The following is a 57671-nucleotide window of genomic DNA, read 5'->3' on the forward strand; positions in this document are numbered from 1 at the left end:
ATCTCTCCTATAGAAGCGGGAGCGGTAATGTATCCACCAATCAGTGTGCTTGAAAATGGAGGATATATAAGGCGGCCAAACAAGTCAATCAGATACCCGAAACAGCCGAGCATAAGGAAGACACCTAGAAGTTTTGGGAGAAATTCAGAGTGATAAACCAGATAACCAAAGGGAAGTAACCAAAGCCCTCAAAAAATATGAGAAACCAAAAGATTATTGCTGTAAGAGTGGAGCAAGAGGCCAACCTGAAAGTGTAACTGCTCGGTGGTGAGGTTTTGTAAATACCCTGCCTGTGCAATGAGCGAGAGAATATCTACTTTATTGAGAATGCCAACGAAAGTGACCGGGACGCTAGATATCGCCAATATGACCATTAAAACTGCGGATTGCTTATTCACATGATGCAGCAATCTATACAAAGCCAAGGGCAGTAGTAGATATGCTGAAAAGCTAATCAGGCCCACGGCAATACCGAACCTATAAAGAAGCATCGAAGATTCGATATTGGCAATGGTGCCAGCTATATCACCAGGAACGTTTATTTGAGAAGGTACATATACAAGATTAAATATGCCTGTAATGACAACAATGAGGTATACAGCGCCTGCTACCCGCGCAAGCTTGTTATCGCCTAACATCCTATTCATTCATCAATCCTCTGGTCGCTAAGTATCTTAGCCATCTTTTGCCTACCTCTTCGTAATGATAGGCGTCTACTTTATTCGGGGGAGGTTTCGAGCGCCCAAAAGGCGCATTTTGGTGGCGATTGTTATGTGCCCATCGCTGCGTCAGGGTCATACCAGATACCATACTTATCACCTTGCCACTTCAACATGTAAAACAAGTAGGCTGTTGCAAGCATAATAATACCACCTACCAGAGCCGCTTCACTCACAAGCCCAAGGCAACAAAATAAAAAGCCGAAAATGTGCGATATTTTTTCAACCCTATCTGCTGTGCTGCGTGCTGGTCTGATTTGCAAAAAATTTAGCACAAACCACATTTTCAAAAAAAGCGGCAGTTTTTGCCAATTAGCTGTGTTTTTATCAATCATAAATGTCTCCTGGTTCAGTGTTGTCACATCGACATCAAGAGCCGCAGCAAGACATTTTAATGATTCAAAACTAGCATTGTGACCACTCTCAATACGCTGAATGGTTCTAACATTAAGCCCGGACATTTGCGCTAATTGCTCTTGAGAAATATGCCGACTAAGTCGCAGTTCTTTTAAAATCATCAGATGGCTCCTGTACTCCTGAACCAACAGTGTTACTTATATTTTCACCTGTCAGGTACGTAAATTACCCGACAGTAAGCCGACAGCTGCAGAGTTGCCGCACATAACGCACATTTAAGGGGCTGAAAATAGTTTTCTAAAATATATAGCGAAGCGAAACTGAGCAAACTGTTCGCAGTCCCGCTTTAAATTTTTGTTAGGCATACATTAACCGTGGTGTCGGCGGATATGCTTAATTAAACCTGATTCGTTAAACTCTAATGAGACAATATTAGTTTTACTATATTCAATGGTTTCATCTAAGTGTGCAGGTTTAACTTTACCTTTTTCAGTCATTTTTATAAAAACAACATTAGCCCCTACCATAATTTCGTTTATCTCAATATTGCTATTAATGACTTCATCTTTTAGTTTACCAACCATATCTGAACGGAGCTTCGACTTATCAGTATAGGTAAACTCAAATTTTACATGCTCATCAATGAAATCATCAGATAATAGCGATATGTAATGGTCTATGTCTTTAGTGGTTGTATTTGGTTGTTGGCGAGCATTTTTAGCCGATACAAATGCCTTTGCCTTTTCGATTAACTGATCTGTCGTAAACTTTTCATTTGCAGAACTAGAAAAAGATAAGATAAGGGATATAAATACTAAATTTAATTTTTTCACTGAACCCTCCTTATATGCCTAACGCTTATTCGGCGGAAAGATCCTTATTTAAATACGGACTTTTCAGCCTTTGTAAATTTAATATTCAAAACATTACATTGGTTTTTTATACCTTACAACAAGTTATAGATACAACCGGTGTTTGCATTTGCTAAATCCCCGTATCATCTTCACTGCTTACGCCGTTGTAGTAATAGCGGGGCAAATCGGGTGCTATGTCGTCTTTAAACTCTTCAATCGAAATAAGGCTGCCGTCTTCGTTAAAGCGGTAGCTTTTGCCTTGCTTAAGGCCATTGTCATCATACTTAGTCGAGGCCAGTAAATGCCCGGCGTCAGATACCGCCTGCCACAGGCCAATCATTTTGCCCTGCCGGTAGTTGCCCTGCCACAGCAGTGGCGCACCGTATGAATACAGGTCACGCTCTTGCCAGTTTCCGTGTTTTTCGCCATTGATATAGCGCCCTTTGGCTTGTAGCTGCCCGCTTGCATCACGTTTTATATAATCGCCTTCAAGCTTGCCATTGCGGTAGAACGCCTGTAGCAACACAACGCCTTGCGGGTCTACTTCTGTTTGCTCGCCGTCCGGCTCGCCCCTATCGTTATATTTCTCGGTCAGCGTACTAAACTCGGTTTGCTGTACCCACTTTCCCACTTTTTTACCGTTTTTATATTTACCCCGGTTAAACTCGCTGCCATCCGGCGTTTGTTCGCTATAGTCACCGTGAAATTCACCGTCACGGTAATTAGCCCGGGTTTGATTGCCTTGCCAGTCAGAGCCCAAATACAGCCCGGTATAGTTACCGTTTAGCCGCTCTTCCCGACCAATAAGCTCTGCATTGTCATCAAAACGTTGCAATAAGCGCCAATTGCGACCGTTATCGATTTCATTTTTATATATCAACTGGCCTTGCTCGTTGTAATGCTGCTCTGTCGAGATATTGCCTTTTTCACCATAGCGAATATCCGTTTGGCGGGTTTTGTTACCCGCGCTGTTAAAAGAAACAGACTGAACTTCGCGGCCCTTTTCATCGAAGTGTTGCTCAGTCACAACTTTGCCAGCTTCATCGTAAGTAAGTTGTTTGCCAACCTGAATACCATGCTGATACTGCTTAACCGAATATAAAACACCGCCGTAACGGTAGCTGCGCTCTTCACCGTGTAACTTACCAGCCAGATAGTGCTGCTGATAAACCGGTGAGCCGTCTTCACTCCAATACAAACGCTCGCCTTCGCGCTCGCCGTTTTTTATCATCGCCCGCTGCTCTGGCTGGCCATTTTTGTGAAAACTTTCATACAGGCCGTTCTGGCCATACTCATTGAAATGGCTACGCGATGACAGTGTGCCGTCGCTGTAATAGCGCTCAGTCATACCAAAAGGTTTGCCATTTTTGTACTGTGCCCGGCTTTCCGGATTTCCATTTTCGTAAAACGTAAGCTGCTCGCCGTCACGTTCACCTTCAACATACCGGTATTGATTACGCACAGTGCCGTCTGACCAATAGTTGAAATACTCGCCATGATACTGGCCTTCGCGATTACTGTGTCCTTTGGTCATCATCTGGCCGTTTTCGTGGTAGTACACGAAGTCTTCGACGATAGGGCTTTGCAATAAATCAGAGCCGTTTAACGTACCACTGAAGTACAGCTGCTGATTTTTTGCATAAAACACCTTCACTGGCCAAAGGGTATTGTCACCTGCTGGTGTTGTTTCAGCATAATAAATAGCTTCATCAGCATTTTCAGTTAGCTGCCATTCCTCGGTTAGCAATACTTTTTCAGCTGCCACTGACCAGGTAAACAATAACAATAACAAACATAAGTACTTCATTATTATTCCTTAAGGTAAGGCAGGAAAACGGTATGACCAGTTTCGATTAACCGGTTCACCTTGCTGTGTTAGCAGCTGAATTTGCATGACACGGCCCTGAATTCTCAGATAGTGCTCATTATGCAGCTGCGTTGACAGCTGTTGTTCTGACAAATCATAAGACCATCCGGATTGCACCGGAGAAAGCGCCAGCCCTTCATGGTTTAAAAACCGGTAACGCTGCAACAGTGTCGCCATTGTCCAGTCTGGCGCCCACACTGGTAATTTATTTAAATCTACCAGCCATGAAACCTCTGGTGTGTAATCCAGCCGCTGCCAGTGGGGCGTGCCTTTGCAAGACAGTGAGGTTGTTACGTCAATATCGTAAAAGTAACGGCGGATACCATCAGCGGTACTAAGTTGATACGTGACCTGTTTCGGCAAAGCCTGGCGGGGTGACTCCGGCACTAACTGCCACTGCAGTGCCTGGCCGGATACCTGTGGTGCTTCGTTAACCGTTAACGTACAAAGCTGGGCTAAGTCAGCGCTTAAGTGCACTGCCAAACCAAAGTTGTTTACCGGCTCTGGCTTAACAGCAGCCGGGTTTTGCGGTACCGGCGGCGGTGATAGTACGTCGTCCTGGGCATACTGCCCGAAGCGGTCTTCATCAAAAAGTAAATACTGGTTGGTTGGTGGCAGCGTATCTGCCTGAGGATATTTATCATGTGGCAGAAATTGTATGCTTTGCCGGTATAGCGGCTTGTCGGCAAAAACATTGGCATACAACCTAAGTTCGGCCGGCAGCTGCTTAAACTCAAAAATCGTTACGTGCTGCGCATCGTTGTAATAAGGCGCCATTACCAGGTCTAATACATTGCGCTCTTTGTCAGTCAACCAGTCCGGCCCGGAAAACTCCGCGCCGGGGTAGGAAATCATCGCGCCTTCTGCACCATCGTAACGCTGCAACAATTGATAACGCTCATTACCCGACACCGTCAGCTTATAGGTTTGTGGTTTATCTGGTACAGGCGACAAAGTAACGGTTAACTCTGCGTCGCTTACCGTAACGGTATTTGCCGGATCTGGTTTTATACGCAGTGTTATTAACTCTGCGGGGTAAAACCCGGCATCAGCGCGAAGCTGTGCCACATCATTCATCAGCTCATCCGGCGCATTCCAGCCTACCAGTAACTGTTGCTGGCTCGATTTAACAAACAAATCATCATTGGTGTAGGTATGGGTTCGAAATGGCTTAAGTTGAAGGGGCAGCGTTTCGCCTGCGCTATTTATTACACTAACCGGCCCCAAGGTTAAACGCCCGTGCTGCTCTGCTGAAAAGTCGTGCTGATAGCTTAAGCTCAGCAGATCATCGTCCTGCACAAAATAGCCCTGCGGCCACGGAAAAACCTGCTCTTTCGCTGGCGGCGCAGCCCCGGCGTTTACTGTGCTCGATTCAGGCGGCGCACTATATTCATACTCTGGGCGCTGGTAATCGTATTCTAATTGCTGAAACAGGTTACCGTACTCTTCGCTGTCGGGCATCATGACCACCTGTGATCTAACGCGCCCTTGATAACCATAACGCTCAAATGGCATATCCGCGACGATAAGCATTTTTTCCAGCCAGCCATTTTGGCGCGACAGCATTAACTGGCCATAGAGTTTGCCGTCATTGGGCTGAGCTAAAAGCTGTGCTACTAAATGCTGCTCTGTTACGGCTAATACCGTTAAGCTGGCATCGGTCAGCCCCTGATAAGCAGGTAAGGTAACGCTGGCGCCGACTTTAGCGGGGATCCTATTGATAAAAGTGCCAGCACTGAACATTTTCATCAGTTCGGCCTCAAGCTCTGCGCCCCTGTCTTTTAGCAATGCTTGCCAAACATCGTCATTTAAGGCGGCAAAATGCGTTACCTTACCGGCCTCTAAATCTGCTGTTAAGGTAAAGCCTTCAGAAAACAAGGCATGTAATTCCGGGTTAGCACTGGCACGGCGGCTGCTTCGAAACCCGCTCTGGCCATCCTGCATTTTCAGATAGTCGATATAGAGTTCGAGCTGGGTTTCTTTACCGGTCTGAACGACTTTGTAGCGGGCTAACTGCTGTGACGTAGAGCTCATTTGCTCTTTGCCCCGGCCGGTATCAATGGAGACAAATGTACGACTTGCTACCTGGTAGCTACGCTCTTCGCCTTTTACCGGCGAAAATTCGACGTCTTTATTTGGGTTAGTGCATGCAGCTAGCATGACACACAGCGACAAGCCAAATAACGATCTCATGAACGTTTTGTTCCCTTTTTCAAAAAACGCATATTCTATCGTTATAACGGCGTAAACAAAATGCTTAATACAGCACTACAAGCTGTAAAGGCACAACAACTGTGCCTTTACTTTTACGTTTTAATTCAGGTTATTGGCTTTTTTATTGTGTAACCAATGATAAATCGCCGGTAGCACAACCAAGGTCAGCAAGGTTGCCGAAATAATGCCGCCGATAACCACAGTTGCCAACGGACGTTGAACTTCAGCACCGGTGCCGGTGTTCAGTGCCATCGGCACAAATCCCAGGCTGGCAACCAGCGCGGTCATTAACACCGGCCGCAAGCGGATTAATGCGCCTTCTACCACGGCATAGTGCAAATCCGCTTTTTCCTGCCATAACTGGCGGATAAACGACACCATGACTAAACCGTTAAGCACCGCCACCCCCGATAACGCAATAAAGCCCACACCTGCCGAAATAGACAGCGGCATATCACGCAGCCACAGTGCCAATACGCCCCCGGTTAAGGCCAAAGGCACGCCGGTAAAAATAATCAGCGCATCTTTTAACGAGTTAAACGCCATTACCAGTAAACCGATAATCAGCAGCAATGTAATTGGCACTACCAGGCTAAGCCGGTTACTGGCTGATTCCAGTTGCTCAAAGGTTCCGCCGTAACTGAGCCAGTAACCGGCCGGCACCTTAACATCAGCATGAATCCGCTGTTTGAGTTCAGCGACGAAGCTGCCTAAATCACGCTCACGCACATTAGCCGACACCACAATACGGCGCTTGCCGTTTTCACGGCTGATTTGCGCCGGCGTACTCTGGATATCCAGTGTGGCGATTTCAATCAGCGGCACATAGCCACCATCAGGCAACGGAATTGGCAGCCAGGCCAGATTATCGATATCTGTGCGCACCCGTTCCGGTAAGCGCACGACCAACTGAAAACGACGATCCCCCTCGTAGATTAAACCAGCATGTTCGCCACCAATTGACATGGCAATAACATCCTGAAACTGGCTGACCGTCAGCCCATAGCGCGATAACGCGGTAAGTTTTGGCGTAACGGCTAACACCGGCAAACCCGATACCTGCTCGGTGCGCACATCGGCCGCACCACTGATGCTACCGGCAACTTGTTCAATGCTTTGCGCAACCTTTAGCAACACATCCAGATCATCACCAAATACCTTAATGCCCACATCCGAGCGTACGCCGGAAATCAGCTCGTTAAAACGCATCTGAATAGGCTGGGTAAATTCATAACTGTTACCGGGCAGTTGTTCCAGTGCGGTTTCCATTTCAGCGACCAGTTCCGTTTTGGTTTTAGACGGGTTGGGCCATTCGCTGCGCGGCTTTAAAATAACAAAGTTATCCGCTACGTTAGGTGGCATGGGGTCTGTCGCCACCTCTGGCGTACCAATTTTAGCAAAAACCTTATCAACCTCGGGGAATTGTCTGATACGCTGTTCCAGCACTTGCTGCATCTGCACAGATTGCTCAAGAGAGGTGCCTGTTACCCGCATCGCATGCAAGGCAATATCGCCTTCATCCAACTGCGGAATAAACTCGGAGCCAAGCGTTGTAGCCAGCCAGATACACGCCACAACCAACGCGCTGGCTAGCCCCACCACCAGCAGCCGGAATTTAAGCACGGCGTGCAGTATCGGGCGGTAGACAGATTTAGCAGCCACTATTACCGGGCTTTCCTGCTCTTTGATTTTACCGCTCATAAATACGGCAATAGCCGCTGGCACTATTGTCAGAGATAGCACCATAGCCGCCAGCAGTGCCATCACCACCGTCGCCGCCATAGGGTGAAACATTTTGCCTTCAACCCCGGTTAACGCGAACACCGGAATATACACCACGGTAATAATGGCCACCCCGAATAAGCTGGGTTTAATCACCTCTGTCGTGGCCTCAAACACCACTTTTAGGCGCTCACGCAGCACCAGTAAGCCACCGGTTTGCTGCTGCGCCAGGCCTAAACGGCGAATGCAGTTTTCGACAATAATTACCGCGCCATCGACAATCAGGCCAAAATCGAGCGCCCCTAAGCTCATCAGGTTTGCCGATACGCCCTGCTGTACCATACCGGTGATGGTCGCCAGCATCGCCAGCGGAATAACGGCCGCAGTGATCAGGGCCGCGCGGATATTTCCCAGCAATAAAAACAGTACAACAATCACCAGCAAAGCGCCTTCGAGCAGATTTTTCTGCACCGTAACAATGGTTTTATCGACCAAAGTCGTGCGGTCATACACGGCTTCTACTATCACACCTGCTGGCAAGGAGGTTTTTATAGCCTCCAGTTTGGCTGCTGCATCACGTGCTACTGCCCGGGAGTTCTCTCCCAGCAGCATCATCACTGTGCCCATCACTGTTTCGTGGCCATCACGGGTCGCGGCACCCGTGCGTAACTCTATACCTAAGCCAACCTCTGCCACATCTTTGATCCGGATAGGTACAGAGCCATTAAGTGCGACCACCACATTTTCGATGCTGCTGATGCTACTCAGCTGGCTGGGCGAGCGCACCAGCAACTGCTGGCCATTGCGCTCAATATAACCGGCACCACGGTTAGCATTGTTATCCCGCAAGGCAGCGCTCAACTGCGGCAAGGTAATACCCATGGCCAACATTTTTGCCGGATCTGGCATGACATGGTACTGCTTGTCATAACCGCCGATAGTATTAACTTCAACCACACCGCGTACCTGTGCCAGTTGCGGTTTTATTATCCAATCCTGCACTTCCCGTAAATACATAGCGTCTAAAGGGTTGCCATGTGTATCTGTCGCACCTGGCTTAACAGCAAGGGTATAGACGAAAATCTCCCCCAGTCCGGTGGCAATCGGGCCCATTTTCGGTTCCAGCCCGGCTGGCAGCGCATTTTTAATGTTGCCAAGGCGCTCATTTATCAGGTTACGGGCAAAATAAATATCAGTGCCCTCATCAAATACCACGGTAACCTGTGACAGGCCGTAACGCGATAATGAACGGGTATACTTAAGTTTGGGTAAACCATACAACGCAGTTTCCACCATAAAGGTAATGCGCTGCTCTGCTTCCAGTGGCGAATACCCCGGCGCTTCCGTATTAATTTGCACCTGAACATTAGTAATATCTGGTACCGCATCTATCGGTAAGCGTTGGTAACTCCAAAGCCCGGTAGCTATTAACAGCAAAATCAGGTTCAGCACCAAATACCGTCGCTCAATCGAGAAACGGACGATAGCTTCAATCATGTTTATCTCCCGATATCAGTGTTCGTGTGCTGCGCCGGCTTTTTCAAGCTCAGCTTTAATCAGATAACTGTTCAACACCACATACTGTTCTGCAGCGTGCAAGCCTGACAGTACCTCGCTAAAGCGGCCGTCGTTACGCCCCAGCTGCACAGGGCGTGCTGCATATCGGTCGCCTTTGCGTACAAATACCACTTGTGTACCATCGAGTTGCTGCAAAGCACGGTTATCAATAACCAAAGAGACATTTACAATTTCAGCATCAACCAGCGCACTCACCCTCTCGCCTGCTGTAAAACGATTGTTACGGTTGTCCAGCTCAACCCTGGCCAGAACATAAGGCTGTCCGGCGACCGGCAGAATATGACTGATATGGCTGTCAATGCTGTCGCCACGGGCTTCTATATGCACCGGCAGGCCGGTTTTAATATCATCCAGTGCGGCAGGAAACATTTTAAGCTCTACCCATAGCACGCTGCTGTCGGCCAACGAGAACAGCGGTTCGCCTGCGGTGTATTCACCCTGGCTGGCATATTGCTGAATGACAACACCACTGATAGGCGCCGTTAACGGGTAGGTGCGTAAGCTGTCGTTTGATTCAACCAGCGCCAGCACACCGCCTTTACTCACCTTGTCGCCCACAGTTGCTTTTATTTGCGCAATAACACCGGGGAAACGCGCCCTAACCTGTGCTTGGCGGTTTGGCGGAATAACCAACTCGCCATAAAGCGGCAAATGACGTTCAATAGTGCCAGGACCTGCTGAGCTAACCTCAATGCCAAAGCGCTGCGCCATGTCGGCGGCAATAATGGCCGCGTTGCCATGATCGTTGTCATGCTCATCATCATGCTCCGCTCTGAGCTCTGCGCCATCAGTGGCCGTTTGCGTGTGCGCCTTGTCGTCCTGATCATGATTATGTGCCGGGCTTGCATCAGAAGTTGCTGAGAAACCGGGTAAAGTGATAACAAAAACAAGTAATAATGCGGAAAATTTCATTTCGAAACCCCTGTACCGTTAGCAATATGCGAAGAAGACTGAGTTGGCGCCAGTTTTGTCATTATTGAGCCAGAGCTAAGTGCCACACCGGCAAGCTGCTCTATCAATGCCTGGTTACTCAGGGCTGTGCTGGCGGCATTAACCAGTTCAAGCTGAGCATCCTGCAATGCCTGGCGGGCGGACATCCATTCAGCGTAACCGTAGCGGCCACGCGAATAAGCCTGTTCGGTTTGCTGCAACGCTTGTTCAAGCGCCGGCAAAATATCGCGCTGCATATCTTTAACCGCCATGACACTGTAGCGATGGGTTTGCCAGGCCTGATATAAACGCGCCCGCAAATTCAGCAGTGCTGTTTCTTTTTCATACTGTTCTGCTTGCGCCTCTGCCCGGGTGGCGGCAACTGCGCCCTGATTACGCTGCTTATCGAATAGCGACACAGAAAAACCTGCACTGAGGCCAAAGTCATGGTTCTCCTGTGAACGCACAGCGCCGATCTGCCAGCGTACATCACTGGCAGACTGGCTTTGTGTCAAGGCAAGCAGTGCATCACTTGCACGCTGCTGTGCGGCATAAACCTCAACTGCCGGTGTGCTTAAGACCTGCTGATAAAGGGTTTGAAATGACGGGCTGTCAGCGAGCAAAAATAAATCGCCGCTAACCTGATTAAAATCTACCTGGCTGGCGCCCCACAAACTGGCCAGCAACTGTTTACTGCTTTGCAGCTCTACCTGCAGCAGACCGTGCTGCAACTGTGCTTGCCTGAGCGCCACCTGAGCCCTTAATTGCTCTGCTTGCGGCGCGCCGCCGTGCTGCACCCGCTGCCTGACGAGGGTAAATGCTTGCTCTGCCATATTTACGGTTTGCACAGCCAGTGCAACTTTCTGCTGCAATGTCAGCACAGCGATATAGCGCTGAGTCAGCTCCCCCAGTAAATCCAGACTATGGGCTTGCTGCTGCGCCAGTATTAACGCCTGATTAGCGTTGGCAACAGCCATTCTGGCCTGGCGTTTATCGCCAAGCTCGATAACAGAAGAAAGTGACACCGTAACTTCGGCGCTTTTAACACCTGACATTTCTCCGCTGCCAAGAACATTGTCAACCTCAATACCCAATTCAAAGCCGGGCTTGAGCTCAGAGCGTTGCTGCTGGCCCTCTGCCGCTTTTATACGCCAATCAAATACCTGTAATTGCGGGTGTAATGATAAAACCCGCTTTGCCGCTTGCTGCAGCGACAAGTCCGCGTCTGCGGCCTGGGCTGTTGCTGGCGTATGCAGTAATGCAATACAGGCAGCAAACAAGCCAAACGCCGCATAGCGCTTGCAACTTATTTTCAAGAACATAATAAAATCCTGTTAGTGGTGAATTAAAACCAGAAAAAACAGGATCAGGCGATTGGTGGGCGGTATATATTGCGTTTGGGAGAGCTTGGAATACGGTTTATATAAAACGTTGGTTTCTCGTTTTGTGAAGCAGGTAAGGCTGTTGCTGGTTTAAACAGACCAATATGTGCGGCGTGGCAATGGCTGCAATGATCGCAGCTGGTATGCTTACCATTCTCGGCTGTCTCAACTAAGGTCATGACAAGCTGATGTTGATTTGGCTCAGCCTGATAAGTATGGTGAACATCATCAGCCGCCTCAACCGAAAAAGCCCCCGACATGACACACAGCAATTGCACAACCAGCATCAATGCCATCAGCATTTTGCTTAGTGGTGTATTGGCTAATGCATAATTACTTATCAAGGCTATTATCGCTTTATCAGTTCAATTAACGTTTTAGCTATTTGACAGAACAGGGCAGCTGTCCAACCAGCAGGTTATACTAAGTTGATTATTAAAGCTGCACAAGAGCCGGACCGGAAAAAGCCGTTGCCGGACTGAACAAACCTTCACAAATAACACCCAGCTGTGATTATTGGTAACCAACTGTAAAAGCGTTATTTTCTCCGTTTTAGCTGCTGATACACTGACGAAACTGATTAAGTTGCCGGTAGCTACGTATGTCATCGCAGGTTTTATTATCCCTTGTGGTCCCGTTTTATAATGCAGCAGACTATTTAGACCAATTATTGATGTCGGTTGAAACACAGCTGACCGCTCAGGTACAACTGGTGTTAGTCTGTGACGGCGCAACGGATAACAGTTTGGCAGTAGCGCAACATCATATTGCCAGATCTGTTTGGCCAGAATGTTATTTGCTGTTGAGTCAGCTAAACAGCGGCGTAAGTGTGGCCAGAAATCTAGGTATCGCACGCAGCACAGGCCGGTATGTTGGCTTTGTGGATGCTGACGATCTGCTACTACCCGGTTATATCACGCATGTGCTCCGGGTTATTAGCGGGCATCAGCCTGATCTTATCGAAATAGGCTTTAAACGCTTTAACGATATATCCCAGCTACCCACAGTTAAACCCCGCTATTTACAGCACAAAGCAGGCTATCACCAGGTAAAACACGTAGCGCCTGCGGTGTTTCAATCCAACCGCTGGTTTCCGTGGCTGAGAATATACCGCAAAGCCATTGCGCCGGATTTTCGCTTTGAGCCAGGCATCGGTTTCTGTGAAGACGTCATGGCGATCCCCACATTGTATCAGCGGGCAAACACCCTGCACCATTTGCGCCTGCCGCTGTACGGCTACCGCGAGCATGCTGCCAGTGCTTCATTTAATGTATCGCTGACGCAGCAACAACAGCTGCAGCAGTTTTACGCGGGGTTATGCCGCGCTCAGTTATACCCGGACCTACCGCAACAATGGCGCAAAATTTTACTGTTAAACCTCGCCTATCTTTTTTACAGCCTGCAACGTGGCCAACAGCAGGATACAGGTCTGACATCACAGTTGCGACAGGACATTAAAACACTACTGCTGCAACAGTTCTTCACACCGAGGTTCTCCCTGCGCAAGAAGCTGCAGCTGGCAGGCTATCTTTTACGGCGTAATTCGCAATCTGCGCCGCTATCGTATTAATGCGTTAATGTGCTGACACTGGCACAATGCAACCCTACCAACATCTGTTTATTTTTTGCGCAGCCGGCTCTGTATCTTTATGCGTATTCAGGTATAATCCGCCGACTTTTTTCAGGCTCAGCCCAATACAAGAGACGCTATGACAGTACAAACCTTTGACCCGACACAAACCACCACGCTGGATACGCCAGCCAAAAGCCTGGCTGAGCAGGTAAAAACAGGCAACGGCAAAGGTAATACTATCGGGTTTGTCAGTTTAGGCTGTCCGAAGAACCTGGTCGACTCAGAGCGTATTCTTACTCAGCTTAAGAGCGAAGGTTACAACATTGTCCCCACCTATGATGATGCTGAACTGGTGATTGTAAACACCTGCGGTTTTATCGACAGCGCGGTACAAGAATCGCTGGAAACCATCGGTGAAGCGTTAGCCGAGAACGGTAAGGTCATTGTTACTGGCTGTTTAGGTGCACGCGAAGATGAGATCCGGGAAGTACACCCGAACGTGCTGGGGATCACCGGCCCGCATTCTTATGAAAACGTGTTAAAGCAGGTACATGAGTTTGTACCTAAGCCAAAGTACGACCCGTTCACTATGCTGGTACCGGATCATGGCGTTAAGTTAACACCAAAACATTACGCTTACCTGAAAATATCGGAAGGCTGCAATCACCGTTGTACGTTCTGCATTATTCCGTCGATGCGTGGCGATTTAGTCAGCCGCCCGGTAGGCGAAGTGCTGGACGAAGCACAACGGCTTAAAAACGCCGGCGTAAAAGAGCTGCTGATTATCTCTCAGGATACCAGTGCTTATGGCGTTGATGTTAAACACCGCACCGGTTTCTGGAATGGCTCGCCAGTTAAAACCTCAATGCAATCGCTGTGTGAAGCACTCGGTGATATGGGCATTTGGGTGCGCCTGCACTATGTGTACCCCTACCCGCATGTTGATGACATTATTCCGCTGATGGCACAAGGCAAGGTGTTACCTTACCTGGATATCCCGTTCCAGCATGCCAGCCCGCGTATTTTAAAGCTGATGAAACGGCCAGGCCAGGCTGACCGCGTATTAGAGCGCATTAAAAAATGGCGCGAAATCTGCCCGGAACTGACCATCCGCTCAACCTTTATCGTTGGTTTCCCGGGTGAGACCGAAGAAGACTTCCAGATGCTACTGGACTGGTTACAGGAAGCCCAGCTTGACCGCGTCGGTTGCTTTAAATACAGCCCGGTAGAAGGCGCCAAAGCAAATGACCTGCCAGATCCGGTACCAGACGAGGTAATGGAAGATCGTTATCACCGCTTTATGCAAACCCAGCAGGCAATAAGCACTGCAAGGCTGCAGGCAAAGATAGGCAAAACGATTAAAGTGCTGATAGACGAAGTAGACGAAGAAGGCGCTATCGGCCGAAGCTTTGCCGACGCCCCGGAAATTGACGGTGCAGTGTATTTAAATGGTTTATCCGGTGTTAAACCTGGCGATATCATTGATGCGGTGATTGAAGAAGCCGACGAGTATGATTTATGGGCGTCAATCGCTGAGTAAAAAACTCATCGCTGTTTAAAAAAGCCGCAGTCACTACTGCGGCTTTTTTATTAGGTTAACGTCATCAGTTTCTCTGCCAATAACGCAGAGCACGCAAAGATTTCAAAAATGCATCTGCTGATACCTTATCAAGGTCAATCCACCCTTTATCTTTAACGCTTTTTAGCCTTGCAGCGTCTATTAACGGCGCAGCACCGGCGGTGTACCCAATAAACTTCATATGTGCATGTGCGTCAGTGACAAAGTCTTTTGCTTCTGGCAATTTCGCTAATGATTCAGCACTCTGTGTATTTAGCAGCAACAGCACAGCATCATAGAGCACTGAAGGCCCGCCATGGATCAGCTGGTCGGCAATAAGATGCTTGCCATCATCGCCACTTACCCCCCCTACTTTGGAGGCGATAATCTCATAACTGGCACCTTCTTTCTCTAACGCCTTTGTTACATCGCGCAATAAATCTGCGTTAAAGTTTTCCGACAATAGAATGCCCAGTTTTCGCCCGCTGAAGGTATTGGGACTATTCTTTAAAATACTTAGTGCATCAGATACCGGCAAATCACGTCGTGGCTCAACAGCGGCTTCTGCAGCATCAGGCATGTCGGCAAAACCAAGCCCATCAGCTACCTGCTCTGCCAGGGTTTTATCGATATTCAGTAAATGCGATACAACACGCTGCCGGATCGGCAGATTTTCTACTTTGGACAACTCAAAAATCAGTGCACTTTGTATATGCTCCTGCTCAACGGCAGTCTGACTGATGTAAAACTGCCTAGCCTGGCTGTAATGATCGGCAAAAGTTGGCGAGCGATAGCGCAGCTTACTGTCCCCCATCGCTTGGCTTGAGCTGACAAACCCATGTGCCGGACACGCCCTTGGATTATGCTCACCGCCGTCCCAGGAGTTCGGTTCGTAATTTACCCGGCCTTTAGGGTTACGCATCGCCATATGACCGTCCTGCTGAAAATGCCGCACCGGGCATTTGGGCGCATTAACCGGGATATGGGTAAAATTAGGCCCCCCGAGGCGTTTTAACTGGGTATCGAGATAGGAAAAATTGCGCCCTTGTAATAAAGGATCTGGCGTAAAATCCAGGCCGGGAACGATATTCTGAGTACAGAACGCCACCTGTTCGGTTTCTGCAAAAAAGTTATCGACCACCCGGTCAAGCACCATCCGGCCAATGATTTTAACGGGTATCTGCTCTTCCGGGATAAGCTTGGTCGGATCAAATACATCGAAATTAAAACGCTCGGCAAAACTCTGATCGAAGATCTGTACCCCCAGCTCCCACTCCGGGTAAGCTCCCCGCTCTATCGCCTGCCACAAATCACGCCGGTGAAAATCCGGATCAGCACCATTTAATTTCAGCGCTTCATTCCAGACTACCGATTGCATACCCGCTTTGGGTTTCCAGTGAAACTTAACAAAGTGTTGCTGACCATCAGCGTTAACAAACTTAAAAGTGTGCACTCCAAAGCCCTGCATAAAACGTAAGGACCGCGGAATGGCCCGGTCAGACATAATCCACATCACCATGTGCATCGACTCTGGCGTTAAGCTGATAAAATCCCAGAAATTGTCATGCGCAGTTTGCGCCTGAGGAAAACCGCGGTCTGGCTCTGCTTTGGCGGCATGGATTAGATCCGGGAACTTCATCGCATCCTGAATAAAGAATACCGGAATATTGTTTCCCACTAAGTCCCAATTACCCTCTTTGGTATAGAACTTGACCGCAAAACCTCTGACATCTCTGGCCAGATCTGCGGATCCTTTATTACCAGCGACAGTGGAGAAACGGGCGAACACCGGTGTTTTCTCGCCTTTTCGCTGAAACAGGTCGGCACAGGTTAGCTCCGTTAACGACTCATAGGTTTCAAAATAACCATGGGCACCATACCCTCTGGCATGCACGACCCGCTCTGGAATACGTTCATGGTCAAAATGAAACAGCTTCTCCCTAAGAACATGATCTTCCATCAGCGTCGGACCTCTTTCACCGGCTTTTAACGAATTTTGATTATCGCTTACCGGGCAGCCCTGGGCAGTGGTCATGGTAGGATGCTTATCTGAAGCGGGCTGATGTAACTCGCCACCTTTACCTTTGTTGTCTGAGTAGCTGAATGAGTCGGCCATGAATAACCTCCTTTGCAATGGGAAAATACAGTATCCGTTCTCACGGATGCTGCTGGGGTTTAACGTCCACTTCAGGTGCAAAAAGAAGGCCAGTCAGGCAGAGTAAGCCTGGCCGCTGTTTCGGGGTTGTAAAGAGGTGCTAACGTCCAGATGACTGGTAAACAATTACCCGTCAAATGTAATTTTTTTACGCTAGATGTCAGCCTGCGCCTTTTGCGCAACACATAGTCCGGCTAAAGCAAACACCCCGGGGTTGGTTGATGTTGGCCCTTCTCGTTGCCATAGTCGCCGTAATTGCTGGCTGAACAGATTTAAATCGCCGCTGCTGCAGAATTGCTCTGTAGCGGCTGCCTTTTCACCAGACGACAATTGACATTCTGCCAGCCTGCGCCTTAGTTGCTGCGCTACCGCATTTTCGGTGCGGATAACCGTGATATCCGGCCCGGCAATATCAGCAACAAGATCAGCGATAAAATTATAATGCGTGCAGCCCAGTACCAGGGTATCGGCTCCCTGCGTCAGCAACGGCTGAATGGCGCTATGTATCGCTTGGCGCATTTGTGGCGTGTCAAATTGCAGGGACTCAATCAGAGGTACGAACGCAGGGCAAGGTTGCAGTAATATCGTCGCCGCATCTGCATAGCGCTGCGCTAAACTGGCAAAAGCCGGTGTAGCTAGCGTACGCGGCGTTGCCAGCACCCCGATTACCCGGGTCTTGCTGGCCGTTACTGCCGGTTTAACGCCGGGCTCCACCCCTATTATCGGTAACGGATACGTTAAACGCAGCCTGCTGATCGCTGCCGTGGTTGCTGTATTGCATGCCACGACGACAGCCTTTACCCCAGCCTGCACCAGATGATGCGTGATAAGATTCATCCGCTGGTAGATAACCTCGTCAGTTTTATCACCATAGGGTGCATAAGCTGTGTCCGCGACATAAATCAGATGTTCCGCCGGCATCAGTTGACGTATTGCCTGTGCAACAGATAAGCCACCAATGCCTGAGTCAAAAATGCCTATGGCGCCTGTTTTCATTTCACTCATGTCAGCTATACATTCCTAACCAGATCACAGCAGCATACAGGCTAATGAGCAGACAGTTGCTGAACAAGGCTATTTGTATTACTAAAATCCGTGAGCCGTTGCTGCACTTTACCGTCTTTTATGACGAGTAACGTTGGTATCTTACGAATATTAAAATGATTAAACAGCACACCTGCCTCGTCGATGCTAAACGGCACAGTCATGTTATAGAGCGAGTTGAATTCCGCTAATGCCTGTTGATCTGTCCACAAGTGGTTTACCACGCCATGCCATTGTCTGTCAGGGAATTGTTGCTGCAAACTGTTAAGCTGAGCCTGCGCTTGCTTACAGGCATTTGCCATTTCAGGGCGGGTATCGAGCAAGTACCAATCACACCAGGTTGCGGTGAAAAACACCAGTTGCTCACCCTGCTGCCAGTTTTGCAATATAGTGTGTTTTTGTTCAGTAGTTAGTGCATTGGTTGCCGCGCTCTTTAGCGTCTGGCCTTTTGCCAGCATACTGATAAAACGATCCAGCTTGCTGTCGGATTCGTGCGTGGTATACACCACATCATTTTTGCTGTTAATGAGTACACTATAGGGTGTTCCGGTTAAGCCAAGTGCGACACCGAGCTGGCCTTCATTGTCGAGCCAAACCGGCATGGTCAGATTAAACCGCTTTATTACCTGAGCAATTTTATCGCTGTTTTCATTGATATTGATATTAACGGCAACGAAGTTCACTTTATCACCGTACTGTTGCTGCAGCGCTTCAAAATGCGGCATTTGTTCCATACAAGGTTTACACCAGGTAGCCCACATCTTCACATACACAGGCTTATCTGCGGTCAGGCTGCCAAGTGTTACGCTGTTACCGCTGCCAAATTGCTGCAAAGTGATCTGTCTGAAATCATCTGCCCGCACAGCCGATGAAACAGAAAGCATTGTTATTACCCCTGCCAACCACAAGCTCAATCGCATAGAAAAACCCACTTAATTACCGGTTAAGTCGTTATTTTACCGCGCAATCTATGTGAGGAAAGACACAAAAACCATAAAAAGAGGTAGGACATAAAACTTAGCGCTGAAGCTAAGTGCCCGGCGCCAAACGCTGCCAGCCTGCAGTGGTAAGGCGTTAGCACACCTGCCTGGCGGCCAAAACACGGTGGATTGTGCAAACAATTCGCTACAGAGATAAAAAATTCATCTGCCGCTGCTATTTTTTTTCGGGCAAATTGATTTTAAATCCTGTATATTATCGCACTATTTTCAAACCCCCAGCTTATAGAGATGACTATGGCAGCAGATTTATCGTTATACAGAAACATTGGTATCTTCGCTCACGTTGATGCCGGTAAAACAACTACAACCGAACGTATTCTTAAACTGACCGGTAAAATCCATAAGTTAGGTGAAGTTCACGAAGGTGAATCAACAACTGACTTCATGGAACAGGAAGCAGAGCGTGGTATTACTATCCAGTCAGCAGCAGTAAGCTGTTTCTGGAAAGGCTACCGTTTCAACGTAATCGATACACCGGGCCACGTTGACTTCACTGTTGAAGTATACCGTTCACTGAAAGTTCTGGACGGCGGTATCGGCGTATTCTGTGGCTCTGGTGGTGTTGAACCTCAATCAGAAACCAACTGGCGTTATGCTAACGACGCTGAAGTATCACGTCTGATTTTCGTAAACAAACTGGACCGTATCGGTGCTGACTTCATCCGCGTTACTGAGCAGGTGAAAAAAGTTCTGGGTGCAAACCCATTGATCATGACGCTGCCTATCGGCCGTGAAGACACTTTCAAAGGCGTTGTTGACCTGTTAAGCAAACAAGCTTACGTGTGGGATGATTCTGGCCAGCCAGAAAACTACACTGTAACTGATATCCCTGCAGACATGGCAGACGATGTTGAGATGTACCGTCAACAACTGATCGAAACTGCTGTTGAGCAGGACGATGACCTGTTAATGGCGTACATGGAAGGTGAAGAGCCTTCAATCGAAGATATCAAGCGTTGTATCCGTAAAGGCTGCCGCGACCTGGCTTTCTTCCCTACTTACTGTGGTTCTGCCTTTAAAAACAAAGGTATGCAATTACTGTTAGATGCTGTTGTTGATTACTTACCATCACCAACTGAAGTTATTCCTCAGCCACTGACTGACGAAGAAGGTAACGAAACCGGCGAATCAGCTATCGTTTCTCCGGACGAGCCATTCCGCGCCTTAGCGTTCAAAATCATGGATGACCGTTTCGGTGCTCTGACATTCGTACGTATCTACTCAGGTGTTCTGAACAAGGGTGACACCATCCTGAACTCTTTCACCGGTAAAACTGAACGTGTTGGCCGTATGGTTGAAATGCATGCGAACGACCGTACCGACCTGACGACAGCTCAGGCTGGTGACATCATCGCTATCGTGGGCATGAAGAACAACACCCAGACCGGTCACACGCTGTGTGATCCTAAGCACCCATGTACTCTGGAACCAATGGTATTCCCAGAGCCGGTAATCTCTATCTCTGTAACACCAAAAGATAAAGGTTCTGTTGAGAAAATGGGTATCGCTATCGGTAAGATGGTTGCTGAAGATCCAACATTCCGTGTTGAAACTGATATTGATTCAGGTGAAACCATTCTGAAAGGTATGGGTGAATTACACCTGGACATCAAAGTAGACATCCTGAAACGTACTTACGGCGTTGAACTGGTTGTAGGCCAACCACAGGTTGCTTACCGTGAAACCATTACCCGTGAAATCGAAGACAGCTACACGCACAAGAAGCAGTCTGGTGGTTCAGGTCAATACGGTAAAATCGATTACCGCATCCGTCCGGGCGAGCCAAACTCAGGCTTTAAGTTCGTGTCTACAGTAGTTGGTGGTAGCGTTCCAAAAGAATTCTTCCCGGCTATCGAAAAAGGCTTCGAGTCTATGATGTCTACTGGTCCTCTGGCAGGCTTCCCGGTACTGGACGTTGAGATTGAGCTGTTCGACGGTGGTTTCCACGCTGTTGACTCATCAGCTATCGCGTTCGAAATCGCTGCGAAAGGTGCGTTCCGTCAATCTATGCCTAAAGCAGGCGCACAGATGCTGGAACCAATCATGAAAGTTGACGTATTTACACCTGAAGATCATGTAGGTGATGTTATCGGTGACTTAAACCGTCGTCGCGGCATGATCTCTGGTCAGGAAGCTGGCGTAACTGGCGTACGTATCAAAGCAGACGTACCACTGTCAGAAATGTTCGGTTACATCTCTACCCTGCGTACTATGACGTCAGGCCGTGGTCAGTTCTCTATGGAGTTCTCTCACTACGCGCCGTGCCCTACTAACGTAGCGGACGCTGTAATTGCGAAAGAGAAAGAAAAGAAAGCCGCTGCTGCTAAAAACTAAGCTGTAGCTGCTGATAAAAGCCCCGCTGGTGCACACCGCGGGGCTTTTTTATATCTGCTTATCCATCTTTATATCTACTTATTCATCGTAATAGCCACCGTAACTGTCGGTAACTACGGCATATCACAAAGTTCTTACTTCTTTAAACGTGGTAAATGCGCCAGCAATGCTGGCACAAAATAAGCCTAACGCGGGTTAAACCCGGTAATCTGATAAAATGGTGACCAGTTTTTCACATTGCTGCATCAACGTACTGCTGGTATCACGCGTCAGCTCTGACTGCTGTGCACTGTCACGGGCGAGCTTACTGATTTGCTGTGTCTTCTGGTTGATATTCTCAGCAACATTACTCTGCTGCTCAGCGGCACTGGCAATACTGCCATTTTGGCTTTTAATTTGTTCGACCGCAGCCTGTACTGCAACTAGTGCATTGCGCGCTTCTTCGGCAAATTTCACATTGTCTGTTACGGTTAATTTGTATCGATTATTGATTTGCTCTACAGACGTCACCCCTGCTTCCAGGCCAGTTATCATCTGCTTAATTTCGCCGGTTGAAGCCTGTGTGCGGCCTGCTAACGAGCGTACCTCATCTGCTACCACACTGAACCCCCGGCCTTGCTCGCCCGCTCTTGCTGCTTCAATCGCCGCATTCAGCGCTAAAAGATTAGTTTGCTCAGCGATGCTGTTAATCACCTCCAGCACTTTAGCAATATCCTGGCTGGCTTTGTTCAAAGAACCGATAGCCGTTTCCGACTCTTCCACGGCCCGCATCTGCTGCTGTGAACTGGCAACGGTGTTTTCTACCACACTCATCACCTGCTCAGACAATCTGCCTACCTCTGAGGTGGCAGTTTCTGCATCCAATGCACTTTTGGCAACAGCATGAGAAGTCGTGGTCATCTCTTCAATCGCCGTTGCTATGTCCGCGGTGTCATGAGTCTGTTGGGTAATTTTGTGCAGCACCTGCGCCGCAGCCTGATCCATCGTCAGCGTCGACTGTTTCAGTTCCTTAGCGACCTGCTGCACCTTAACGATAGTGCCCCTTACTCTGTCCAGCAGCGCATCAAACCCCGTTGCCATCGTGCCTATTTCATCTTTACGGTTGAAATTCAGCCTGGTGGTTAAATCCCCCTCGCCCTCTACAATGGCCGCCAGCGATGCATTTACTGTGTTAAGCGGACCAATAACTACCCGCCGGGTGATAAAGAACACCAATAAAATCAGTAGCACACCAAATACGATAACCAACGCCATGATAGACAACAACGCATCACGGACTAACGCGGCCTTTTCATCTTCAGAATACACCAGATGAATTTTGTAACCCCAGGGGGCAAATGTCAGCGTTTCACGCTGCCAGCCCTGTTCGGCTCCGGTTATCACTGACTGTACTCTTTCCGGGCTGATATTATCCGAGTTTACTCTGATCTTACCGCTACGATCTTCGATAGCAGTAAACCCCTGCTGCAGCAACCGGCTTTGCATCACAATACGATTAAGCGCGGCTAAATCTGCACGGTACCCAACATAACTGATGCCGATAATACTGTTATCTGCACTGCGAATGGGCTCGTAACCGGTAACAAAGGGGTTGCCCAAAATATCTACTGTTCCGTAAAATGCCTCCCCCCGGCGTATGGCTGCAATAGCAAGCCCATCCGGTGCCAGCACAGTACCGATTGCTCTTTTGTTTTGCGCGATAACATTTGTTGAAATACGAACGAAGTCTTTATCGTCACGACTGAACAATGTTGCGGTACCGCCCATAATATCGGTCACCGCATCAACCAGTTCAAAGCGGTTGGCTTGCCCCTCAGCGTTCAATAACAGATCATTGACCTTACGCCCGGCAACATCAACCTCAGGCCCGACAGCTACCGGCCCATTTTGAGCAATACGCTGATTCAGTAACCGCATGCTGCTTTTCACCTGGGCGGACATCAGGCTGTCAGTCAGTGTCAATAATTCTGTTATTTCCCGTCCCAGCTGCTGGCGTTCCTGCGCCAATTGCAGGTTGAGCCTGTTAGCCTCGCGGCTGGATAACAGCACAGTGGCTATAATAGCGATAACGACGACCAGACTTACTAACCATACCGTGAAGGTCTTTTGTAATGTCATGATATATTCCTGTTAAATCAGTGCATTATTATCCATCCGAGCAGCTACAGCTCAGAGCTCTATCAGTACCGGGTATTTCAGATAAGCCTGATCATAGTAAGGCATTTTCTGATAGAACCAGTTATAGCGTTCGCGCGGATTACCGCGCAATTTTTCATCCTGTGCCAGTGCCTGTTCAAACTGCACTTTAAGCTCAGGCTGTTGTACCAGCATACGCTCAATCAGCGGCTCTATAGCATAAGGTTCAAAATACTCTGTACGCTCAAACATAGCTGGGAAAAACCCCCAACTGAAAAACGAATCCGGAGCAGTTGGCTCCAGTAATGCCACGGCCAACCGCCCTAACGCCTGGTCTGTGCTTACTTTTACCCAACCCGGGGGGAGTGTCCGGCTGACGGTCTGTTTATTAAAGCGGGCATCCTGCAGCATAAAGTGCCCCTCAAACGGCTTATCAGCAAAGCGATAAGAAACAACATTTAACTGCTGCACTGACACTTTCGTTGGCTTGTCCAGCGTAGTTACGTCAATACCATGCAACTTCAGCCGTGCAATTACCTGATATTGCTCTGGTGGTAGCCAGTAAGCCGTTGGTACCGGCACTTCTTTATCAGCAACTTTGTCCCAGTAAAGCGGTAGCTTTTCGTACAGTTTAGGCTCACCAGTCCAGTATACATAGCTGTCGCCGCTTATTTCTGATGGTCTGAGCTCATAGCCCATGCCTTTAAAGTTAATAAAATCAGGCTGTTCACTGGCTTTGTAGCTCAGGACCATACGTTTAGGCCGCGCTTGCATATCCGCCTGGCGCGCTAATATCAGCGCCTTGCCCTGCTCGTTGAGCAGCTTTAAACTCTGCTCAAGCAGAATATAAGTGCCAAGTACGCGCTGCCGGTATGGCTTTAAACTATGATTCTCAACCAGTACCGTTGGTAAATGCCGTACATCGCCATAACCGTTAGAGTAGCGCGGGCTGGCAGTCCAGCCACTGATCCCTTTGCTGAAGTCTTTACTGTCAACACCAAATACCAGTGGGCCGGGTATATGGCCGGCGTTTTCCAGCGCACTGTTTACTGCCGGCCGATATAACTTCGCCAGCCAACTGGCGGCATTGGGGCTTATTGCAGCAAAAGGTTCATTGAAACCGTAAGTAATATCATACTGATAGTCTTCGCCATCGGTTACGTGGACATCGATATACAGATCGGGTTGATATTTGTTCAGCACGCCAAGCAATGCCTGCATCTCAGGCGCATCAGCTTTGCTGTAATCGCGGTTCAGATTAAGATTCTGTGCTGTTGCGCGCCAGCCCTGCATCACCGGCCCTCGCTGGTTCATGCGGTTGGTTGCAGAACGTCTTTCATGACCATCTGCAGAAAATATGGGGATAAACAGTAAGTCGGCATTGGCCAGCAGCTTTGCTTTATCACCATGCGCAATATCACGCAGCAGCATCAGACCGGCATCTTTACCATCAATTTCACCGCTATGGATCCCAGCTTGTACCAGCAATAACGGACGTTGTGGGTTTTGCGCAATTTTATGCAAAGCAGCACTGGCTTTTACCAGATAAAGGGCGCGCCCCTGAGCACTGATACCAAACTGCTCCATTTCCAACAAGTCCGAACTGTCAACCAGCTTACGCAGATACGCGATAGTGGTGTTGTAATCCGGGCTTTCTTTTAAACCGCTAAGCTCTGCCGGGCTAACCCAAGGATGACTTTTAGCTTTGATTAGCGCTTCGCTGTCTCCCTGCCAGGCTGGCAATGGCGGCAACCAGTCTTCTGCATGCGCCGTTGCCAACGTAAGCAATATGCTGGTACTCAGGATCGAAATCAGACGTATGTTCATATCAGGTGTCACTCGTTTTTATTTTAAACACACTACAATACAGCACCGGCAGGAATACCAGCGTTAGCACTGTGGCAAAGCCCAAACCGAACATGATAACTACGGCCATACTGGCGAAAAAATCGTCCGCCAGTAGCGGGATCATGCCAAGAATAGTAGTGATAGCAGCCATCGCTACCGGCCTGACCCGGCTTACCGCACTGTGAAATACGGCATGATAAGCCTGTTTGCCTTCTTCCAGTTCCAGCTTAATTTGTTCAACCAGTACAATACCATTCTTAATCAGCATGCCTGATAAACTAAGAAAACCCAACAGCGCCATAAAACCAAAAGGTGCCCCCATCAGTTTTAAACCAAAACTAACACCGATGATGGCCAGCGGCACACAAGCCCAAATCACCAGCGCAGAACGCATAGAGTTAAACAGTAATACCGTGATAATAAACATGACCAGATACCCCATAGGTAAAGAACCGAACAGGGCTTTCTGTGCTTTTTGCTGCGCTTCAAACTCGCCGCCCCAGTTCAGGAAATATCCGGTAGGTAACGGTATTGCCTCTATTTGTGCTTTAACACGCTTGAGTAAATTAGCCGCGGTGTCGTCACCGAGAATATCGTGATCTGCCATTACCGTAATAGTACGTTTACGGTCACGACGCTGAATTTGCGGGTCTTCCCATTGTAGCTCAAAGCCGTTAACTACCTGAGTTATCGGAATATAACGGCCGAGCTTGCTGCTAAATACCTGTAAATCGTACAACGCGTCTATATTGTCACGCTCACTCAGCGGCGAGCGCACCACTATCGGCAGTAAATGCGTGCCATCCCGATAAACGCCCAGTGTCTTACCCGATAAGCTGGTCAGCAATACATCATCAATGTCTTGCTTACTAACCCCGGCCCGGCGTCCCATGGCTTCATTAAACAGCGGCCGGATAACCTTTTGTCTGCCCCGCCAGTTATCGCGAATATTACGCGCACCGGGGTCGGCTTTTAGTATCTGCTGTGCCCGGGCAGAAAGCTGACGCAGTACATCAGGATCCGCGCCACTAAAACGTGCTTCAATTTTGGCCGGTGTCGACGGCCCGACTTCTAAGCGCATCAGCTTAGCGTCTATAGCGGGATAGTGGCTGTAGATATACTCTCTTACCTGCGCCATCAAAGCCGGCAATTGCGCTTTGTCTTCCATCCGCACAACCAACTGGCTGTAACTGCTATATATTTTCTCCGGCTGGTATGTCAGCATAAAGCGTTCAGCCCCCCGGCCTGAGGTAGCAGTCACGTTGGTAACGCCCTTCTGCTGCAACAAGTAGCTCATGATCTGTTTGGCCTGCCCGGCTGAATAATGTATATCGCTGCCTGCAGGCTGCCATAAATCCAGCAGAAATATCGGCGTATTTGAAGGTGGGAAAAACACCTGTTTTACTTTGCCAAACACCAGCACACTGCCAACTAATAACATTATCGTCAGGACATAAGTAATAAAGCGGTGCCGCATTGCAGCGGTTAATACCGTGCGGTACACATCAAATATTGCTCCGCGGTAAAGTGCCTCGTCATCTGCTGCTTGCGGGCTTTGCTGCAACTGCGATTTAAACAATAAACTGGCAAAGAACGGGGTTAACGTAATAGCCGTTACCCAGCTTAGCAACAAGGACACCAGCAGCACCCAAAACAGGCTGCCGGCAAACTCACCGGTAGCATCGCTCGATAACCCTATCGGGGCAAAAGCGGTAATTGCTATCACAGTGGCACCAAGTAACGGCCACTGTGTTTGTTTTACAATCAAAGCTGCCGCATCAGCGAGCTTTAACCGCCGTTGTATACCAATGAGGATACCTTCGGTAATCACGATGGCGTTATCCACTAACATACCCAAAGCAATAATCAACGCGCCAAGCGATACCCGCTGCAATTCAATTTGCATCTGCTGCATAAAAATAAAAGTGCCCAGCACTGTCAGTAGCAGTATCAAGCCGATTAAGATACCGCTACGCAGCCCCATAAATACCAGCAACACAATAATAACGATAGCTACAGCCTCAGCCAGATTGACAATAAAGCCGCTGACCGAATTGGCGACCTCGTCAGGCTGGTTATAGATAGTGTGTAACTCAATACCAACGGGGCGATTATAGTTAAGCTGCTGCAAACGCTGTGCTATCTGCTCCCCTGCATCCACTACATTAACACCGGCGCTAAAAGAAATGCCCAACGTCAGGGCATTTTCACCGCCATGGCGGATGATCTGGCTGGGCAACTCAGTTGGCGCGCGATACACCCTGGCGATATCGCCCAGATAGATAAGCTCACTGGCCGCCGGATTACTGATAATCAGGCTTTCCAACTCCGATACCTGCTGAAATTCGCCGGTAGGGTGAATTCTTAATCTGTCGGCATCCACTCTGATAGAGCCCGCATTAGACACAACGTTCTGACTTTGCAGCAAGCTGGCCAGCTGTGCCGGTGAAATGCCCAGCGCAGCCAGTCTGGAACGGGACATCTCGACAATAACCTGTTCCTGTTGTTCCCCCCCGACGGCTACTTTGCCAACCGCTGGCACTGTTACCAGCTCGCGGCGCAGAAAATCAACATAATCGCGTAGTTCGTCATCGCTAAAACCGTCGCCGGTTATCGCATACAAAATACCGTACACATCACCAAAGTCATCTTTGACCAGTGGAGTACCCACACCAGGCGGCAACTTTCCCTGTAAGTCTGTGACTTTGTGCCGTAACTCATCCCAGATTTGTTTCAATTCACGGGCACGGTAAATATCTTTCATCTCGACCATGATCTGAGACAAACCCGTAGTTGATACTGACGTGACATGGTAGACATAAGGCAATTGCTGAATCGCATTTTCCAGCGGGTAACTGACCTCTTCTTCCACCTGTTGCGGCGAGGCACCGGGATACTGTGTCACGATCATCGCCTGTTTCAGCGTAAACTGCGGGTCTTCCAATCGGCCAAGACCGGTATAAGCAATAATACCGCCTATCAGCAAAATGGCTGCGAATAGCCAGGATGACGTACGGTTTGTGATGAAATAACTGGCTACACTCATGCTTAGAGCCCCCGCTCGCGTTGCCAGGGCCTTACCTGCTGTCCTTCGCTCAGTTGCTGCACACCTGCGCTGACAACCTGTTCTCCGGCATTGAGGCCCGACGTTACCGCAAGCCCGGCACTGCTTAACTCTGCTACCTGAACCAGGCGCTGGCTAACGGTGCCCGTGTCGGGATTGTACACCCAGACAAATTTGTCCTTACTGCTGACACTTTGCTCTGACGGGCTAAAAATTGCGCTGGGTGGAATATAACTGACGTTATTTTCATAGCGGCTTATCTTATCCATTTCCGCAATAACGTTGGCCGTCATACCAGACAGTAAATTAAAATCCTGTGGCGTAGGCATGGTAAACACAACCTTATAACTGTTTGTCGCTGGATCAGGCCGTGCGTCCCACTCTTTGACTTTGGCACGGTAGCGAAACTCAGGGTGCGAATCAAAGATCACTTCAGGCTGATAATCGAGATCTTTCCTGACGTTAGAAATCACATCCTCAGGCACCTGGATAACAATATCAACATTATCGCGCAGCTGCAGCTCAAGCACAGGCTGCTGCGCAGCGACATTTTCATGATTATCAACCAGTTGCCTTGAAATAATACCCGTAAACGGTGCATGCAACTCGGTATAACTTAATGATGCTTTGCTGGTTTTTAAATCGGCGGCTGCCACCTGAAACTGTGCTTTTGCTTCATCAAATACTGACTGCGACACCAGCTTCTGGTTAATCAGCTGCTCTGAGCGCTCAAATTGGGTTTTTGCCAGCTCGTAGCGTGCACTCGCCTGCTCTACAATCAGGGCAAAATCAGTTTCATCCAGCTTAGCGAGCAGCTGGCCATCAGTAACGGTTTGTCCTGGCCGCACCAGAATTTGGGTCAGCTTGCCGCTGACCCGAAATCCCAGCCTGACATTTTCACTGGGCTCAACCACGGCCGGAAACTGCCTTATCACGCCAGCACCGCCATTACTGACGGTATATAACTTGACCGGCCGTATGCCTTCAGCCGAGGCTTGCTCTGGTGCAGGCTCACAGGCGTTTAACAATAATACTGACGACATTAAAAAACAGGGTAACAAAACCGTAGAAATAGATTTGGCTGGCATAATTAAATTCCTGCGAGGCAGCACGATAAATGTCGCAATTACAGCAACATATGAAGTAACAGTTTGAAAAGTATAAACCTGTTACCGGCTTTCAGAAAGAAAAAACCCGCCATAAATGGCGGGTAAATCAGGGCAACCTACAGCTAACTAATCAGAAGCGGTATGTTACGCCCAGCTGGTATAATTCTTCACTGGTATCCAGATAGTCAAACACCACCGCCGCACTAAGTGCCAGCGTAGGTTGCAGATACCAGCTGCCGCGCACCGTCACGCTGTCTTCGTCAGCATTTACCACGTCATCAGATGTCCAGTCATACGCTACACCTACAGCGATATTGCGGCCGAAGTAATAATCTGCCGCTACACCGAATTCAGATTCATCTTCATCTTTTACATCCATGTAATGTGCTTCAATGTTGATAAAGTTACCATTTTCCAGCGCAAGTAACTTCTTGGTGCTGATACCATATTCAGTTTCGCTGCCCGCACCATCCTCCCGGTAATGGCGGGCATCCAGTTTAACCAGCCAGTCACTCTGAATAAAATAGCCACCGCTTAGCAGCACAACCCGATCGTCAGTACCATTTAACTCAACTAACTGTGCAGAGGCATAAAAGTTATGGCTGGCATCTTTATATTCGCCACCGATGTTCCAGCCGCTGATGCTGCGTTCAGTCGCGCCTGTATCAATATTGAGATAGTTATAGCCAGCGTTAACACTGCTGCTACGGCTTAAAAAGCCAGCCTCGGCATAGGGCGCTTTGTTGCCCGTACTGACCGGCGCCAGATAAAAGCGATGTGAAAGCGTCCATTGCTGTAAATCACCACCAGAGGTATCAAGCCAGCCAAAGCTGGCATCGCTCTGATGCTGAAAAGTGTTAGCGAAAGCGGAAACGGAGAAAGCTGCGATAAGTGTTGCCAGAAAAGTCTGCTTCATAACTGTCCTTAAAAATACCAATGCTTAGGGCCTTTGCACCTTGCAAGGCCGCGCGCATCCTAACAGTTATGTCTGAACAAACAATTAACTGATTGTATAAAAACAGTTTAATTTGCAAGCAAATGCGTCGTTGTTACAAAGCGTGATGAAAAACCATCCAGCTGCGACTAAATTTCAAGCAATGCCTGTTTCAGCAAGTGCACCTGATCACGCAATTTAGCCGCCTGTTCAAACTCAAGATCTTTCGCATGTTGCAGCATTTTCTGCTCCAGTTGCTTTATATCCGCCTCAACCTGATAAGGCGTTTTACCTTTTATCAGCCTGGCTTTTTCAGCGACCATAGGTAAGGCCGGCGCAGCGTCCTGCCCCAGGTCCATCACATCTGCCACTTTCTTTTTAATGGCAGTAGGCGATATGCCATGTTCAAGGTTGAACTGTTGCTGCTTAGCACGACGGCGCTCAGTTTCGTCTATGGCTTTTTTCATCGAACCGGTAATGCGATCTGCATACAGGATAGCCCTGCCCTGCAAGTTACGCGCAGCACGGCCAATAGTCTGGATAAGTGAACGTTCAGAGCGTAAAAACCCTTCTTTGTCGGCATCCAGAATCGCGACCAGCGACACTTCCGGTATATCAAGCCCTTCGCGGAGCAAGTTAATACCGACCAACACGTCGAATACGCCAAGGCGCAGATCGCGGATAATTTCCATCCGCTCCACAGTATCAATATCCGAATGCAAATAGCGCACTTTTACGCCGTGATCATTCAGATACTCGGTTAAATCTTCCGCCATTTTTTTTGTCAGTGTCGTGACCAAAACCCGCTCCTGTCGCTGTGCACGGATAAAGGCCTCGGATAACAAATCGTCCACCTGAGTAGCAACAGGGCGGATCTCTATTTCCGGATCCACTAAACCGGTAGGCCGGACTACCTGCTCAACGACTTCACCAGCGGAATGCTCCAGCTCATAAGCCGCCGGCGTGGCAGAAACATAAATTCGCTGCGGTGCTATTGCTTCAAACTCATCAAATTTCAGCGGCCGGTTATCCAGCGCCGACGGCAAACGGAAGCCATAGTTAACCAGATTCTCTTTACGTGAACGGTCTCCTTTATACATCGCACCTATCTGGGAAATAGTAACGTGAGACTCATCAATAAACATCAGGCCGTCTGACGGGAAATAATCCAGCAACGTTGGCGGCGGTTCGCCATTGGCACGGCCGGATAAATAACGGGAATAGTTTTCAATACCAGAACAATAACCCAGCTCAACCATCATTTCGATATCAAACAAGGTGCGCTGGCTCAGCCGCTGCTCTTCGACCAGCTTATTATTTGCCAGTAGCTCATCACGGCGCTGTTTTAACTCAAGTTTTATTTCATCGACTGCGGCCAGAATTTTTTCCCGCGGCGTAACATAGTGCGTTTTGGGGTATACCGTATAGCGGGTGACAACCTTCTCTACAGCACCGGTTAGCGGGTCAAAAATACTTATCCGCTCAATCTCTTCATCAAACAATTCGACCCTGACTGCAACATCATCTGATTCAGCAGGAAAGATATCTATCACATCACCACGCACCCTGTAGGTTGCGCGCTGAAAATCAATGTCATTGCGACTGTATTGCAACTCGGCCAGACGGCGCAGAATAAAACGCTGATCAACAATGTCTCCCACTTTAAGATGCAGCAGCATTTTCATATAGGACTCAGGATCACCCAGACCATAAATCGCCGACACCGAGGCAATAATGACCACGTCACGCCGCTCCATCAGTGCCTTAGTCGCCGATAACCTCATCTGCTCGATGTGCTCATTTATCGATGCATCTTTTTCAATAAAAGTATCGGTTGAGGGCACATAAGCTTCTGGCTGGTAATAATCGTAATACGACACAAAGTACTCTACGGCGTTGTGGGGGAAAAACTCTTTCATTTCACCATACAGCTGTGCCGCCAGCGTTTTGTTGTGCGCCATAATCAGCGTTGGTCTGTCGACCTTTGCGATGACATTGGCCATGGTGAATGTCTTTCCTGAGCCGGTTACACCTAATAGCGTCTGATGAGCAAGCCCTGCTTCCAAACCTTCTACCAGTTTAGTGATCGCCTGCGGCTGGTCTCCGGCAGGCTGGTATTGTGAAACCAGCTCAAATGCGCGTGTCATGCAGTAACCTCCTGTGAATTGCGTACTACAGCGCGGTTAAACCAACGCCAAGCCAGCGTTGCGGTAAATACATTCGCCAGCACACAGCCGATAAATAAACCGGTTATGCCATAAAGCTTGCCCCCAAGCCAGGCAAAAGGCACATAAAACACGAACAACCTGATCAGGCTTAATACCAGGGCACTGCCGGGCAAATGCAACGCATTAAAAGAAGAATTCGTTAAAATAGTAATGCCCTGTAAGCCATAGGCCAGCGGTACTATCCAGATAAACTGGCATAAAATCCTAATCACTTCAGGCTCATCGCTGAACAGTGTAGCAACCGGATAGGCCAGCACGGCCAGCAGCAGATAGATACCAAACTGCCATAGCATGACAAACCGGGCACATAACCGGTATGCCTGCTGTACCCGCGACATCAAACCTGCACCATAATTCTGACTAACAAAAGGCGGTAATGTCATTGAGAGTGCCAGTACCACCAGGCAGGCAATACTCTCCAGCCTGGCACCCACGCCAAATGCCGCTACTGCAGCCGCGCCATAACTGGCCATGATGGCTGTTAATATACCCATCGCAAGGGGTGTCAGCATATTTGCCCCAGCCGCAGGTAAACCAATACGCAAAATTTTGCGGCAAATACTCAATAGCAACACCGGTTTAATCCAGTTGGTTGCGATTAACCCACGCTTTACCAGTAAATACAGTATGAGTGCAGAACCAAATACCCAGGAGATAACAGTCGCAATGGCAGCGCCATGCATTCCCATTGCAGGAAATGGCCCGACACCAAATATCAGTATCGGGTCAAGTACAGCATTCACCAGGCCGGAGCAAGCCATAATGATACTCGGCGTTTTCGTATCGCCTGAGGCCCGCAGTACAGCATTGCCCACCATAGGCAGCACCAGCAATACCGCACCACAAAACCAGATATCCATGTATTGGCGGATGTAACTTAGCGTGTCGGTATCAGCACCTAATGCGGTAAACAAGGGTACGGTAAACACGTAACCCAGTACCGCCAGCACAGCAACGAGCACCGCCGACAAACACAAAGCGACCTGACCATCGGTCCTTGCCTCTGTCAGGCTGCCCGCCCCCAATGCTTTTGCAATAACGGCGGAGGTACCAATACTTAAACCTATTGATAAACTGATTAAGGTAAAAGACACCGGAAAGGTAAAACTGATTGCCGCAAGCTGCACCGTTCCGAGCATACTGATAAAAAAAGTGTCAACCAGGTTAAATGTCATTAAGGTGATCATGCCAACCAGCATAGGCAACGTCATCGCGACCAATGTTGGCTGAATATCATCTTTTGTCAGTGAATATGAGGCTTTTTTAGTGGTCATAAATTCAGGCTGGAGTGTTGGTAGTGCTATTGTAGAGAAAAGCGCCACGGCAAACCATGCTGTTTTGTCCTGATTTTCCGCCTTCCGGCAGTATTTAGCTTAATTAGCAAGTTGGAAAATAGTTCACAATTCCGCCGCCACTGACTTTTATCTGTCATAAGCCGTAGGAATGACAAACAATAAAAACATAAACATTTGTTTTAAAACACAATTAATTTTCATCGCAACTTGCTTGACGACCAGCAAAGCCAGCAGAATCAAGACATACATCTACTACGTCTCAACTCATTCACAGAGTTATCCACAGAAACTGTGGGTAACTCTCTATAGTCCTTATAATCTGGGGTAAATTCTGAAGCGGCAGGTATCTGTCACCTGACCGTTTTTCCAGCAAAGTTTAACGTGCAAATCAGGGGCTTTGTTCAAACATTACGCAAGTAATCCAAGTTCGTGAAAATCAGTGATTCAAAGTGTTGACAGGGGGTATAGCTGGCATTAGTATTGCGCCCCGTTGAATGCTGTTCCCTAGTAGCTCAGTTGGTTAGAGCGGCGGACTGTTAATCCGTAGGTCACTGGTTCGAGTCCAGTCTGGGGAGCCAACAGCATAATAACAAAGAGTAGTTTTACCCTTCCCTAGTAGCTCAGTTGGTTAGAGCGGCGGACTGTTAATCCGTAGGTCACTGGTTCGAGTCCAGTCTGGGGAGCCATCTTTATATGTAATCTTCAATTCCCTAGTAGCTCAGTTGGTTAGAGCGGCGGACTGTTAATCCGTAGGTCACTGGTTCGAGTCCAGTCTGGGGAGCCATTTATACTGTCTGTATTTTCCCCCTGCTTGTCGTAATTTGTATATTTATCACTATTTTTTTGATTTAATTAGCTTTCTATTGCAGCTGCCTAAAACTATATTATGCATTAGGACAAGGAAGCTGGTTATATCTGGTGGTCAATGCTTATGAGAATATTGCGAACTTTACTTATCAGTCAGTTACTGTCAGCACTTGTGCTTGCCGGTGCGGCGATGGTTGTTTTGGTCAAATACACCCAACAGCAACTAAACAGTTCTGAAGATAACGTCCGAATCGCGATTGAGCAAATTCTGAATCATCATATTACCGGTGACGGTAAGGTATTGAGCCGTCAGTTAGATCGCAGTTTTAATCTTAAGAAACTACGCATCAGTCAACTGGATGGCACCGTTTTGCATGAGCAGAATAGCAATGCAGATGGAGCACCGGTTGCCACACTGCTGCTGCAACTTTTTGGCACTGAGTTTAAACAACAAACGCTGCGCAATCAGGAGCAGAACATTCAGCTCAGTTATCAGTTGGATTTCACGGCACGCCTGCAACAATTTCAAATTATGCTGTTAATTCTGGTACTGCTGCCGTTTTTGTTAGGCTGGATACCTGTGCTGTTAAGCAAAAGCAGTATTAGCCGCAGTTACCGGCGCACTACATCGGCAGTTAATGAGTTAATTGACCGCTTTATTAAGGATCCGCAAAAGGCTGAGCCAGATTGGCAAAAGATCCCCGCCGAATTTTCAGATATCAATATCGCATTGCAAAAATTGGCACACTATACCCGTAGCCAGTTTAACGAAATGACCGCCAATGCACAGCATATTGCGGAAGAAGCCTACAAAGATCCGGTAACCGGTTTGCCGAACCGTAATCGTTTTGTGCAATATTACGAAGAAAACATCCGCCAGAACGAGAACAACGATTTCGGCATTTTTGGCATTACACGGTGTACCGAATTACAGACGCTTAATCAAACCCGTGGCTTTCAGGAAGGTGACACTTATGTACGCGAAGTGGCCGAGCTGATTAAAAAGCTGTGCGGCTCTTACAAAGATCACCGGGTCTATCGGCTTAACAGTTCAGATTTCGGCATTTTGTTACCAAGGGTAACGCCAAAAGAAGCTGAGAACTTTGCACTGCAGCTGCAAAGCAGGCTAAATGAGTACCAAAAAAACGCAGAGCTTGATTCTGTTGCCTATACCGGCCTGGTCAGCTATGAAGCCGGTAAAGCCTTGGGTGAATTACTCGCCATTGCCGATACGTCTATCAGTTTGGCGCAAACTAAACAGCCTAATGCCTGGCATCTGCAAAAAGAGTCTGCCGCGATGGAAATGTCCAGTGGTGGCTACGGTAACCAAAACTGGCGCAATGTGATTGACGATGTGCTGACTAACCATCGCATCAGCTTACTGACCCAATTAATACAGCCATCCAACCGCTCTGCCAAGGCCTATTCCGAAATCCTTGTTAGGTTCAAAACGCAGGAAGGTCAGATATTACCTACAGCATCATTCTTGGCGATGGCCGAAAAACTTGATCGGATAGTTGCAGTTGACCGGCTGATCATTGAAACAGCCTTAACGACAATTAAAAATAAAAACCTTCAGGATCAGTATTTTGGTTTGAACCTGTCTGCCCGTTGTCTGCATGATGATCAGTTTATTATCTGGCTGGAACGACGCTTGTTAAAAGATGCACATATTGCTGCCAAGCTAATTTTTGAAGTAACTGAATTTGGCATGCAGCAAAACCTGAAAACCAGTAAGCGCTTTATCGATATGGCTCACCGCGCAGGTTCCCGCGTCACGGTAGAAAAATTCGGTGTTGGTATTACATCATTCAAGTTTTTCCGCGATTTAAAACCCGACTACGTAAAAATGGACGGCAGCTATACCCGTCATATTAATGAAGATAAGAACAATCAGTACTTTATGCGCCTGATGATAGATCTCGCTCACCGTATCGGTGTGGGTGTCTTTGCCGAGAGTGTCGAAACCCAGGAAGAAAAGCATATGCTGGAGTCTTTATTTATTGATGGCAATCAGGGCTATTACGTTGGAAAGCCGGCTGCGCTTTAGTGGTAAAATGCAGCTGTCATTCTGCTACAGCTGCAACAACCCTAGGATTTATCAGGTTGTGTCGCTGTTAGCTTAATAGCATAATATGGCCCTCATTTTTCCCGAGCGATACGATGACTGAATTTCTGTTGTTGTTAATCAGTACCGTACTGGTGAACAATTTTGTGCTGGTAAAATTCCTCGGCCTCTGCCCTTTTATGGGCGTGTCAGGCAAGCTGGAAACGGCAATTGGCATGTCACTGGCTACTACCTTCGTTTTGACACTGGCGTCTCTGTGCAGCTATTTGGTGGATTATTACCTGCTGGCACCGCTGGATCTGCTCTATTTGCGCACGCTGGCGTTTATTCTGGTTATTGCTGTAGTAGTGCAATTTACTGAAATGGTGGTGCATAAAACCAGCCCGACGCTGTACCGATTGCTGGGCATTTTTCTGCCTCTTATTACCACAAACTGCGCCGTATTGGGTGTGGCACTTTTAAACGTAAACGCCCGGCACAACTTTGTAAATTCGGTCGTGTATGGTTTTGGTGCTGCTGTTGGCTTCTCTTTGGTGCTGATCCTGTTTGCTGCCATGCGTGAAAGATTGGCGGCTGCTGATGTACCGGTCCCTTTTAAAGGTGCGGCCATTGCCATGGTAACAGCGGGCCTGATGTCATTGGCCTTTATGGGCTTTACCGGATTGGTGAAAGCCTGATGACATTGCTTACTGCTCTTATTGCTATCGGTGTGCTGGCGCTGCTGTTTGGTGCTGTGCTGGGTTATGCTGCTATTCGCTTCAAAGTGGAAAGTGATCCTTTAGTTGACCAGATAGATGACATACTGCCCCAGACACAGTGCGGCCAGTGCGGCTATCCGGGCTGCAAACCCTATGCGCAGGCTATTGCTGACGGCGACGACATTAACAAGTGCCCGCCTGGCGGCGAAGCAACCATCCGTAAACTGGCCGATTTACTGGGTGTTGAAGCCAAACCACTTAACGCCGCCCAAACCGAAAATGTAAAGCGTGTGGCCTATATCCGTGAAGATGAATGTATAGGTTGTACTAAATGTATTCAGGCCTGTCCGGTCGATGCCATCGTGGGGGCATCCAAACTAATGCACACGGTATTGGTCGACGAATGCACCGGCTGTGACCTCTGTGTTGAGCCTTGCCCGGTAGATTGTATTGATATGATCCCACTCGCCAGTACACCAGAGCGTTGGAAATGGGATTTAGCAGCCATTCCGGTTCGGATGGTGGAGTAACGCCATGCCCAGTTTATTTAAGCAAATTCAGGCCGGTACTATCTGGGATTTCCACGGTGGCATACACCCGCCGTCACGTAAGCAAAATACCAGCCAAAAACCGGTCGCAGTAATGCCACTGCCCGACCGGTTATATATCCCGCTACGTCAGCATATCGGTGTCGCCGGCCAGTTATTGGTAAAAACCGGTGAGCGGGTGTTAAAAGGTCAGCCGTTAACCAGTGCCGACAACTCTATGACCGTGCCGGTACATGCACCGACTTCAGGCTTAGTCCTGCAAATAGCACCTCATACCAGCCCCCACCCATCCGCGTTACCTGAACTAACGTTAGTACTCGAGCCAGATGGTCTGGATGAGTGGCGCGAGCGTGAGCCACTCAACTTCGCCAGCTGTGACAAAATGCAGCTGCTTAATAGGATCCAGGAGTGCGGTATCGCCGGTATGGGCGGTGCGGGTTTCCCGACTCATTTAAAAACCGGTGGTAACCAGCCGGTAGATTATCTGATCATCAATGCCGTTGAGTGCGAACCCTACATTACAGCAGATGACTTACTGATCCAGGAAGCGGCTACCACTATTGTCAAAGGCATCGACATCCTGTGCCGGCTGTTAAGCCCCAAAGCCGTGTTGATTGGCATTGAAGATGATAAGCCGATCGCTGCGGCAGCTATGATGGCGGCCTGCAGTCAGCGTGAACACTATTACGTACGCACTGTGCCAACCAAATACCCTTCGGGTGGTGAAAAACAACTGATCCAGTTGCTAACCAATAAAGAAGTGCCCAATGGCCGCCGTCCACTCGATATCGGCATTGTGATGCAGAATGTCGGTACGGCGTTTGCCATTGCGCAGGCCGTTCTGGATGACCACCCTCTGATTTCACGCATTGTTACAGTAACCGGAGACACGCTAAGCCAGCCGCAAAATGTTATAGCGCTGATTGGCACACCGGTATCAGATTTATTGCAGTACTGCGGTTTTCAACCCGAGCCGGTGCAACGGGTTATCATGGGTGGCCCGATGATGGGCTTTACACTGCCGGATTTAAGCGTACCAGTCGTTAAAACCACTAACTGTATACTGGCGCCAACAGCAAAAGAGATGCCGGCACCCGCCCAAGAGATGGATTGCATACGCTGCAGCGCCTGTGCCGATGCCTGCCCTGCCAGCCTGTTGCCACAGCAGTTACTCTGGTACAGCAAAGCCAAAGACAATGATAAGCTCAAAGAATACAATCTGGCAGACTGCATTGAATGTGGTGCCTGCGCCTACGTTTGCCCCAGCGAAATACCGCTGGTGCAATATTATCGGGTCGCCAAAGCAGACATTCGCGAACAGCAGCGCGAAGCCTTAAAAGCTGAGCAAGCCAAAGCCAGATTTGAAGCGCGCAATGCCAGGCTGGAACGTGAAAAGCAAGAGCGGTTAGAGCGTAACCAACAACTTGCAGCTGCCCGCCAGCAACAACAGCAAGCATCTGGTGCCAATACGGCTGTTGCGGATGCGCTGGCCCGTATTAAAGCAAAACAAACACAAGCAGCAGCGCCGGATGAAGAACGAAGTCAGGCACAGCTGCAAGCTGAGCGCGAGCTGAAAAAACAGCAGGCCAGAGAATACCAGCAACAAAAGGCACAGGCTGCCCAGCAGCAAGCTGACGCAGAGGCTTCATCTGTACAGCAGCAACCCACTACTGCAGCGGCATCAGATAAAGCTTCAGCTGTGGCAGCAGCCATAGCACGCGCTAAAGCGAAAAAGGCAGCGCAACACTGTGAGTCAGATAACGCTGATAATACCGCGAAAAGCGCTGACAATGCGGATGTGCAACACCAAACCGATCCGCGCAAAGCGGCCATTGCTGCTGCCATTGCCAGAGCTAAAGCAAAACAGCAGACACAACAAGTGCAGGACGCCACTGCTGATAACAACGCTGAACCGGCTGGCGAGGTTGCTTCACCACCGCCGGCTACTGAATCCGACCCGCGTAAAGCGGCCGTTGCGGCAGCACTGGCCCGGGCCAAAGCTAAGAAAGCTCAGGATAGCGCAAAGGGTAATGAGCAGACTGAACAAGTTACCTCAGCGCAACCAGCCGAGCCCGATGAAGCTGGCAAGAGTATTACCGCTGCATCTGAGCCGTCTGATACAGATACCGATCCACGTAAAGCTGCGATAGCTGCAGCGATTGCACGCGCGAAAGCCCGTAAACAAGCCGACAGTGAGAAGTCATGAGTTTTAAAATAGCCAGTTCGCCACATCAGCATAGCCAGCGCAGCACATCGCAGCTTATGCGCCTGGTTGTGCTGGCCTGCATACCGGGCATTGCGGTGCAGGCAGTGCTATTTGGTTATGGTGTATTAATTCAGTTATTGCTTGCAGTGATCACAGCCTGGCTCAGTGAAGCGCTCGTATTAGTATTACGCCGTAAAGCCGTATTGATCAGGCTAAAAGACAACAGTGCTATGCTCACTGCGGTATTGCTGGCAGTAGCTATTCCGCCCTATGCGCCCTGGTGGATAATTGTCATCGGTACGGCTTTCGCCATTATAATGGTAAAGCAACTGTATGGTGGCCTGGGTAACAACCTGTTTAACCCGGCGATGGCGGCCTATGTGCTGCTATTAGTCTCTTTTCCGCTGCAAATGACCCAGTGGCTGCCGCCCCTTTCCTTGCAAAGCGTGACACTAACGCCACTTGATGCCATATGCAGTATTTTTACGCAGTACAGTTGCAGCGGTTTTAGCCTGGCACAACTGCAGGCCAACGTTGATGGCGTAACCATGGCGACACCTTTGGATACCGTAAGAACCGGTCTTAACCGTGGCCTGACTCTGGACGAAAGCCTGCAAAACCCGGTGTTCTTCGCCTTTGCCGGTGCTGGCTGGTTGTGGGTTAATCTGGCTTATCTGGCTGGTGGTTTACTGTTAATTCAGCAAAAAGTCATCGGCTGGCGTATTCCGGTAGCAGTATTGGCAAGCCTTTTTATACTATCAGCAGTCGCCAGCCTTGCGTCTCCAGACAGTATGACAGGGCCGCTGTTTCACCTATTTAGCGGCGGCACCATGCTGGCGGCCTTTTTTATCGCAACCGATCCGGTATCCGCTTCAACCACCAACAAGGGCCGGCTGATATACGGCGCGCTGATTGGTTTATTAGTGTTTCTTATCCGCAGCTTTGGTGGTTATCCGGATGCGTATGCCTTTGCCGTGTTGCTGGCCAATATGGCGGTACCGCTTATTGACTACTATACCCGGCCGCGAACTTACGGCCACAGACAAAGGAGCGAGCTGAAATGATAAAGGCAATCAGCAAAAATGCTCTGGCGTTGGCCGGTGCAGCAGCATTTTGTGTCGCTATTCTGGGCCTGGTAAACCAGCAAACCGCACCACGTATTGAACAGCAGCGTCAGGCCAGCAAAATGGCAATACTGACTGAAGTGCTGCCAGGCATTAATGTGACATCTTCGCTGTTAAAGGACTGCATACTGGTGCAGGATGAACAGCTTTTAGGCCGCCCCGGCAAGCAGCAGCTATATCGCTGGCGTGACGGTAACGAACTGCACGCCTACATTCTTGAAACCACAGCGCCCGATGGCTATAGCGGCAATATCGATTTAATTGTGGCGCTTCAGCCTGATGGCACGGTATTGGGCACCCGGGTGCTAAACCATCAGGAAACACCGGGGCTGGGTGATAAAATTGAAGCCCGCCGCTCGCCTTGGATTTTCAATTTTAGCGGCAAAGTAGTAACAGCAGACAATGCCGGAAAATGGGCAGTACGCAAAGACGGTGGCGATTTTGATCAGTTTACCGGCGCCACCATTACACCTCGCGCCGTTGTTAAAGCGGTGCGCAATGCCGTACTCTATGTGCAGCAACATGCCGAGCTGGCCACCCAGGCTGCCAATTGTGCGCAATAACAAGGTAGAGTAACAATATGAGTCAATTTAAAGAGCTGACAATACAAGGGCTGTGGAAAAACAACCCCGGCCTGGTTCAGCTACTGGGCCTGTGTCCTCTGCTGGCCGTAACAGCTACCGTAACCAATGCGCTGGGTTTGGGCGTCGCAACCTTGCTGGTGCTGGTTGGTTCAAACGTTGCGGTATCGCTGGTACGCAATCATGTTGCCAGCGAGATCCGCATTCCGGTGTTTGTGTTGATTATTGCCAGCCTGGTTACCGTGGTGCAACTATTAATGAATGCCTATACCTTTGGTTTATATCAGTCGCTGGGTATTTTTATCCCATTAATCGTCACTAACTGCGCCATTATTGGCCGGGCTGAAGCTTTTGCGTCAAAAAACCCGCTACTACCTTCGGCATTAGACGGTTTTATGATGGGTCTGGGCTTTATGCTGGTACTGCTGGTATTGGGAGCTATGCGCGAACTGCTTGGCCAGGGTACCTTATTCGATGGTGCCGACTTATTGCTTGGTGATTGGGCGAAAATGCTTCGCATCGAGGTTTTTGCAGTCGACAGCCATTTTCTATTAGCCATGCTGCCACCCGGTGCCTTTCTGGGTATGGGCTTATTAATCGCGCTGAAAAACGTTATTGATAACAAGCTTAAGCAAAAACAAACCATTGAAAAAGGCAGTATCGCCCGCGCCCGGGTTACCGGCGCTGCGCAGTAAACTGCCGGATAACAGATGAACAAACAAAAACGTATAGAAATATTAAGCCGGTTGCGCGAAGCAAACCCTGAGCCTACGACTGAGCTTGAATACAGCTCGCCTTTTGAACTGCTGATAGCGGTTTTATTATCAGCACAGGCCACAGATGTCGGAGTCAATAAAGCCACCAGACACCTGTTTCCGGCAGCCCGAACGCCACAGGCCATGCTGGATTTAGGCGTGGATGGCGTTAAACATTACATTAAAACCATCGGCTTATTTAATACCAAAGCCGAAAACGTCATTAAAACCTGCCGCATTCTGGTTGAGCAACATGGTGGTGAGGTTCCCGAGAACCGCGAAGCTTTAGAAGCCCTACCCGGCGTTGGCCGTAAAACGGCTAACGTGGTGCTGAACACTGCCTTTCGCTGGCCAACCATAGCGGTAGACACCCACATTTTCCGTGTATCTAACCGTACCAAACTGGCACCGGGTAAAAACGTTGATGAAGTCGAGCAGAAGTTGCTTAAAGTGGTGCCAGACGAGTTTAAACTCGACGTGCACCACTGGCTTATCCTGCATGGCCGCTATACCTGCGTAGCGCGTAAACCTAAATGTGGCTCTTGTATCATTGAAGATTTATGTGAGTTTAAAGACAAAACTGAATAGTGATATTGCTAGTAACTTACCATTCTCTATATCTGCAGCGTTTAAAGTAGGTCAATAGTTGTTACTTATTGACCTAACAACACATATGCTATCAGCACAAATTTTATACTATTTTAATCACCACTTTGCCTTTAGCGCGGCCTTGCGCCAGATAATCCAGTGCATCTTTTGCTTGTTCAAATGGAAAAACTTTGTCGATCACCGGTTTAACTTGCCCTGTTTCAAGCAATTTGCCGATTTCGTTAAGCTGAACACCATCAGGACGAACAAACAAAAATGAATAGCTGACCTGATGTTTTTTCGCTTGCGCTATGATTTTACGACTCATTAAGCCAAAGACAAATTTCAGTATAAAGTTTAACTTACGAGCCTCTGCAAAGGCTTTATCCAGCGGGCCGACCAGGGAAACAATTTTACCGCCGGGCTTGAGAATGCCGATTGATTTCTCAATCGCATCGCCTTTGATTGTCCCAAGCACCATATCGTAACCGAGCAGCACTTTGTCAAATTCTTGTTTGGTGTAATCAATCACCTGATCGGCTCCAAGGCTTTTGACCAATGCCAGATTTTTACTACTGGTGGTAGTGGCCACTTTCGCGCCAAAGTACTTAGCCAGTTGGATTGCAAAAGTACCAATGCCGCCTGAACCCGCAGGAATAAATACTTTTTGCCCTGCCTGAATATTGGCCCGCTCTTTTAGGGCTTGCCATGAGGTAAGGCCTACCATAGGAATGGATGCAGCTTGCACAAAATCCAGATTGCTTGGTTTAAGCGCTGCCGCACTCTCAGCGACCACAGCATATTCGGCCACAGCACCGGTGCCAGTATCAAAAATACTGGCGAAAACGGCATCACCCACTTTGAAATGGGTGACCTGACTGCCTACTGCTGTCACCACACCAGCCAGATCGCTGCCGATAGTGGCGGGCAACTGAAAATGCAAAACAGGCTTAAACATGCCGGTCAGGATCATATTATCAATAGGGTTCAGGGCTGCAGCATGCACCTGTACCAGGATTTCGTTGGCTTTTAATGCAGCAGGGCGGGCAATCGTGGCCAGTCCGACATCGGGCGACTTGCCATAACGCTTAGGGGTAAAAGCTTGCATGCTTTGATTCGTCATTTATTTATACTCCACAGGTATAGATTGAGCTGGCCATTGCTGATTTCGCCCTGTTATTTAGCTTTGTTACTTAGTAAAAACGCGACTGCTAAAAAAGCTTCAACCACGACAGCGACCAGAATGTGAGCTGTGACTGAGCCAAACTGCCATTCTAAAATTCCGAGCGTCGCGAGGATCGAACAGGTCAGACTCAGCCCTTTAGCCAAAGCAAAGCGGGCCATGGATGCTTCGGCATTTCTGGCCAGCAGCAGCATCAACGCTATACCTGCGTAAAAAGCGGCAGCTCGGCGACTGACTAAACCAGCGCCATCTGAATACTGTACTCCCCATTGCGTAAGCATTAGCTCAGGCGCAAACATCCACACCGCACTTAAGCCAAATAACAGCACTGAGCTAAGTATGGCCAAGTGCCGGAATGTCATACGCCGTCCTCAGCGGTATCCAGCTGCAGAGTTTTACGCAGGCCTTTATCCAAGACAGAGATTGGTGCAAACCGACGTAAAAACTGTAGCTGACCTGCCGCCCTTCCTGCGGTATAACGGAGCTTTGGCGTTTGTGCCAGGGCGGCTTTTACAACCGCTTCTGCTACCACTTCAGGGCTATCACCACCCTCCATTGCCTTAGCGACCACTTTAGTAAGTTTGGCACGGATCTGGTCATACTCGGGCAGCCTGGCGTCAGGCTCGACGTTGTTTGCCTCAAACTGAGTTTTGGTAAAGGCAGGTTCAATCACTGAAACCCGAATGCCGCGAGTTCGCAATTCGTGATCCAGCGCTTCCGAATAACCTTCAACCGCATGCTTACTGGCAGCATAAAGTGCTACATAGGGCATAGGTACCAGACCAATGATCGAGCCAATGTTAATAATACGACCACTGCCCTGGCGACGCATATGAGGCACCACGGCGCGGGTCATGCGGACTATGCCGAAAAAATTAGTATCAAAAATACTTTGGGCTTGTTGCAGCGAGCTTTCTTCTGCTCCTGCCGGTGCCACGCCAAAACCTGCGTTATTCACCAGCAGATCGATACGACCTTCCCGTCGTATCAATTCAGCAACCGCTGCTTCAACAGAAGCATCGTCTGTGACATCAAGCGCTAACATAGGGAAAAGCCCTTCGCCTGCCTGGCCACCCCGTCTGCTGGTGCCATATACCGTGTAACCAGCGGCCAGTAACTTTTTGGCCGAGGCTTCACCTATGCCAGAGGATGCGCCGGTGACCAGCGCTACAGCTTTACTTTTCATAAGGTATATTCCTGCAATACGTGATTGATTAAGCTGTTTTGTAGCGTTCAGCGGCTTCGGCTTGTTTAATATCTGACAGTAGTGCCTGGCGTGTTGCATCCAGATTATCCCAGCGTTCGGCCTTGTGCAGTGGAGGTATGGTTACCCCTTCACGACGGTCAAAGCCAACCAAAGCTGCATCAACCAGTTCATCGACATGCATCATTTCGGCGAAATTACTGATATCGATACCGGCGCGTTGCCAAATCTCGGTATAGGTACCGGCTGGCAGTACGGCCTGCACATAGACGCCTTTCGCTGATAATTCCAAACTCATGCCCTGAGACAAAAACAGCACAAAGGCCTTAGTTGCACCATAGACCGACATACCGAACTCAGGAGCCAGGCCCACCACCGAACTAATGTTGACGATCGAACCTTGGCCAGCTTGCACCAATCGAGGCGCTATTGCTGCTGCCAGTCGTGTTAAGGCTGTGGTATTCAGGGCAATCAGTTGATCGATGCTGCTTGAGGTTTGCTGAATAAAGCCGCCAGACTGCGCTATGCCAGCGTTGTTAATCAGAGTATCGATACGGGAATCGTCTTGTAGCCGTTTTTCTACTTTGGCAAGATCACTGGCGTTTGTCAGATCGGCCGGCAATACATCGACATTAATGCGGTAGTCTTGTCGTAAACCTACTGCAAGTGCCTCTAGCCTGGCCTGGTCACGGGCAACCAGCACAAGGTCATGGCCACGACGGGCGAAGCGGTCTGCGTAGACTGCGCCAATACCAGTAGAAGCGCCAGTGATAAGAACGGAAGATGTCGTCATATTATGTTGCTCACAAATAGTTAGTTAAAGGCCTGCTTCGGCCAGTGTTGGGTAGTCTGTGTATCCTTTGGCACCGCCGCCATAAAGCGTTGTGGCATCAAGAGGGTTTAAAGCTGCGCCGGTTTTTAATCGTTCGACCAAATCTGGGTTAGCGATAAATGGCCGGCCAAAGGCGAATAAGTCGGCCTTCGCTTCAGCGAGCTGAGTTGCAGCCAGCTCAACGTTATAGCCGTTATTGGCTATGTAAGTTTGTTTGAAGCCTTGGCGTAGTGAATCGTAGTTAAAAGGTGCGATATCACGTGGACCACCTGTTGCCCCTTCGACCACATGCAGATACACCACACCCAGATCACTAAGCTCACTGGCCACATAATCGTATTGTGGTTGTGGATCACTGCATGAAATGGCATTAACAGGTGAGACAGGGGAAATACGCACACCAGTGCGTTCAGCTCCAATGGTTTTAATCACAGCCTGAGTCACTTCCAGCAACAAGCGGGCACGATTTTCAATGGAACCGCCGTAAGCATCAGTGCGTTGGTTAGCACCATCTTTGAGAAATTGCTCTAACAGGTAGCCATTGGCCGCATGGATCTCTACACCATCAAAACCTGCGGTGATGGCATTGGCGGCGGCCTGGCGGAAATCTTCAATAATACCCGGCAGTTCTGCCAGTTCCAGCGCTCGTGGCATGGAGACATCATGAAAACCGTTATTAACAAAGGTTTTTGTCGCTGCCCGGATCGCAGAAGGCGCCACAGGCGCTGCGCCACCAGGCTGTAAATCAACATGAGAGATACGACCAACGTGCCACAGTTGCACAAATATTTTTCCACCCTTGGCATGCACTGCGTCCGTCACTTTACGCCATGCATCGATCTGAGCCTGAGTGTAAATCCCCGGAGTATCCTGGTAGCCCTGGGCTTGCGCTGAAATTTGCGTAGCCTCGGTGATGATCAGGCCAGCTGATGCGCGCTGTGCATAGTAGGTGGCGGTAAGCTCGCTTGGTACTAAGCCTGCTCCGGCACGATTACGTGTCAGTGGTGCCATCACGATGCGATTGGCTAGTTTGAGCGAACCAAGCATATAGGGTTGAAATAAGCTGTTGTTTGTCATGTTCTGGGTTTTCCATTTTGGTGCTGGGAATACTCATTATGATGATGGTCATAATCTAAAATGTCAAATACTTTGATTATGACCATAATCAAAGTATACTGCGGCCATGATTTTTCAGGAGGTGTGAACGTTATGAAGGTGACAAAGGCGCAGGTACGGGAAAACCGTGAGCGTATTGTAGAGACAGCTTCGGTGTTGTTTCGTGAACGTGGTTATGACGGTGTTGGTGTTGCCGAGTTAATGGCGACAGCAGGTTTTACTCACGGTGGCTTTTACAAGCACTTTGGCTCTAAGGCAGACTTGATGGCCGAAGCGGCAGCTTGCAGCTTTGCCAAGTCAGCGGAACAAAGTGCTGAAGTCGATATCACTGATTTTATACAGCATTACTTGTCCCGCGAGCATAGGGACGCGCCTGGAAATGGCTGCACTATGGCTTCATTATGCGCAGATGCGGGACGCCAGTCAGAATTGATCAAACAAACATTCGCGATTGGAATCGAAAATCAGCTGGCTATTTTGGCAAACAAAGATAAACACTTGAGCGAAACTGAGCAGCGTGATAGCCGGGCCAGGAGAATAGCAGCCATTGCGCAGGTTGTCGGCGCCATAGTGTTGTCACGAGCCTGTCCTGATGACTCAGCGTTAGCGGATGAAATTCTGGATGTTTGTCGTGCCAAGCTACTAAATAAATATGACTAATTTTTGCGCCAGCGAAACACCAACGCCGCTAATGCCACAATAATCATACCGGCAACCAAACCGGTAATACCGTCAACCAGCAATGATGTGATCACTGCAAACGCCGGAGACGCTTGTTGCACCATCAACGACAGATGATGAAGCACATCAATATTGTGCGACAGGATACCGCCGCCAACCAAGAACATCGCAATGGTGCCGATAACCCCAAGCGCTTTCATTAATATAGGCGCCGCGATTAACAACCCGCGCCCCACAGCGCGTTGCAGATTATTCCACTTACCGCTAACTGCTTTTCTGAGCATATATAAGCCGGCATCATCCATTTTTACTATTGCCGCCACTAGGCCATAAACGCCTATGGTAATAGCAATACAAACCACGCTTAACACACCCAGTTGCGTAATTAAATCAGCCGCTTTTACGCTACCAAGTACTATCACCACTATTTCTGCGGAAAGAATAAAGTCAGTTCGGATAGCGCCTTTAATTTTCTTTTTCTCTAATGCCACTATATCAACGCTGTCATCTGCCAACGCCTTTAGCCTGGCTTGCCGCTCTGCAGGCGGTGGGTGCAGAAAAAAGCGATGCACGACTTTTTCTGCGCCCTCATAACAAAGATATAAGCCGCCCAGAATAAGTAACACCGTAATAAGTACCGGTATAAAAACGCTGATTAACAATGCGGCAGGAATTAAAATGAGTTTATTGACAAAGGAGCCCTTTGCTACCGCCCAAACCACCGGAATTTCCCGTTCTGGTTTAACACCCGTCACCTGATCAGCATTGAGTGCCAGATCATCACCCAGTACGCCTGCTGTTTTCTTCACTGCGACCTTAGACAACACAGCAACATCATCAAGCAAGGTAGCAATATCATCAATAAGGGCCAGTAGATTAGCTGCAGCCACAAACCATCCTTTCGTTATTTATAAAAATATCAGCATACTGGTGTCAGATAAATTTGTACATGCCGTGCATACACTGTTGCAATTCTGCCCGTGCATCCCGGTTATCTTGTTTAAGCATGTCATATGCTAAGCGACAGAAAACGGTCTGATATGGTAACATCTGCCGCTGTACTGCCAATGCTGGCCAGGCAACAAAGCTATTAAGGCCGGCATGCTGGTATCTAATCGCTTTGCAAGTCCCGCAACAAAACTGACGAGGAGCACGTTATGAGAATGCTGCACACTATGCTGCGCGTAGGCGATCTGGACAAATCTATTGCTTTTTATACTGAAGTGCTGGGTATGAAACTACTGCGTCAGTCTGAAAACACTGAATACAAATATACTTTAGCTTTCGTTGGTTACGGTGACGAGAGCGACAATACTGTGCTGGAGTTGACGTACAACTGGGGTACTGACAGCTACGATTTAGGTAATGCGTTTGGTCATATCGCGCTGGAAGTTGAAAACGTTTACGACGCTTGCGATAAGATACGTGCCAAAGGTGGCGTAATAAGCCGTGAACCTGGCCCGGTTAAAGGCGGCACTACCGAAATCGCTTTTGTGCGTGATCCGGACAACTATGCGATAGAGCTGATCCAGAAAAAAGACCGTTACGACACATTGTAACGTCAAACGAGCCTGCATATGAACGCCCGCAGGCTCAGCTTTTATCGCTGCCTTTTCAGCAGCAAGACGTCAGCGCTTCACCGCAGCAGCAAATTGTTCTAAGCGGCTAATCAGTGCATCGCTGTACACAGGCTGATATAAGCTACGCATAGTGCCATCCAGATAACTTTGCTCCAGCGCCTGCTGCCAGCTGGCAATGCGCTCATCCTCAACATCTGTACTAAATGCCAGATATCGCTTACGTTTCGTTAAAACTTTAAGCTCTACCAGTTCGTAGCCCGCAGCCGCAACCCTTTGACGAAACTCGGGTAGTGCATACTCGGTAACCGCAATCAGATCGATCCGCTCAAACAGTAACATGTCTAGACAATCACCCGATTTACTGGTAAGCAGCAAATTCTTACCATCTTTAAAGCCAAGCTCGGCCAGGTTCTGCGCTGTTATCGAGTTGACGTAGTTACAGGCGATATATTTTCCGGGTAACACCCAATCTGCCGGATCGTCACCTACCCTGTGCTTTAGACCATACAACGAAATGTTGTACAGCATGATCGGGCCAACCCACTTAAACCAGGGGTCACGTTCTGGCGTACGCACTGTTTCAAATAGCATGATGTTATTGCTGCTACGCGCAATGTTAAGTGCCCGTCCCCAGGGCATTAGTTCAATATCGGCCGGCTCATTTAACCGTTTTTGCAACAACCTTACCAGCTCAACAGTTACACCTGTCACCCTGCCAGTATCATCAACATACTCCGCCGGCGGGTTGTGCTCGGTTAAAATACGCAGTGGCTCTGCGGCTTTTACAGCTACCTGCAAACTGAACAAGACGACACCCAACACCAGCCATTTTTTCAGTACAGGTGGCATAACTGTGTTACCCATATTAAAAAGCTGTTCTTCATCCCAACGTTAATAACATGGTAAAACAGAAAATAAAACAACAGTTTATATCTATGTTCAATCTAATGTAATTATCACTTTTTCATTAAGTGACATCGCCAGATTGTTGTCATAATACGCCGCTTCATTAATAAAGGTCGGGTATACCGCCACATCACCATCGTAGTAAATTTCAGTGCCATCAAAAAGCGTAAATATCGGATCGCCCGGGTTGATAGGCTGGTAATCGTTATCCTGTACATTTTTATGCACCATACCGATACGCTCACCTTTGTCATTCATTGGCAACTTAATACTGTGCAAATACCGAAAGGCTTCGGTCTGTTTGGGTAATGCGGGCAATTTATCATTGTTATACAGCTCAACAAAATCGAGGATGTGGCGGACCATTTTGTCCATCAGCTCCAGCACATCCTGCCGAAGCACTGACTGCGGTTGCGGCCCAACCTCTACCAGCACACCATAGCGCCCGAGGGTGCACATTAGTGCGTGGTCTTGCGCGGCGAAATGGTCTTCGTCGCGGGAAATAATGGCTTCTGGCATCACCATTTTGACGTAGGCCGCCAACTTGTTATAAAACGGCCCGGTCTGAGTCAGAATTAAACAAGCGCCCATATTGCTGGTGGTATTGTGCAAATCAATTAACAAATCTGTTCTGGCATTACCTTTGGGGCCCAATTGCGCATTCAGCACCTTTGCCCGGCTTTGTTCATAGTTACTCAGCTGCGGGTTAGCCAGGTCAGTATTTTTAAACTGCCGGTTCAGATCACTGTGTAAATAGCGCTTGTTGGCATAATGCGCTTCAGGGTTAGCCCAGACCAGTTCAGTGTTAAAACTTGGGCGCGTGACCTGTTCCGGTTGGCCCTGATATTGCCTGACAAGATAAATGCCTGAGAATTCGTTACCGTGTACACCGCCGACAATGGCGACTTGTTTAATTTGATCCATAAATACGCTCGTCAATGCTGTAATACAGGCTTAGCCTAATGCAAGAGCGATATTATGACCAGAATAGAAAGGAAAAAGAATAGATTAAGAATTTAAATTCTTAAAATGTGAATACAAATGCAATCAGGCCGCAGGTTGAGCTAAATCCATTGCGCTGTCAGAAATACGCACTAACTCATTATGCAATATCTGCTGCGCCTGGCAGGTGCATTTACCGCATTGACTACCCACACCGGTACACATTTTCAGTTCACGCATCGTTGATACACCTTCAGCCACTTTCTGCTTAATGGTTTTATCAGTTACTGCTTTACACAAACATACGTACATCTGGGCACCTCTGGGCTAAGACAGAGGCATTTTAATATTATTAAGAACTATTATCAATAGTATTTGCGCGCTAATCTATCGAAAATATGCCGGCCGCTAGCCCGCATATTAAGCGTTAAACATTGCCCCTGAGCTTAGCGGAATAACACCTTTTCCTGCTGGAACCAATGCACACAAAAGCCAATCGCAGCGGCGGCCAGCAGCAGTGTTGAGCCAAAAATCAGGGCTAACATCATATAATCGGCCGTGCCCTTTATCAGCTCTTTTATCGCCAGCGCCACATTCATTACCGGTACCAAAGCCGTTTTCGCATTTAGTTCAACACCCGGCATCATAGCCGCCACTAAAGGTACAAAAATCAATATTGATAACGGGCTAATATAGTTTTGCGCCTCTTTAAACGTTCTGGCGTAAATAGATATCGCCAGCAGCAGTGCAGCAAAAACCGCCGATATTGGCAATAACAGCGAGAAAATCAGGATAAGTTCTGTTATAGCAATAGCTGACATCGCCTCTTGCACCACGGCCATGCCGGCGAAAGAGCCGATAATGGCGCCCCAGATGCCAAAGCTGCCTACAGTAATCATTGCACCCACAAGGCCGGTCGTCAGCACAGTAAAAAATTTCCCCAGCACAATACTGATGCGGCTGATTGGACATATTAATAATGTTTCAAGTGTGCCCCGCTCTTTCTCGCCTGCACCCATATCAATAGCAGGATAAGAAGCGCCGAGCAGGCAAAGCGGCACCAGAATATAGGCAATCACCGCACCAAACTTTTCGCCGATATTTTCACGTTTGTCTGCGGTATCTACTTTTTGTACATCCACCGGCTTGATAATAGCCGCCAGCTTTTGCGGGTCGACATTCAGCTGATTAAGTGTCTCGCGTTGCAGCTGTTCGTTGTAGGTTGCCAGCATGTCGGTAAAGTAGCGATACATAAAATCAAATTGTGATGACTGGTTATAAATAATCTGCCATTGCACCTGCTCTGCCGCCTGGCGTTTTGCTGAAAAATCTGCCGGAATAATAATTGCGACATCAAACTCATCATTGCGAATAGCAGCAACAAGATCAGCTTCTGCGGTTTTCTCTGTTTGTACCTGCTTAAAGTTTTTGTGATAGAACATGGCATCACGAAATTCGGGCGCTTGTTCAGCATTGACAATCACGTAACGGTGCTCTTCCTGCATGGCTTTGCTGGTGGTACTGGATAACACCAGCCCCATGACGCCGAAAATAACCGGGAAGATAAAAATCGGCAGCAGAATAACAAAAATCAATGTCTTCCTGTCCCGCATCAACTCAGTCAGCTCTTTAAAATAGACCTGCCACATTTATGCTACTCCTTGCTGTTGTGTGCCGGCACTACCCTGCAGTACCGACAAAAATGCTTCACGTAAATCCCCTTCTGCCGACAGGGCTTTAAATTGGGTAATGTCACCGGAAAATGCACTGATGCCCTTATCAATTACAACAACACGGTCACATAGCGATGCCACTTCATCCAAATGGTGGGTAGAAAAAATAACCGGCGTACCGGCCGCTTTTAAACTCTTAATAAAATCCAGCACCGTCTGTACTGTCATAATATCAAGCCCCGTTGTGGGCTCATCCAAAATCACCACTTTAGGGTTATGTACCACAGCACGTGCTATCGCGGTTTTCTGTTTCATGCCGGTGGACATATTGTCTGCACGCCTGTTAGCGAAATCATGCATATTCAGCAACGTAAATAACTCGTCGATACGCTGCTTTAATGTTTTTTCATCCATGCCATGTAGACGACCAAAATAGGCAACGTTTTCATAAGCTGTCAGCTTGCCGTACAGGCCCGTATCTGCCGACAAAAAGCCAATCTGCTGCCGGGCTTTTACCGGCTGTTTTAGCACATCGACGCCATTTAACAGCACAGTGCCACTGTCTGGTTTTAATGCAGTGGACAACATACGAAGGGTGGTGGTTTTACCCGCGCCATTAGGGCCCAGTAACCCCAATACCTCGCCACTGCCGCAGTTAAAACTGACCTTTCTTACTGAGTGAAATGCCTCTTTGCTGTATCGCACATCCTGCTTTTCAGTGTCTGATAGCTTGTTGTTTTTCCCAAGCGCAAACGCTTTTGCTAATTCCTGAATATCTATCATGCAACCATCCTGTAATCAAAGCCCCCAGCAAAGCTGTCACGGCCGGAAATAGTAGGTATTGTCATAAAACATGGCGGTGTCGTTTTAGTTGTATCCGCCCTGAACGTCTTGAAACAACAATGACGTTAGCTATTGATTATCAAGAAGTAGCGTCTGGTTAGCAATTTATTCATCCAGTTTGTCACAGATAAACTGTAAGCAGCTGTAAAACCTCACTGAAATAGCGAAAGGCACTAATTCCACTTATCGTAATAAGCGCGACGATAATGGCCTATTCTGTCATGCTCTGGCCCAAGACAGCGCGTTGCAGCTAGCATCAAACATCCTTATTCGCTTTGGTCCAGTATTCTGGCGTTCTTACTTACAAACCGTGCTTTTAACTTACTCAGTGACATGTAACGGTTTTATCTTGCCAGGCAGCTCGGCCAGCACACCACCGCGTTGGCTTTGAACGACAGACAGTTTCATTTGCGTCCCTGCACAGCTTGCTAATATTAAATTTTAATTGGATTTTGAGAATCGGGTCCCTGCCAATGCGCTACCGGTAAGCCGGTACACCACTGCCAGAAGGCCTCATTAACCTCTTCCACCTGCGCCTCATTAAGCGCTGAGTCGTATTGTTTTAGTAAACGGATGTAGTTAAGGGTCATAGTGTTGTCTCTGAAGCGACTATGGCCGTAGACATCAGCAGCATTGGCTGCTTTCTCGTAAAAAGTTTTACCGACATCTCATTGTCAGATTTGTATTGCCGCGTCAATGTTTTAAGCATTGGAATCCGCTCATGACATTCGCGTATTTACCTCTCTACATCGTCATTCGCCGCCAGCTTGTCTAGCTTAGTAATACCAACATACTGCGCAGCCATGCCAGTTTTGCCATCTAACTGCTCTACATGAAAATAGTTGGTGTGTATCCAGTGGGTGTCATGCTCGAAAACCGGTTCTGCCGTGCTAACATTGACGCCACCGGTTTTTACGTAATCTACTGAATTTATCAGTTCCCCTGCTGTGCGGCGGCTGCAACGTCTTTATACTTCTATGCCTGGTTGGCAACATTACTATCGCCACAAGCATTAAGTGTGAATAAACAGAAACCCAAACTAGCCATTTTAAAGTTGCGCAAAAAAATATTAACAAATTTTTTCAAAATTAAGTTAACAAAATCAAAACCATGTGAACACTAGCAAATCAAAGCGAGACTTTGACTTTCTTTTGAGTGATTAAAACTGTTTTGTCACAATGTTCTAAAGATTCTCCTCTCCTTCACGTAAAAAGTGCTGCCAAGGGATTGGGTCATCAGGATGCTGATTTGCACGTCTTTTAGCAGCTTCAGTAAATAGTTTCACTGGCAATTTCGCTAAACAATGCATCCAAAATTTGTCTTTTAATTCTCTTAAGCTATTTTCTGTGTAACCTGAATAATTGGCTTCAGCAAAATCTCTCACCAGCCAGTGAGAAACTTGTATACCGTCCTCAGGAAACACATATAAAATATGTTCGTCAAAACCATCGCGCAATCCTTCATCTATCTCAGTATTGTGCACTTCATCCGCTCCCAATTTGAATGCATCAAACCAGGTTTCAAGGTCGGACGTTCTGCCTGAACAAGTTTGCATTTTATCGAACATGTGATTTTGGCCGTTCGCAATTGCCTCATACAACGCTTTACGTTCTGCAGGCTTACTCCAATGAAAATTTTGATAATAATTAAAATCTTCAGCTTGATACTTTACAGCGCCAAAACTTTCCGATTGAGCAACCACAGATGGCGTTGTTATCAAAAAAGTGACAAACATTAAAACTGTTTTGTGAAACATATCGTCTTTCCGATTGATTCAAGCTGCCCACGCCAACGAAAACGCCCGGTATGCTGCCATTTACAAAAAGGACGCGAAATTGATGCCTGGCGTAATAATATTGATTCAGTTGTCATGGATATCCCAATGCCCTTTCAGCTTCACGTTGAATACGCGCATCAAGTTTGTCTTGTGCTTCTTTAGTGAATAAATTAACTGGCAGTTCTGCCAAACAATGTTCCCAGTATTTATCCTGAAGTTGCCGTAACCCCCGCTTTGTGTATCCAGCAGAGTGCGTTTCAGCAAAGTTTCTAGTTAGCCAAGTCGCAATATTGGTGCCATCGTCAGGATGGTAGACTTTATCATCATCCATATCTCTCATACCAAAGTCCGACTCTCTAAACTCAACCTCTTGTATTCCCGCGTTGAAAGCTTCAAGCCACCCCTGTAAGTAAGTTACTTCATTCATACAGGTTCTCATCTTCATATACATATGATGCGAGCCGTTTGCTATCGAATCATATAGAGCTTTCCGTTCTACCGATGTATCCCAGTGATAGCCTTGGTAATACCGCATATCTTCCGCTTGTTCTGTTTTTGGATTTAGCAGTGATGATTTTGCCATGACAAAAGGGCAAACAATCAAAGTACTTAAAATGATCGCCAGTAATTTTTTAAACATAGATAAATCCTTTAAAACACCTGGTCTACAAGCACGGGTAGCGCTGCGTTTTCAGACAGTGCAAGAGTGGTTTGCCAAAACGGGCTATATAAATTGGCATATTCGCGCAGACTGTCATGTCGGCCCCATTGAATTTGCCAGGGTGTGCTGCGACCACGCGCAGCGGACACAGTAGCTTCAATTACTTGAATGTTTACAAACAGAACTACAATATCCTTTATGGAAACTTTTATTTACCAAATTAAACCACAACGCTATCATGCAGAACCACTTTAATACATCATTTTATTACACTTGATTACACTGGTTAATGTTACACAGTTAACTACAAGGAAGATTATGCGTTTTTTATTGACGGCTTTACTGTTACTAACCAGCAATGCGTTACCCGCGAATTCCGATCATCCTCTTATAGCAAGCTATCCCGGCGCAACGATTCAGCGGCACGCTATGACAAATTATGCTGAGATAAAATTGCCTCAAAACAAAGTAAACACCGACACTCCATACTCCAGCACTTCGCTCATTGGAAAACACACCGCTCACCTGTATCGTTTGGATGGCAATTACACCGCTTTACAGGTGGCAGAAAATTACCTTGATGCAATAACACGCCTAAACGGCAAGTTAATCCTGCAGTGTCGTTCTGATTGTGGGGTCGGCTTTTCAAGCAAATTAATTCGCGACAATCATTGGATGCAAAGCATCTTTAGTGATTTGGATAACTTTTCAGCATACAATGTTGAACACTATTATATCGCCGCCCAAACTGGATCAAAGGAGCATCCTACCTATCTACAATGGTTCATAAAGCAATCATACCAAGACAGAGTTGAAATTGGTCAGGTTGTCACCGAGCCACAAGCTTTACAACTTGGATTGGTTAAAATTTCACCTGACGCAATAAGCATTTCTGTGGCGCAAAGCCCTAGATCGGCAGACTTAGGGCAAGATAGCGCAGCTGGCGGTGACCATCCGCTTATTTCCCGTTATGCAGGCGCTAAGCTTACGCATCGT

At 48.2% G+C, this 57671-nt stretch carries 46 protein-coding genes, 3 tRNA genes and 1 pseudogene (2 of these 50 cut by a window edge); 17 read left to right on the forward strand and 33 right to left on the reverse strand.

Going from position 1 to position 57671, the window contains the following annotated elements:
* The 9 genes and pseudogenes from AC5SV9_RS01710 to AC5SV9_RS01750 form a co-directional block, all read right to left on the reverse strand.
* Positions 1–647 (reverse strand): annotated as a pseudogene (locus AC5SV9_RS01710) (DUF4386 domain-containing protein) (it extends 79 nt beyond the left edge of the window).
* Positions 648–769: 122 nt separating this feature from the next.
* Complete coding sequence (locus tag AC5SV9_RS01715) at positions 770–1237, reverse strand: helix-turn-helix domain-containing protein (protein WP_475151460.1); 468 nt, start codon at positions 1235–1237, stop codon at positions 770–772.
* A gap of 207 nt (positions 1238–1444) precedes the next feature.
* A complete protein-coding gene (locus AC5SV9_RS01720; RefSeq protein ID WP_475151462.1) occupies positions 1445–1909 on the reverse strand; it encodes a hypothetical protein in 465 nt (154 codons plus the stop codon).
* A 151-nt stretch (positions 1910–2060) separates the two neighbouring features.
* Positions 2061–3737, reverse strand: a complete 1677-nt coding sequence (locus AC5SV9_RS01725; protein WP_475151464.1) for a toxin-antitoxin system YwqK family antitoxin — start codon at positions 3735–3737, stop codon at positions 2061–2063.
* 9 nt (positions 3738–3746) lie between these two features.
* A complete protein-coding gene (locus AC5SV9_RS01730) occupies positions 3747–5990 on the reverse strand; it encodes a hypothetical protein (protein ID WP_475151467.1) in 2244 nt (747 codons plus the stop codon).
* Between the two features lie 120 nt (positions 5991–6110).
* Positions 6111–9230: an efflux RND transporter permease subunit gene (locus AC5SV9_RS01735; protein WP_475151470.1), complete on the reverse strand. Its 3120-nt coding sequence runs from the start codon at positions 9228–9230 to the stop codon at positions 6111–6113.
* 15 nt (positions 9231–9245) lie between these two features.
* Positions 9246–10223 (reverse strand): efflux RND transporter periplasmic adaptor subunit, encoded by a 978-nt coding sequence (locus tag AC5SV9_RS01740; RefSeq protein ID WP_475151472.1) that lies wholly within the window; start codon positions 10221–10223, stop codon positions 9246–9248.
* Positions 10220–11563, reverse strand: a complete 1344-nt coding sequence (locus tag AC5SV9_RS01745) for a TolC family protein (protein WP_475151474.1) — start codon at positions 11561–11563, stop codon at positions 10220–10222. Before AC5SV9_RS01745 ends, AC5SV9_RS01740 begins: the two co-directional genes overlap by 4 nt.
* 44 nt (positions 11564–11607) lie before the next feature.
* Positions 11608–11967 (reverse strand): hypothetical protein, encoded by a 360-nt coding sequence (locus tag AC5SV9_RS01750; protein WP_475151476.1) that lies wholly within the window; start codon positions 11965–11967, stop codon positions 11608–11610.
* A gap of 257 nt (positions 11968–12224) precedes the next feature.
* On the opposite strand from AC5SV9_RS01750, the gene AC5SV9_RS01755 reads away from it, so the two are divergent.
* Both AC5SV9_RS01755 and rimO read left to right on the forward strand, forming a co-directional pair.
* Positions 12225–13193, forward strand: a complete 969-nt coding sequence (locus tag AC5SV9_RS01755) for a glycosyltransferase (protein ID WP_475151478.1) — start codon at positions 12225–12227, stop codon at positions 13191–13193.
* Positions 13194–13332: 139 nt separating this feature from the next.
* Positions 13333–14736, forward strand: coding sequence for a 30S ribosomal protein S12 methylthiotransferase RimO (gene rimO / locus AC5SV9_RS01760; protein WP_475151480.1), 1404 nt, complete (start codon positions 13333–13335; stop codon positions 14734–14736).
* A 64-nt stretch (positions 14737–14800) separates the two neighbouring features.
* On the opposite strand, the gene AC5SV9_RS01765 is transcribed toward rimO, so the two are convergent.
* The 3 genes from AC5SV9_RS01765 to AC5SV9_RS01775 form a co-directional block, all read right to left on the reverse strand.
* Positions 14801–16870 (reverse strand): catalase, encoded by a 2070-nt coding sequence (locus AC5SV9_RS01765; RefSeq protein ID WP_475151481.1) that lies wholly within the window; start codon positions 16868–16870, stop codon positions 14801–14803.
* Between the two features lie 192 nt (positions 16871–17062).
* Entirely contained in the window at positions 17063–17914 is an 852-nt protein-coding gene (gene murI, locus AC5SV9_RS01770) for a glutamate racemase (protein WP_475151484.1), read from the reverse strand.
* A gap of 41 nt (positions 17915–17955) precedes the next feature.
* Entirely contained in the window at positions 17956–18837 is an 882-nt protein-coding gene (locus tag AC5SV9_RS01775) for a TlpA family protein disulfide reductase (RefSeq protein ID WP_475151485.1), read from the reverse strand.
* Positions 18838–19182: 345 nt separating this feature from the next.
* Between AC5SV9_RS01775 and fusA the strand changes: the two genes are divergently transcribed.
* Positions 19183–21288 carry an elongation factor G gene (fusA, locus tag AC5SV9_RS01780; RefSeq protein ID WP_475151486.1) on the forward strand — a complete coding sequence of 702 codons (2106 nt, stop codon included), beginning with the start codon at positions 19183–19185 and terminating at the stop codon, positions 21286–21288.
* A 195-nt stretch (positions 21289–21483) separates the two neighbouring features.
* Here fusA and AC5SV9_RS01785 read toward each other — a convergent pair whose 3' ends face one another.
* From AC5SV9_RS01785 to AC5SV9_RS01815, 7 genes are all read right to left on the reverse strand, one after another.
* Complete coding sequence (locus AC5SV9_RS01785) at positions 21484–23406, reverse strand: methyl-accepting chemotaxis protein (RefSeq protein WP_475151489.1); 1923 nt, start codon at positions 23404–23406, stop codon at positions 21484–21486.
* Positions 23407–23457: 51 nt separating this feature from the next.
* A complete protein-coding gene (locus AC5SV9_RS01790; protein ID WP_475151491.1) occupies positions 23458–25251 on the reverse strand; it encodes a M14 family metallopeptidase in 1794 nt (597 codons plus the stop codon).
* 1 nt (position 25252) lies between these two features.
* Complete coding sequence (locus AC5SV9_RS01795) at positions 25253–28318, reverse strand: efflux RND transporter permease subunit (RefSeq protein ID WP_475151493.1); 3066 nt, start codon at positions 28316–28318, stop codon at positions 25253–25255.
* A gap of 2 nt (positions 28319–28320) precedes the next feature.
* Complete coding sequence (locus tag AC5SV9_RS01800) at positions 28321–29424, reverse strand: efflux RND transporter periplasmic adaptor subunit (protein ID WP_475151496.1); 1104 nt, start codon at positions 29422–29424, stop codon at positions 28321–28323.
* Between the two features lie 151 nt (positions 29425–29575).
* Positions 29576–30361 (reverse strand): putative porin, encoded by a 786-nt coding sequence (locus AC5SV9_RS01805; protein WP_475151498.1) that lies wholly within the window; start codon positions 30359–30361, stop codon positions 29576–29578.
* Between the two features lie 167 nt (positions 30362–30528).
* The gene (gene uvrB, locus AC5SV9_RS01810; protein ID WP_475151500.1) at positions 30529–32526 is read right to left on the reverse strand and encodes an excinuclease ABC subunit UvrB; all 1998 of its coding nucleotides are present in this window, start codon (positions 32524–32526) and stop codon (positions 30529–30531) included.
* Entirely contained in the window at positions 32523–33881 is a 1359-nt protein-coding gene (locus AC5SV9_RS01815; RefSeq protein ID WP_475151502.1) for an MATE family efflux transporter, read from the reverse strand. The genes uvrB and AC5SV9_RS01815 overlap by 4 nt, the downstream gene beginning before the upstream one ends.
* Before the next feature lie 522 nt (positions 33882–34403).
* On the opposite strand from AC5SV9_RS01815, the gene AC5SV9_RS01820 reads away from it, so the two are divergent.
* From AC5SV9_RS01820 to nth, 11 genes are all read left to right on the forward strand, one after another.
* Positions 34404–34480, forward strand: a tRNA-Asn gene (locus tag AC5SV9_RS01820).
* Positions 34481–34511: 31 nt separating this feature from the next.
* A tRNA-Asn gene (locus tag AC5SV9_RS01825) sits at positions 34512–34588 on the forward strand.
* A gap of 21 nt (positions 34589–34609) precedes the next feature.
* Positions 34610–34686, forward strand: a tRNA-Asn gene (locus AC5SV9_RS01830).
* 147 nt (positions 34687–34833) lie between these two features.
* Complete coding sequence (locus tag AC5SV9_RS01835) at positions 34834–36759, forward strand: EAL domain-containing protein (RefSeq protein WP_475151504.1); 1926 nt, start codon at positions 34834–34836, stop codon at positions 36757–36759.
* Positions 36760–36872: 113 nt separating this feature from the next.
* Positions 36873–37454: an electron transport complex subunit RsxA gene (gene rsxA, locus AC5SV9_RS01840; RefSeq protein ID WP_134054377.1), complete on the forward strand. Its 582-nt coding sequence runs from the start codon at positions 36873–36875 to the stop codon at positions 37452–37454.
* Positions 37454–38005 carry an electron transport complex subunit RsxB gene (gene rsxB / locus AC5SV9_RS01845; protein WP_331922143.1) on the forward strand — a complete coding sequence of 184 codons (552 nt, stop codon included), beginning with the start codon at positions 37454–37456 and terminating at the stop codon, positions 38003–38005. The genes rsxA and rsxB overlap by 1 nt, the downstream gene beginning before the upstream one ends.
* A 4-nt stretch (positions 38006–38009) precedes the next feature.
* Positions 38010–40229: an electron transport complex subunit RsxC gene (rsxC, locus tag AC5SV9_RS01850; RefSeq protein ID WP_475151508.1), complete on the forward strand. Its 2220-nt coding sequence runs from the start codon at positions 38010–38012 to the stop codon at positions 40227–40229.
* A complete protein-coding gene (gene rsxD / locus AC5SV9_RS01855; protein WP_475151509.1) occupies positions 40226–41293 on the forward strand; it encodes an electron transport complex subunit RsxD in 1068 nt (355 codons plus the stop codon). Before rsxC ends, rsxD begins: the two co-directional genes overlap by 4 nt.
* Positions 41290–41916 (forward strand): electron transport complex subunit RsxG, encoded by a 627-nt coding sequence (rsxG, locus tag AC5SV9_RS01860; protein WP_475151512.1) that lies wholly within the window; start codon positions 41290–41292, stop codon positions 41914–41916. Before rsxD ends, rsxG begins: the two co-directional genes overlap by 4 nt.
* Before the next feature lie 17 nt (positions 41917–41933).
* Positions 41934–42629, forward strand: coding sequence for an electron transport complex subunit E (locus tag AC5SV9_RS01865; RefSeq protein ID WP_475151514.1), 696 nt, complete (start codon positions 41934–41936; stop codon positions 42627–42629).
* A 15-nt stretch (positions 42630–42644) separates the two neighbouring features.
* Positions 42645–43277, forward strand: coding sequence for an endonuclease III (gene nth, locus AC5SV9_RS01870; RefSeq protein ID WP_475151515.1), 633 nt, complete (start codon positions 42645–42647; stop codon positions 43275–43277).
* A gap of 103 nt (positions 43278–43380) precedes the next feature.
* On the opposite strand, the gene AC5SV9_RS01875 is transcribed toward nth, so the two are convergent.
* The 5 genes from AC5SV9_RS01875 to AC5SV9_RS01895 are packed head-to-tail and all read right to left on the reverse strand — an operon-like array spanning position 43381 to position 47573.
* Positions 43381–44400: an NADP-dependent oxidoreductase gene (locus AC5SV9_RS01875; RefSeq protein WP_475151517.1), complete on the reverse strand. Its 1020-nt coding sequence runs from the start codon at positions 44398–44400 to the stop codon at positions 43381–43383.
* Positions 44401–44453: 53 nt separating this feature from the next.
* Positions 44454–44822 (reverse strand): hypothetical protein, encoded by a 369-nt coding sequence (locus AC5SV9_RS01880; protein WP_475151519.1) that lies wholly within the window; start codon positions 44820–44822, stop codon positions 44454–44456.
* Complete coding sequence (locus tag AC5SV9_RS01885; protein ID WP_475151522.1) at positions 44819–45646, reverse strand: oxidoreductase; 828 nt, start codon at positions 45644–45646, stop codon at positions 44819–44821. Before AC5SV9_RS01885 ends, AC5SV9_RS01880 begins: the two co-directional genes overlap by 4 nt.
* Positions 45647–45674: 28 nt before the next feature.
* Positions 45675–46457 carry an SDR family NAD(P)-dependent oxidoreductase gene (locus AC5SV9_RS01890; protein WP_475151525.1) on the reverse strand — a complete coding sequence of 261 codons (783 nt, stop codon included), beginning with the start codon at positions 46455–46457 and terminating at the stop codon, positions 45675–45677.
* Positions 46458–46481: 24 nt separating this feature from the next.
* The gene (locus AC5SV9_RS01895) at positions 46482–47573 is read right to left on the reverse strand and encodes an alkene reductase (RefSeq protein WP_475151529.1); all 1092 of its coding nucleotides are present in this window, start codon (positions 47571–47573) and stop codon (positions 46482–46484) included.
* 132 nt (positions 47574–47705) lie between these two features.
* Here AC5SV9_RS01895 and AC5SV9_RS01900 point away from each other — a divergent pair, with 132 nt between their 5' ends.
* Positions 47706–48272: a TetR/AcrR family transcriptional regulator gene (locus tag AC5SV9_RS01900; protein WP_475151531.1), complete on the forward strand. Its 567-nt coding sequence runs from the start codon at positions 47706–47708 to the stop codon at positions 48270–48272.
* Here the strand turns inward: AC5SV9_RS01900 and AC5SV9_RS01905 are convergent.
* A complete protein-coding gene (locus AC5SV9_RS01905) occupies positions 48269–49183 on the reverse strand; it encodes a DUF808 domain-containing protein (protein WP_475151533.1) in 915 nt (304 codons plus the stop codon). The two genes, AC5SV9_RS01900 and AC5SV9_RS01905, sit on opposite strands and share 4 nt — an antisense overlap.
* Positions 49184–49450: 267 nt before the next feature.
* On the opposite strand from AC5SV9_RS01905, the gene gloA reads away from it, so the two are divergent.
* The gene (gene gloA, locus AC5SV9_RS01910; RefSeq protein WP_331923718.1) at positions 49451–49852 is read left to right on the forward strand and encodes a lactoylglutathione lyase; all 402 of its coding nucleotides are present in this window, start codon (positions 49451–49453) and stop codon (positions 49850–49852) included.
* 69 nt (positions 49853–49921) lie between these two features.
* Here the strand turns inward: gloA and AC5SV9_RS01915 are convergent, their stop codons facing one another.
* From AC5SV9_RS01915 to AC5SV9_RS01950, 8 genes are all read right to left on the reverse strand, one after another.
* On the reverse strand, positions 49922–50737 hold the full coding sequence (locus AC5SV9_RS01915; RefSeq protein WP_475151536.1) for a substrate-binding periplasmic protein: 816 nt from the start codon (positions 50735–50737) through the stop codon (positions 49922–49924).
* 75 nt (positions 50738–50812) lie between these two features.
* Entirely contained in the window at positions 50813–51703 is an 891-nt protein-coding gene (locus tag AC5SV9_RS01920; protein WP_475151537.1) for an aspartoacylase, read from the reverse strand.
* A gap of 123 nt (positions 51704–51826) precedes the next feature.
* On the reverse strand, positions 51827–52033 hold the full coding sequence (locus tag AC5SV9_RS01925) for a bacterioferritin-associated ferredoxin (protein WP_134054353.1): 207 nt from the start codon (positions 52031–52033) through the stop codon (positions 51827–51829).
* A gap of 134 nt (positions 52034–52167) precedes the next feature.
* Positions 52168–53370 (reverse strand): ABC transporter permease, encoded by a 1203-nt coding sequence (locus AC5SV9_RS01930; protein ID WP_475151539.1) that lies wholly within the window; start codon positions 53368–53370, stop codon positions 52168–52170.
* A complete protein-coding gene (locus tag AC5SV9_RS01935) occupies positions 53371–54177 on the reverse strand; it encodes an ABC transporter ATP-binding protein (RefSeq protein ID WP_475151541.1) in 807 nt (268 codons plus the stop codon).
* Positions 54178–54671: 494 nt separating this feature from the next.
* The gene (locus AC5SV9_RS01940; RefSeq protein ID WP_475151543.1) at positions 54672–54827 is read right to left on the reverse strand and encodes a hypothetical protein; all 156 of its coding nucleotides are present in this window, start codon (positions 54825–54827) and stop codon (positions 54672–54674) included.
* 593 nt (positions 54828–55420) lie between these two features.
* Positions 55421–55993 carry a hypothetical protein gene (locus AC5SV9_RS01945; RefSeq protein ID WP_475151545.1) on the reverse strand — a complete coding sequence of 191 codons (573 nt, stop codon included), beginning with the start codon at positions 55991–55993 and terminating at the stop codon, positions 55421–55423.
* Between the two features lie 112 nt (positions 55994–56105).
* Positions 56106–56654 (reverse strand): hypothetical protein, encoded by a 549-nt coding sequence (locus AC5SV9_RS01950; RefSeq protein WP_475151546.1) that lies wholly within the window; start codon positions 56652–56654, stop codon positions 56106–56108.
* Positions 56655–57104: 450 nt separating this feature from the next.
* Here AC5SV9_RS01950 and AC5SV9_RS01955 point away from each other — a divergent pair, with 450 nt between their 5' ends.
* On the forward strand, positions 57105–57671 hold the 5' portion of the coding sequence (locus tag AC5SV9_RS01955) for an OmpA family protein (RefSeq protein ID WP_475151549.1). 822 nt of this gene lie beyond the right edge of the window; only the first 567 of its 1389 coding nucleotides appear in the window; its start codon is at positions 57105–57107; the stop codon falls past the right edge of the window.

Source organism: Rheinheimera sp. ATLC3 (assembly GCF_059429535.1).

Bases quoted from the DNA above. Each gene is read 5' to 3' on its own strand.
- AC5SV9_RS01715 (WP_475151460.1), bottom strand. From the start codon at position 1,237: ATGATTTTAAAAGAACTGCGACTTAGTCGGCATATTTCTCAAGAGCAA.
- AC5SV9_RS01725 (WP_475151464.1), bottom strand. From the start codon at position 3,737: ATGAAGTACTTATGTTTGTTATTGTTATTGTTTACCTGGTCAGTGGCA.
- AC5SV9_RS01730 (WP_475151467.1), bottom strand. From the start codon at position 5,990: ATGAGATCGTTATTTGGCTTGTCGCTGTGTGTCATGCTAGCTGCATGC.
- AC5SV9_RS01735 (WP_475151470.1), bottom strand. From the start codon at position 9,230: ATGATTGAAGCTATCGTCCGTTTCTCGATTGAGCGACGGTATTTGGTG.
- AC5SV9_RS01740 (WP_475151472.1), bottom strand. From the start codon at position 10,223: ATGAAATTTTCCGCATTATTACTTGTTTTTGTTATCACTTTACCCGGT.
- AC5SV9_RS01745 (WP_475151474.1), bottom strand. From the start codon at position 11,563: ATGTTCTTGAAAATAAGTTGCAAGCGCTATGCGGCGTTTGGCTTGTTT.
- AC5SV9_RS01755 (WP_475151478.1), top strand. From the start codon at position 12,225: ATGTCATCGCAGGTTTTATTATCCCTTGTGGTCCCGTTTTATAATGCA.
- rimO (WP_475151480.1), top strand. From the start codon at position 13,333: ATGACAGTACAAACCTTTGACCCGACACAAACCACCACGCTGGATACG.
- AC5SV9_RS01765 (WP_475151481.1), bottom strand. From the start codon at position 16,870: ATGGCCGACTCATTCAGCTACTCAGACAACAAAGGTAAAGGTGGCGAG.
- murI (WP_475151484.1), bottom strand. From the start codon at position 17,914: ATGAGTGAAATGAAAACAGGCGCCATAGGCATTTTTGACTCAGGCATT.
- AC5SV9_RS01775 (WP_475151485.1), bottom strand. From the start codon at position 18,837: ATGCTTTCTGTTTCATCGGCTGTGCGGGCAGATGATTTCAGACAGATC.
- fusA (WP_475151486.1), top strand. From the start codon at position 19,183: ATGACTATGGCAGCAGATTTATCGTTATACAGAAACATTGGTATCTTC.
- AC5SV9_RS01785 (WP_475151489.1), bottom strand. From the start codon at position 23,406: ATGACATTACAAAAGACCTTCACGGTATGGTTAGTAAGTCTGGTCGTC.
- AC5SV9_RS01790 (WP_475151491.1), bottom strand. From the start codon at position 25,251: ATGAACATACGTCTGATTTCGATCCTGAGTACCAGCATATTGCTTACG.
- AC5SV9_RS01795 (WP_475151493.1), bottom strand. From the start codon at position 28,318: ATGAGTGTAGCCAGTTATTTCATCACAAACCGTACGTCATCCTGGCTA.
- AC5SV9_RS01800 (WP_475151496.1), bottom strand. From the start codon at position 29,424: ATGCCAGCCAAATCTATTTCTACGGTTTTGTTACCCTGTTTTTTAATG.
- AC5SV9_RS01805 (WP_475151498.1), bottom strand. From the start codon at position 30,361: ATGAAGCAGACTTTTCTGGCAACACTTATCGCAGCTTTCTCCGTTTCC.
- uvrB (WP_475151500.1), bottom strand. From the start codon at position 32,526: ATGACACGCGCATTTGAGCTGGTTTCACAATACCAGCCTGCCGGAGAC.
- AC5SV9_RS01815 (WP_475151502.1), bottom strand. From the start codon at position 33,881: ATGACCACTAAAAAAGCCTCATATTCACTGACAAAAGATGATATTCAG.
- AC5SV9_RS01835 (WP_475151504.1), top strand. From the start codon at position 34,834: ATGAGAATATTGCGAACTTTACTTATCAGTCAGTTACTGTCAGCACTT.
- rsxA (WP_134054377.1), top strand. From the start codon at position 36,873: ATGACTGAATTTCTGTTGTTGTTAATCAGTACCGTACTGGTGAACAAT.
- rsxB (WP_331922143.1), top strand. From the start codon at position 37,454: ATGACATTGCTTACTGCTCTTATTGCTATCGGTGTGCTGGCGCTGCTG.
- rsxC (WP_475151508.1), top strand. From the start codon at position 38,010: ATGCCCAGTTTATTTAAGCAAATTCAGGCCGGTACTATCTGGGATTTC.
- rsxD (WP_475151509.1), top strand. From the start codon at position 40,226: ATGAGTTTTAAAATAGCCAGTTCGCCACATCAGCATAGCCAGCGCAGC.
- rsxG (WP_475151512.1), top strand. From the start codon at position 41,290: ATGATAAAGGCAATCAGCAAAAATGCTCTGGCGTTGGCCGGTGCAGCA.
- AC5SV9_RS01865 (WP_475151514.1), top strand. From the start codon at position 41,934: ATGAGTCAATTTAAAGAGCTGACAATACAAGGGCTGTGGAAAAACAAC.
- nth (WP_475151515.1), top strand. From the start codon at position 42,645: ATGAACAAACAAAAACGTATAGAAATATTAAGCCGGTTGCGCGAAGCA.
- AC5SV9_RS01875 (WP_475151517.1), bottom strand. From the start codon at position 44,400: ATGACGAATCAAAGCATGCAAGCTTTTACCCCTAAGCGTTATGGCAAG.
- AC5SV9_RS01880 (WP_475151519.1), bottom strand. From the start codon at position 44,822: ATGACATTCCGGCACTTGGCCATACTTAGCTCAGTGCTGTTATTTGGC.
- AC5SV9_RS01885 (WP_475151522.1), bottom strand. From the start codon at position 45,646: ATGAAAAGTAAAGCTGTAGCGCTGGTCACCGGCGCATCCTCTGGCATA.
- AC5SV9_RS01890 (WP_475151525.1), bottom strand. From the start codon at position 46,457: ATGACGACATCTTCCGTTCTTATCACTGGCGCTTCTACTGGTATTGGC.
- AC5SV9_RS01895 (WP_475151529.1), bottom strand. From the start codon at position 47,573: ATGACAAACAACAGCTTATTTCAACCCTATATGCTTGGTTCGCTCAAA.
- AC5SV9_RS01900 (WP_475151531.1), top strand. From the start codon at position 47,706: ATGAAGGTGACAAAGGCGCAGGTACGGGAAAACCGTGAGCGTATTGTA.
- gloA (WP_331923718.1), top strand. From the start codon at position 49,451: ATGAGAATGCTGCACACTATGCTGCGCGTAGGCGATCTGGACAAATCT.
- AC5SV9_RS01915 (WP_475151536.1), bottom strand. From the start codon at position 50,737: ATGGGTAACACAGTTATGCCACCTGTACTGAAAAAATGGCTGGTGTTG.
- AC5SV9_RS01920 (WP_475151537.1), bottom strand. From the start codon at position 51,703: ATGGATCAAATTAAACAAGTCGCCATTGTCGGCGGTGTACACGGTAAC.
- AC5SV9_RS01925 (WP_134054353.1), bottom strand. From the start codon at position 52,033: ATGTACGTATGTTTGTGTAAAGCAGTAACTGATAAAACCATTAAGCAG.
- AC5SV9_RS01930 (WP_475151539.1), bottom strand. From the start codon at position 53,370: ATGTGGCAGGTCTATTTTAAAGAGCTGACTGAGTTGATGCGGGACAGG.
- AC5SV9_RS01935 (WP_475151541.1), bottom strand. From the start codon at position 54,177: ATGATAGATATTCAGGAATTAGCAAAAGCGTTTGCGCTTGGGAAAAAC.
- AC5SV9_RS01940 (WP_475151543.1), bottom strand. From the start codon at position 54,827: ATGACCCTTAACTACATCCGTTTACTAAAACAATACGACTCAGCGCTT.
- AC5SV9_RS01945 (WP_475151545.1), bottom strand. From the start codon at position 55,993: ATGTTTCACAAAACAGTTTTAATGTTTGTCACTTTTTTGATAACAACG.
- AC5SV9_RS01950 (WP_475151546.1), bottom strand. From the start codon at position 56,654: ATGTTTAAAAAATTACTGGCGATCATTTTAAGTACTTTGATTGTTTGC.